The sequence below is a fragment of the Zunongwangia sp. L-65 genome (assembly GCF_056859415.1).
This window is the reverse complement of the sequence record NZ_JBSXOK010000069.1, coordinates 173015-230685: the sequence shown is the minus strand read 5'-3', so window position 1 is coordinate 230685 and position 57671 is coordinate 173015. Positions and strand designations below refer to the sequence as shown.

Annotated in this window: 49 protein-coding genes and 1 tRNA gene (2 of these 50 running past the window's edge); 30 read left to right on the top strand and 20 right to left on the bottom strand. The window is 35.4% G+C overall.

Going from position 1 to position 57671, the window contains the following annotated elements; all coding sequences use genetic code 11:
* The 7 genes from trmB to AC13DP_RS14825 form a co-directional block, all read left to right on the top strand.
* On the top strand, positions 1–116 hold the final stretch of the coding sequence (trmB, locus tag AC13DP_RS14855) for a tRNA (guanosine(46)-N7)-methyltransferase TrmB (RefSeq protein WP_272957899.1). 559 nt of this gene lie to the left of the window's left edge; the window shows 116 of its 675 coding nt (coding positions 560–675); the start codon falls outside the window, past its left edge; the stop codon is at positions 114–116.
* A gap of 7 nt (positions 117–123) precedes the next feature.
* Entirely contained in the window at positions 124–747 is a 624-nt protein-coding gene (locus tag AC13DP_RS14850) for a LysE family translocator (RefSeq protein WP_483068024.1), read from the top strand.
* Positions 744–1091, top strand: a complete 348-nt coding sequence (locus tag AC13DP_RS14845; protein ID WP_347407303.1) for an MGMT family protein — start codon at positions 744–746, stop codon at positions 1089–1091. The genes AC13DP_RS14850 and AC13DP_RS14845 overlap by 4 nt, the downstream gene beginning before the upstream one ends.
* Positions 1092–1283: 192 nt before the next feature.
* Entirely contained in the window at positions 1284–2426 is a 1143-nt protein-coding gene (locus AC13DP_RS14840) for an Mrp/NBP35 family ATP-binding protein (protein ID WP_013070016.1), read from the top strand.
* Positions 2427–2669, top strand: a complete 243-nt coding sequence (locus tag AC13DP_RS14835; protein ID WP_013070017.1) for a NifU family protein — start codon at positions 2427–2429, stop codon at positions 2667–2669.
* Between the two features lie 113 nt (positions 2670–2782).
* Positions 2783–3844 carry an NAD(P)/FAD-dependent oxidoreductase gene (locus AC13DP_RS14830; RefSeq protein WP_483068023.1) on the top strand — a complete coding sequence of 354 codons (1062 nt, stop codon included), beginning with the start codon at positions 2783–2785 and terminating at the stop codon, positions 3842–3844.
* Positions 3845–3877: 33 nt separating this feature from the next.
* Positions 3878–4213, top strand: coding sequence for a 2Fe-2S iron-sulfur cluster-binding protein (locus AC13DP_RS14825; RefSeq protein WP_013070019.1), 336 nt, complete (start codon positions 3878–3880; stop codon positions 4211–4213).
* A 27-nt stretch (positions 4214–4240) separates the two neighbouring features.
* Here the strand turns inward: AC13DP_RS14825 and AC13DP_RS14820 are convergent, their stop codons facing one another.
* From AC13DP_RS14820 to rplM, 7 genes are all read right to left on the bottom strand, one after another.
* Positions 4241–5029 carry a DUF3050 domain-containing protein gene (locus AC13DP_RS14820; RefSeq protein WP_483068022.1) on the bottom strand — a complete coding sequence of 263 codons (789 nt, stop codon included), beginning with the start codon at positions 5027–5029 and terminating at the stop codon, positions 4241–4243.
* Between the two features lie 352 nt (positions 5030–5381).
* Complete coding sequence (locus tag AC13DP_RS14815; RefSeq protein ID WP_347407307.1) at positions 5382–6557, bottom strand: acyl-CoA dehydrogenase family protein; 1176 nt, start codon at positions 6555–6557, stop codon at positions 5382–5384.
* Between the two features lie 56 nt (positions 6558–6613).
* Complete coding sequence (locus AC13DP_RS14810) at positions 6614–7336, bottom strand: tRNA1(Val) (adenine(37)-N6)-methyltransferase (protein WP_483068021.1); 723 nt, start codon at positions 7334–7336, stop codon at positions 6614–6616.
* 246 nt (positions 7337–7582) lie between these two features.
* Positions 7583–8410, bottom strand: coding sequence for a translation elongation factor Ts (gene tsf / locus AC13DP_RS14805; RefSeq protein WP_228249659.1), 828 nt, complete (start codon positions 8408–8410; stop codon positions 7583–7585).
* A gap of 186 nt (positions 8411–8596) precedes the next feature.
* Complete coding sequence (gene rpsB / locus AC13DP_RS14800; RefSeq protein ID WP_013070025.1) at positions 8597–9481, bottom strand: 30S ribosomal protein S2; 885 nt, start codon at positions 9479–9481, stop codon at positions 8597–8599.
* Positions 9482–9646: 165 nt separating this feature from the next.
* On the bottom strand, positions 9647–10033 hold the full coding sequence (gene rpsI / locus AC13DP_RS14795) for a 30S ribosomal protein S9 (RefSeq protein WP_013070026.1): 387 nt from the start codon (positions 10031–10033) through the stop codon (positions 9647–9649).
* Positions 10033–10488 (bottom strand): 50S ribosomal protein L13, encoded by a 456-nt coding sequence (gene rplM, locus AC13DP_RS14790; protein ID WP_013070027.1) that lies wholly within the window; start codon positions 10486–10488, stop codon positions 10033–10035. The genes rpsI and rplM overlap by 1 nt, the downstream gene beginning before the upstream one ends.
* Positions 10489–10971: 483 nt before the next feature.
* Between rplM and AC13DP_RS14785 the strand changes: the two genes are divergently transcribed.
* Complete coding sequence (locus AC13DP_RS14785; protein WP_483068020.1) at positions 10972–14046, top strand: SusC/RagA family TonB-linked outer membrane protein; 3075 nt, start codon at positions 10972–10974, stop codon at positions 14044–14046.
* Between the two features lie 21 nt (positions 14047–14067).
* On the top strand, positions 14068–15636 hold the full coding sequence (locus AC13DP_RS14780; RefSeq protein ID WP_483068019.1) for a RagB/SusD family nutrient uptake outer membrane protein: 1569 nt from the start codon (positions 14068–14070) through the stop codon (positions 15634–15636).
* A 73-nt stretch (positions 15637–15709) separates the two neighbouring features.
* On the opposite strand, the gene polA is transcribed toward AC13DP_RS14780, so the two are convergent.
* The 3 genes from polA to AC13DP_RS14765 all read right to left on the bottom strand — a co-directional run bounded on the left by polA (position 15710) and on the right by AC13DP_RS14765 (position 20966).
* Positions 15710–18535 carry a DNA polymerase I gene (polA, locus tag AC13DP_RS14775; protein WP_013070028.1) on the bottom strand — a complete coding sequence of 942 codons (2826 nt, stop codon included), beginning with the start codon at positions 18533–18535 and terminating at the stop codon, positions 15710–15712.
* A gap of 114 nt (positions 18536–18649) precedes the next feature.
* Positions 18650–19972: a sugar MFS transporter gene (locus AC13DP_RS14770; RefSeq protein ID WP_013070029.1), complete on the bottom strand. Its 1323-nt coding sequence runs from the start codon at positions 19970–19972 to the stop codon at positions 18650–18652.
* A 19-nt stretch (positions 19973–19991) separates the two neighbouring features.
* A complete protein-coding gene (locus AC13DP_RS14765; protein WP_013070030.1) occupies positions 19992–20966 on the bottom strand; it encodes an isoaspartyl peptidase/L-asparaginase family protein in 975 nt (324 codons plus the stop codon).
* A gap of 202 nt (positions 20967–21168) precedes the next feature.
* On the opposite strand from AC13DP_RS14765, the gene AC13DP_RS14760 reads away from it, so the two are divergent.
* Both AC13DP_RS14760 and AC13DP_RS14755 read left to right on the top strand, forming a co-directional pair.
* A complete protein-coding gene (locus AC13DP_RS14760; protein ID WP_013070031.1) occupies positions 21169–22383 on the top strand; it encodes a metallophosphoesterase in 1215 nt (404 codons plus the stop codon).
* A gap of 139 nt (positions 22384–22522) precedes the next feature.
* Positions 22523–22819 carry a thioredoxin family protein gene (locus AC13DP_RS14755; RefSeq protein ID WP_013070032.1) on the top strand — a complete coding sequence of 99 codons (297 nt, stop codon included), beginning with the start codon at positions 22523–22525 and terminating at the stop codon, positions 22817–22819.
* On the opposite strand, the gene AC13DP_RS14750 is transcribed toward AC13DP_RS14755, so the two are convergent.
* Together AC13DP_RS14750 and AC13DP_RS14745 are read right to left on the bottom strand one after the other, a co-directional pair.
* Complete coding sequence (locus AC13DP_RS14750) at positions 22816–23463, bottom strand: polysaccharide deacetylase family protein (protein ID WP_013070033.1); 648 nt, start codon at positions 23461–23463, stop codon at positions 22816–22818. The genes AC13DP_RS14755 and AC13DP_RS14750 overlap by 4 nt on opposite strands.
* Positions 23464–23511: 48 nt before the next feature.
* A complete protein-coding gene (locus AC13DP_RS14745; RefSeq protein ID WP_483068018.1) occupies positions 23512–26817 on the bottom strand; it encodes a glycosyltransferase family 117 protein in 3306 nt (1101 codons plus the stop codon).
* A gap of 305 nt (positions 26818–27122) precedes the next feature.
* On the opposite strand from AC13DP_RS14745, the gene AC13DP_RS14740 reads away from it, so the two are divergent.
* A tRNA-Gln gene (locus tag AC13DP_RS14740) sits at positions 27123–27195 on the top strand.
* Between the two features lie 107 nt (positions 27196–27302).
* Positions 27303–29096: a sodium:proton antiporter gene (locus tag AC13DP_RS14735; protein WP_347407313.1), complete on the top strand. Its 1794-nt coding sequence runs from the start codon at positions 27303–27305 to the stop codon at positions 29094–29096.
* A 187-nt stretch (positions 29097–29283) separates the two neighbouring features.
* On the opposite strand, the gene AC13DP_RS14730 is transcribed toward AC13DP_RS14735, so the two are convergent.
* A complete protein-coding gene (locus AC13DP_RS14730) occupies positions 29284–29616 on the bottom strand; it encodes a hypothetical protein (RefSeq protein WP_483068017.1) in 333 nt (110 codons plus the stop codon).
* A 713-nt stretch (positions 29617–30329) separates the two neighbouring features.
* Here AC13DP_RS14730 and AC13DP_RS14725 point away from each other — a divergent pair.
* The 3 genes from AC13DP_RS14725 to AC13DP_RS14715 are packed head-to-tail and all read left to right on the top strand — an operon-like array spanning position 30330 to position 37574.
* A complete protein-coding gene (locus AC13DP_RS14725) occupies positions 30330–33335 on the top strand; it encodes a SusC/RagA family TonB-linked outer membrane protein (protein ID WP_483068016.1) in 3006 nt (1001 codons plus the stop codon).
* 12 nt (positions 33336–33347) lie between these two features.
* Positions 33348–34754 (top strand): RagB/SusD family nutrient uptake outer membrane protein, encoded by a 1407-nt coding sequence (locus tag AC13DP_RS14720; protein ID WP_483068015.1) that lies wholly within the window; start codon positions 33348–33350, stop codon positions 34752–34754.
* Between the two features lie 12 nt (positions 34755–34766).
* On the top strand, positions 34767–37574 hold the full coding sequence (locus AC13DP_RS14715; protein WP_483068014.1) for a M16 family metallopeptidase: 2808 nt from the start codon (positions 34767–34769) through the stop codon (positions 37572–37574).
* Between the two features lie 49 nt (positions 37575–37623).
* Here the strand turns inward: AC13DP_RS14715 and AC13DP_RS14710 are convergent, their stop codons facing one another.
* The 7 genes from AC13DP_RS14710 to AC13DP_RS14680 all read right to left on the bottom strand — a co-directional run bounded on the left by AC13DP_RS14710 (position 37624) and on the right by AC13DP_RS14680 (position 42841).
* Positions 37624–37902, bottom strand: a complete 279-nt coding sequence (locus AC13DP_RS14710) for a DUF6520 family protein (protein WP_483068013.1) — start codon at positions 37900–37902, stop codon at positions 37624–37626.
* Positions 37903–37925: 23 nt separating this feature from the next.
* Positions 37926–38408: a MauE/DoxX family redox-associated membrane protein gene (locus tag AC13DP_RS14705; RefSeq protein WP_483068012.1), complete on the bottom strand. Its 483-nt coding sequence runs from the start codon at positions 38406–38408 to the stop codon at positions 37926–37928.
* Positions 38409–38509: 101 nt separating this feature from the next.
* A complete protein-coding gene (locus tag AC13DP_RS14700; protein WP_483068011.1) occupies positions 38510–39406 on the bottom strand; it encodes a helix-turn-helix transcriptional regulator in 897 nt (298 codons plus the stop codon).
* A gap of 18 nt (positions 39407–39424) precedes the next feature.
* A complete protein-coding gene (locus AC13DP_RS14695) occupies positions 39425–39799 on the bottom strand; it encodes a DUF7793 family protein (RefSeq protein ID WP_483068010.1) in 375 nt (124 codons plus the stop codon).
* A 543-nt stretch (positions 39800–40342) separates the two neighbouring features.
* Positions 40343–40912 (bottom strand): YceI family protein, encoded by a 570-nt coding sequence (locus AC13DP_RS14690; RefSeq protein WP_483068009.1) that lies wholly within the window; start codon positions 40910–40912, stop codon positions 40343–40345.
* An 89-nt stretch (positions 40913–41001) separates the two neighbouring features.
* Complete coding sequence (locus tag AC13DP_RS14685; RefSeq protein ID WP_483068008.1) at positions 41002–42279, bottom strand: hypothetical protein; 1278 nt, start codon at positions 42277–42279, stop codon at positions 41002–41004.
* A gap of 22 nt (positions 42280–42301) precedes the next feature.
* Entirely contained in the window at positions 42302–42841 is a 540-nt protein-coding gene (locus AC13DP_RS14680) for a YceI family protein (protein ID WP_483068007.1), read from the bottom strand.
* Between the two features lie 309 nt (positions 42842–43150).
* Here AC13DP_RS14680 and AC13DP_RS14675 point away from each other — a divergent pair, with 309 nt between their 5' ends.
* From AC13DP_RS14675 to AC13DP_RS14610, 14 genes are all read left to right on the top strand, one after another.
* The gene (locus tag AC13DP_RS14675) at positions 43151–43639 is read left to right on the top strand and encodes a UpxY family transcription antiterminator (RefSeq protein WP_347407317.1); all 489 of its coding nucleotides are present in this window, start codon (positions 43151–43153) and stop codon (positions 43637–43639) included.
* Between the two features lie 333 nt (positions 43640–43972).
* Positions 43973–44974 (top strand): mannose-1-phosphate guanylyltransferase, encoded by a 1002-nt coding sequence (locus tag AC13DP_RS14670; RefSeq protein WP_347407318.1) that lies wholly within the window; start codon positions 43973–43975, stop codon positions 44972–44974.
* Positions 44975–44997: 23 nt separating this feature from the next.
* Complete coding sequence (cysC, locus tag AC13DP_RS14665) at positions 44998–45594, top strand: adenylyl-sulfate kinase (protein ID WP_347407319.1); 597 nt, start codon at positions 44998–45000, stop codon at positions 45592–45594.
* A 10-nt stretch (positions 45595–45604) separates the two neighbouring features.
* A complete protein-coding gene (cysD, locus tag AC13DP_RS14660; protein WP_347407320.1) occupies positions 45605–46510 on the top strand; it encodes a sulfate adenylyltransferase subunit CysD in 906 nt (301 codons plus the stop codon).
* Positions 46511–46541: 31 nt separating this feature from the next.
* Complete coding sequence (locus AC13DP_RS14655) at positions 46542–47801, top strand: sulfate adenylyltransferase subunit 1 (RefSeq protein ID WP_347407321.1); 1260 nt, start codon at positions 46542–46544, stop codon at positions 47799–47801.
* A 33-nt stretch (positions 47802–47834) separates the two neighbouring features.
* Positions 47835–48623: a 3'(2'),5'-bisphosphate nucleotidase CysQ gene (gene cysQ / locus AC13DP_RS14650; RefSeq protein WP_347407322.1), complete on the top strand. Its 789-nt coding sequence runs from the start codon at positions 47835–47837 to the stop codon at positions 48621–48623.
* 34 nt (positions 48624–48657) lie between these two features.
* On the top strand, positions 48658–50052 hold the full coding sequence (locus AC13DP_RS14645; protein ID WP_347407323.1) for a nucleotide sugar dehydrogenase: 1395 nt from the start codon (positions 48658–48660) through the stop codon (positions 50050–50052).
* A 72-nt stretch (positions 50053–50124) separates the two neighbouring features.
* On the top strand, positions 50125–51075 hold the full coding sequence (locus AC13DP_RS14640; RefSeq protein ID WP_347407324.1) for a GDP-L-fucose synthase family protein: 951 nt from the start codon (positions 50125–50127) through the stop codon (positions 51073–51075).
* A 40-nt stretch (positions 51076–51115) separates the two neighbouring features.
* On the top strand, positions 51116–52240 hold the full coding sequence (gene gmd, locus AC13DP_RS14635; RefSeq protein WP_347407325.1) for a GDP-mannose 4,6-dehydratase: 1125 nt from the start codon (positions 51116–51118) through the stop codon (positions 52238–52240).
* 103 nt (positions 52241–52343) lie between these two features.
* On the top strand, positions 52344–53360 hold the full coding sequence (locus AC13DP_RS14630; protein WP_347407326.1) for an NAD-dependent epimerase/dehydratase family protein: 1017 nt from the start codon (positions 52344–52346) through the stop codon (positions 53358–53360).
* A gap of 65 nt (positions 53361–53425) precedes the next feature.
* The gene (locus AC13DP_RS14625) at positions 53426–54757 is read left to right on the top strand and encodes an oligosaccharide flippase family protein (RefSeq protein ID WP_347407327.1); all 1332 of its coding nucleotides are present in this window, start codon (positions 53426–53428) and stop codon (positions 54755–54757) included.
* A 33-nt stretch (positions 54758–54790) separates the two neighbouring features.
* Positions 54791–55444: a hypothetical protein gene (locus AC13DP_RS14620; RefSeq protein WP_347407328.1), complete on the top strand. Its 654-nt coding sequence runs from the start codon at positions 54791–54793 to the stop codon at positions 55442–55444.
* A 42-nt stretch (positions 55445–55486) separates the two neighbouring features.
* Positions 55487–56773, top strand: a complete 1287-nt coding sequence (locus tag AC13DP_RS14615; protein ID WP_483068006.1) for a hypothetical protein — start codon at positions 55487–55489, stop codon at positions 56771–56773.
* Positions 56763–57671 carry the 5' portion of a sulfotransferase gene (locus tag AC13DP_RS14610; protein ID WP_347407330.1) on the top strand. The gene runs 30 nt beyond the window's last position, so 909 of the gene's 939 nt are visible here — the first part of the coding sequence; its start codon is at positions 56763–56765; its stop codon lies beyond the right edge, outside the window. The genes AC13DP_RS14615 and AC13DP_RS14610 overlap by 11 nt, the downstream gene beginning before the upstream one ends.

Below are 57671 nucleotides of genomic sequence, written 5' to 3'. Positions count from 1 at the left end.
ATGTCTATAAAAATGAAGGGGCTCCAAAAGAGGTGACCAGGATACAAACTTTCTACGAAAAACAGTATCTTGAGAAGGGAAAACCAATTACTTATATTAAATTTAGAATAAAATAACAGGTTGTTGGAAGAAGCAAAAATTTTTCTCATTGTTTATTTCGCGGCGCTTTTTGGAGTTTTGCCGCCTGGTTTGGTGAATATGACTGTCGCTAAAACCTGTATTGAACGTGGTAAGAAAAATGGGATGCTTGTAGCTATAGGAGCTTCTGTAGTAATTCTTCTTCAGGCCTTTATTGCCGTTTTACTAGCCAAGTATATTTTTGAGCACGAATTCGTGAGAAGGATTATGCTGAGGGCTGCTTTGGTTATATTCAGTATTTTAGGAGTGTTTTTCTTTGTTCAGGCTAAAAAGAAAAAAGGCATGCCTGCACATTCCAAGAAAAAGGAAAATAGTAGTTTATATAAGGGGATGATTATAGCAGCATTAAATATTTTTCCCATCCCTTATTTTTGTGCTATTGCCGGTGCTTTTAACGTAGGGGTTGGCGTTAGTTATAACTGGTTTAAAATTATTGCCTTTGCAGTCGCAGCGTCGCTTGGTAGTTTTACCAGTTTGTATCTGTATGTACTTTCCTTTATTAAGATTGAAAAAAAGGCAGAGCGATTCGCTAAATATTCTAATTACTTTATGGCAGGTTTAATGGCGGTGCTTGTGGTTATTACCATTATTAGAATATACAATTCATGAGTACGATAGATAAATCTGGTTTTTTTGAAAAAGTATATAAAGTAGCCGCGCAAATTCCTGAAGGCCGGGTAACTTCTTACGGTGCTATTGCCAAATATCTTGGTGCTGCAAAAAGTGCCAGAATGGTAGGTTGGGCCATGAATGCTTCTAAAAACAGGGAAGATGTTCCTGCGCATCGGGTAGTCAACCGAAATGGTATGCTTACCGGTAAAAGTCATTTTGGGGGTTCTAATGCCATGCAACAATTGCTGGAGGCTGAGGGTGTGAAAATAAGGGATATGAAAGTCCTTGATTTTGATTCTGTTTTTTGGGACCCAATGACCCAATTGGAGGAGCCGTATTAAGAAATATATTTCTGTAAGGTTTTAGATGTTCGCTATACTAAATGAAATGTGTTTCCTATCGGAAAGGCGGAATTAATTATGTTTATCATAGAATAGATCAATTCTTTATAAATGCTTCGTGTTTTTAGCATTTCAAAGTATATTTGCGTTTAGAATCGATCTAATTAAAAGATATTCTGACTAAAAATTTTTATGAAATTAGATAGAAAAGAAATAATCAGAGCATTAGAATCTATTAGTGTTGCCGGAGAAGGTAAAAACATGGTAGAAGGTGGTGCTTTGCAAAACGTTATGACTTTTGGTGATGAGGTTATTGTCGATCTAGTATTAAGTTCGCCTGCACTTCATATAAAAAAGAGGGCAGAGGTAGATGTGATGAAAGCTATTCACGAAAAAGTCTATGAAAAAGCAAAAATAAAAGTAAATATTAAGGTTGAAGCACCTGCTACTGAGAAAAAGGCGCCTGAGATTAAAGGAAAACCAATTCCCGGTATTAAAAATATAATTGCCGTAGCCTCAGGAAAAGGGGGTGTAGGAAAATCTACGGTTACAGCAAATTTAGCGGTTACTTTATCCAAAATGGGCTTTAAAGTGGGTGTTTTAGATGCAGATATTTATGGTCCATCAGTACCTATCATGTTTGATGTGGCGGCAGAGCGCCCATTATCTGTGAATGTTGACGGAAAATCTAAAATGAAGCCAGTAGAAAATTATGGAGTTAAAATACTTTCTATAGGTTTTTTTACCAAACCAAACCAGGCTGTGATCTGGAGAGGGCCAATGGCTGCTAAAGCACTAAATCAAATGATTTTTGATGCCGCCTGGGGAGCCCTTGATTTTCTTTTAGTCGATTTGCCTCCGGGAACGGGGGATATTCACCTTTCTATCATGCAATCGCTTCCTATTACCGGTGCTGTTGTGGTGAGTACACCACAAAATGTAGCATTAGCAGATGCTAAAAAAGGAGTGGCGATGTTTCAGCAGGAAAGTATAAACGTACCAGTGCTGGGTATTGTTGAAAATATGGCGTATTTTACCCCACAGGAGTTGCCAAATAACAAGTATTATATTTTTGGCGAGCAGGGAGCTAAAAACCTTTCTGAAGATTTACAGGTGCCGTTTTTAGGAGAAATTCCATTGGTGCAAAGTCTTAGAGAGTCAGGTGATATTGGTCGTCCTGCGGCGCTTCAGGAAGAAACCCCTTTAGAGGAATCTTTTAAGGAGATTACCAGAAATATGGTTCAGGAAACGGTAAATAGAAACAAAAGCTTACCTCCAACCGAGGCGATTAAGATCACCACGATGGCTGGATGTAGTGCGGTTAAAACTAAGTAAATGACAAGCGAAGAAATAAAACTTAATGTAGAGAAGGCATTAGCCGAAATTCGCCCTTTTTTAGAAAGTGATGGGGGGGATATCTCTTTGGTTGCGATTGAAGACGACCGTTTAGTAAAGGTACAGTTAGAGGGGGCTTGTGTGGGTTGCTCTGTAAATCAAATGACTTTAAAGTCTGGGGTAGAAATGACTATTAAAAAGTATGTGCCCCAGATAGAGGAAGTAATAAATATCCAGAAGTAATTTATCAGGACAAACTTGTGAGGTAGTGATTAGAAATAGGTTTTTATTTCGGGAGAAGTCACGAAGTATTTAATCTCGGTTATTGAGTAAGCCTCCAAATTAACCTAAACATTATGATTAAAACAGATATGATAATTGTTGGTGCAGGACCAACAGGCCTTTTTACTGTTTTTGAAGCAGGATTGTTAAAATTAAAATGTCATCTTATCGACGCCTTACCACAACCTGGGGGGCAATGTTCAGAAATATATCCTAAGAAACCCATATATGATATTCCCGGTTTTCCAGAAGTGCTCGCAGGAGATCTTGTAAGTAATTTAATGGAGCAAATTAAAGCTTTTGAACCAGGTTTTACTTTGGGTGAGCGTGCTGAAACCATCGATAAACAAGAAGACGGTAGTTTTATAGTAACTACCAATAAAGGAACAAAGCACCATGCGCCGGTAGTTGTTATTGCCGGTGGTTTAGGAAGTTTCGAGCCCAGAAAACCACCTATTCCCAATATTATAGATTTTGAGGATAAAGGTGTAGCATATATGATTAAAGAACCAGAAGTGTATCGCGATAAAAAAGTAGTTATTGCGGGCGGAGGTGACTCTGCTTTAGACTGGGCTATTTTTCTTGCCGATGTAGCTTCAGAGGTTTCTTTAGTTCACAGGAGACAGGAGTTTAGAGGAGCTTTAGATTCCGTAGAAAAAGTAGAAGAATTATCCAAAATTGGTAAGATAAAGCTGGTGACCAATGCTGAGGTTGTTGATCTTAAAGGAGAAGACGACCTGGAAGCAGTTGTAATAAGACATAAGGATACGGCTCTTGGAGAAGAGATTAAAGAAACCGATTATTTTATTCCTTTATTTGGTTTATCACCAAAGCTGGGCCCAATTGGTGATTGGGGACTGGAAATTGAAAAGAACGCTATAAAAGTTGATAACACGTATGATTATCAAACTAATATCCCTGGTGTGTATGCGGTTGGGGATGTAAATACTTATCCTGGTAAATTAAAGTTGATTCTTTGCGGTTTTCATGAAGCTGCAATTATGTGCCAGAGTGCTTATCAACGTATATTTCCTGATAAGAAATACGTGATGAAATATACGACCGTAAGTGGGGTTAATGGTTTCGACGGAAGTAGGAAAGAAGCTAAGAAAGAAGTAGTTAAAAGTATAAATTAGTAGTAGAAGTGTAAAGCTTCAAAATATTGAGACATGTCTGATATAAAAATAACCATCATTGACAGGGAAGGAGAAGCACATACTGTAGATGCACCTACAGATATGAATATGAACTTAATGGAAGTAATTCGTTCTTACGAACTAGCACCTGAGGGTACGATTGGTATCTGTGGAGGGATGGCCATGTGTGCGTCCTGCCAGTGTTACGTGCTTAATTTGGAGCATATGTTACCGGAGCAGAGTTTTGAAGAGGAGGATATGCTGGATCAGGCATTCTTTGTAGAGGATAATAGCCGATTAAGTTGCCAAATTCCCATTACGGAAGATCTGGATGGTCTGGAAGTTAAATTAGCACCGGAGTCTACTTAGAAAAAAACAAACACAACAGCCAGTTCTTTAAGAATTGGCTGTTGTGTTTGTAAGCAATTCAATTTCACGTTCTATACCGTCCCATAGTTCGCTTCGGGCGTCTAGAGCTTGTTTGGCAATGGCTTCAACTTCCTGCCATTTGTCGGTATCTTTTCCACAAAGGTGTTCAATCATTTCAAAGGCCATCGGCCCATGTTCATCATCATCCAGTTCTATGTGGCGGTCAAAGTAATATTTGAATAATTGTAAGTCTTTTTCAGGAAAATTCTTCTGGATATTTCCGATGATAGAAGTAAACATCCCAGGGATTAATCCTTCCCTTCCAAAGGTAAATGCAGAGGCTATTTTGTGTGGTTTGCCTTCAGAAATGGTTTCAAAAGTAAATTTTAAAAACTGTTTGATACTCCAGGGTAAATCACTTGCTGCAATAATTAAGTATATATCGGTACCATGAATGACCTGATCTAAAAAACTATGGATTTTGGTTGTATTTGCTCCTGCTTTTTCCATAGCATCAATGTACATCTCGTAATGGCTTTGGTGTTTTCCGTAGAAATTAACATCGGTTTCCTCGGCCAGGACAATTTCATTGATTAAATATCTGGTTTCAGGATTCCCAACCGGGAACCAGGGGTTAGTAGTTTTAGTGAGATTTTGCTGTAAGGCCTTTAATAAAGACATAAAATCCCAAACAGCAAAAACGTGATGCTCCATAAATACCTGCAACTCTTTTGGAGACCTTACTTTTGAATATAGGGAGTGATTTAATAAAGTTTCTATCTGTGGTTTTAGGGCTTTATTGATGTCTTTAATCATAACTTGACTTAAATTCGCCGCAAAAATACTTGCTGGCAAGGGATTTTAAAATTGTAACAGTCTTTTTACAGATTGTTAATAGCAAATTTCGGTAATTCTGGTTAAATTGAAAGGTATTATGATTGGATTAATTCATTTTAATATCATTATTTTTTATTCTGAGAAATCTAAGGATTTTCTTAGGGTAGAAGGGGTAGTGCCTAAAAAGCAAATGAAATTAAAAACCAAATGCTGCGAGAAATATAAAAAGGGCAAGCGTTGTAAGCGTTGCCCTTGTTTTGATCTTTTATGATGCTATTTTATCGAAATTTGATCGTCATAGGGGAAAGTGTAATGGATAAGCATTAGAATTTTAAAAAGCGGAGTGCCCCGTAATATCCATTCCCGTAATCAAAAGGTGAATGTCGTGAGTGCCTTCGTAGGTGATAACACTTTCCAGGTTCATCATATGGCGCATAATGCTGTATTCTCCTGTTATGCCCATCGCTCCTAAAACCTGCCGAGCTTCCCTGGCAATTTTTAAGGCCATATCAACATTGTTTCTTTTGGCCATGGATATTTGTGCTGAAGATGCTTTTCCTTCGTTTTTAAGAGTTCCTAATCGCCATGCTAATAACTGGGCCTTGGTAATTTCAGTAATCATTTCAGCTAATTTTTTCTGCTGAAGTTGCTTTTCCGCGATAGGTTTTCCAAACTGGATTCTTTCTTTAGCATAACGTAATGCGGTATCATAACAATCCATGGCAGCTCCAATAGCGCCCCAAGCGATTCCATATCTGGCAGAATCAAGGCAGCCAAGTGGTGCGCCCAATCCGCTTTTTTGGGGTAAAAGATTTTCTTTTGGAATTTTTACATTATTAAAAATAAGTTCACCAGTGGCGCTGGCACGAAGCGACCATTTATTGTGAGTTTCTGGAGTAGAGAAGCCTTCCATGCCACGTTCCACAATAAGTCCGTGTATCCTACCTTCTTCGTTTTTGGCCCATACTACTGCTATATCTGCAAAAGGTGCGTTAGAAATCCATAATTTTGCTCCGTTAAGTAGGTAATGATTTCCTTTGTCCTTAAAATTAGTGAGCATTCCACCGGGATTCGAGCCAAAATCTGGTTCGGTTAGACCAAAGCATCCTATCAATTCTCCGGAAGCTAATTTAGGAAGATATTTTTTCTTTTGTTCTTCAGAACCATATGCGTAGATGGGATACATAACCAGAGATGATTGTACTGAAGCGGTAGAGCGTATGCCGCTATCACCCCTTTCGATTTCTTGCATTATGATTCCGTATGAAATCTGATCTAAGCCGGCGCCACCATAATCTTCAGGAATATAGGAGCCAAAAGCACCAATATCAGCTAAACCTTTTAGTAAAGTTTTTGGGAATTCTGCTTTTTGAGCGGCATCCTCGATAATAGGGCTTAACTCTTTTTTTACCCAGGCGCGAGTGGCCTCTCGTACCATTTTATGTTCGTCGCTTAGTAAGTCGTCAAGATTATAATAATCTGGTGCTGTAAAAAGATCTGGTTTCATTTGCAATGTGTAGTTTCATTAAATGTAACCAAGTTTTTAATAGGAATCAATAGAAATTACATTTTCAGGTAGAAAGGGGCGACCAGTTTTTGATAGGGTGTGGTATATTGATGTCTTTGATGTTCAATAGTTAATTCCTCTTTTAAAACTTCAATAGGTTCTAACCCCAATAAAATTAGGCATCTTTTTATTTCTGAGGTAGGCGTTCCTTTTACATAAGTAATTTTTTCAGGGAAAAGATTAAAATCACCGGCGAGTTCTAGAAAATCCTGTTCCTGGCTTTTAGGAATAATAACGGCCAGTCTTCCTTTTTCTGAAAGAAGATAAGTTGCGCCTTCTAGCAAAAGTCGAAAAGGTAAAGCGTCCTGAAAACGTGCCATATCGCGTGCTTCTGAAGCAGTTTTATAATCTGAATTGTAGAATGGTGGATTGGAAATAATCAAATCGTATTTTTCTTCGTCCTGCATTTCTTCTACAAATTCACCAAACTCGGCGTGATAACAAAAAAGACGATCTCCCCAGTCACTATGTTCAAAATTTTCTACAGCCTGTTCGTAGGCATTTTCATCTATTTCAATAGCATCTATAAGTTGCGCTGAGGAACGCTGTGCCATCATAAGGGCAATGACACCGGTACCGGTGCCCACATCCAAAATGCTATCTGTATCTTCTAAAAGATCTACCCATGCGCCTAAAAGTACACCGTCTGTTCCTATTTTCATAGCACAGCGATCCTGATGGATTTCGAATTGTTTGAATTTAAATGGTTTTGATGACATAGAATTAAAGAGAGACTATCTAAAAAGTCAATTTTTGCCAGGTTGTTCCGATAGTCATCGGAATTGTTTAAGGATGTTTTGGATACTTTTTAGACAGCTATTTTGTTAGAAAATGATTTTTATTGTAGTTGCCTATACCAATCTCGTTATAGGGAAGCATGGCAGCATGTAATGCTCGCTTATCGAGTAAAATAAAAAAACCGCTTCAACTGAAGCGGTTTTTATCAATATATTTTTCTGAAGAAATTATTCTCCTAAAGCAACTCTTTCAAAAGCAACAACAGTAAGATCTGCATCTACAGATTTTACATATTCTGCAACAGTTTGCTTGTTATCTTTAATAAACGCCTGGTTTACCAATGTGTTATCTTTAAAGTAACGCTTAATTTTACCTTTAGCGATGTTATCTAACATGTCTTCAGGTTTACCTTCAGCTCTTAGTTGATCTTTTGCGATCTCGATTTCTTTCTCGATAGTTGTTTGATCAACACCTTCTTCGTTAAGGGCTACCGGGTTCATGGCAGCAGCTTGCATAGAAACATCTTTTGCAGCTTCTTCTGCTCCGGCTACGTTTTTAGAAAGACCTGTTAAAACAGCAATTTTATTACCAGCATGAATATAAGAACCTACGAAAGGAGCTTCTAAAGTTTTGAAAGATCCGATCTCGATTTTTTCACCGATAACACCTGTTTGTTCAGTTAATTTATCCTGAACGGAGATACCGTTATAATCTGCAGCTAATAATTCTTCTTTAGTAGAAACCTGAAGCGCTAGGTCTGCAAAATCATTAGCTAGTTTTACGAAGTCATCGTTTTTAGCTACGAAATCTGTTTCACAGTTTAAAGAAATAACAGCGCCTTTAGTAGCATCTGCATTTACTTTAGCGATAGCAGCACCTTCAGAAGATTCTCTATCTGCTCTTTTGGCGGCTACTTTCTGTCCTTTTTTACGAAGAACTTCAATTGCTTTATCAAAATCACCATCAACTTCTACAAGAGCTTTTTTACAGTCCATCATTCCTGCTCCCGTAGCTTTTCTCAATTTATTTACTTCAGCGGCGGTTATCTTTGCCATAGTTGTTTTAGTTTTTAATCCCTCATGGAGGGTTTAATTCCCCGAGGCTAGCCTCGAAATTGTATAAAAAGTTTTCAGACTCATACCTCGCTGGTTTCCCTTGAGGTTCTTGATATTATAAGTCGTTTAGTTATTTTGTAAAGAAATAAACTAAACGACTTATAGAGTTTACCAAAATGTTATATTTTATTCTTCTTCGTTAGAAGAGGTCGCTTTCTCTAAAGTTTCCTGTTTAGACTCTAGTTTAACATCTTTCTTAGCCTCTTTCATGGCTTTTTTGTCTGATGCATCTTTAGATGGAACTTCTCCTTCTGCTTTTGGCATTTTTGGAGCTTTTTCGCTTTTGCTTTCTTTATCCTCTTTTTTAGAATCTTTGTTAGATTTTCTATCAGATAAACCTTCTACGATAGATTCTGATACATAAGATACTACTTTATTGATGGATTTTGAAGCATCATCATTGGCAGGAATTACATAATCCACTTCACGAGGATCTGAATTCGTGTCTACCATAGCAAAAATTGGAATGTTTAATTTTTGAGCTTCTTTTATAGCAATGTGTTCACGAGTGATATCTACTACAAATAATGCCCCTGGAAGTCTGGTCATATCTGCAATAGATCCTAAGTTTTTATCTAACTTAGCTCTTAAACGATCTACCTGAAGACGTTCTTTCTTAGAAAGAGTATTAAAAGTACCGTCTTTTTTCATTCTATCGATAGAAGCCATTTTCTTAACAGCTTTACGGATAGTAACAAAGTTGGTAAGCATACCACCTGGCCATCTTTCAGTGATGTAAGGCATATTTGCTTTTTCAGCTTGCTCAGCTACGATTTCTTTTGCTTGTTTTTTGGTAGCAACGAAAAGTATTTTTCTGCCGCTGGCTGCTATTTTTTTAAGGGCTTCACCAGCCTCTTGCATTTTAGCAGCACTTTTATATAGGTTGATGATGTGAATACCATTACGCTCCATATAAATATAAGGAGCCATGTTTGGATTCCATCTTCTGGTAAGGTGTCCAAAGTGTACACCTGCATCAAGTAATTCTTTAACTTCTACTTTATTTGCCATTTTTGTAATAGTTTACTTTCTGTTGAGATAGCAACAATCAGGTGGCTACTTGTTAAGTATGGCCCTAATTGTTTAGATGCTAAACTAACTCTCGATAACCAAGATCGAGATAACAACAAAATTTTTAATTTAAATGAACTTAATCGGGTAAATACCCAATATATATTAACGTTTAGAGAACTGGAATTTCTTACGAGCTTTCTTCTGACCAAATTTCTTACGTTCCACCATTCTTGGATCTCTTGTAAGTAATCCTTCTGGTTTAAGCGTAGATTTGTTCTCCTCGTTAAGCTCTACCATAGCTCTTGATAACGCAAGACGAATAGCTTCTGCCTGTCCTGTGATTCCTCCACCGTACACGTTGATTTTTACATCAAAAGTTCCTGCAGTTTCGGTAAGATTGAAAGGCTGATTTACTTTATACTGTAATGTACTTGTTGTAAAGTAATCGTTAAGATCTTTTTTGTTTACAGTGATGTTTCCTTTTCCTTCTGAAACATATACACGTGCAACAGCCGTTTTTCTACGGCCAATTTTGTGAATAACTTCCATTACTTAAGATCGTTTAAGTTAATAGTTTTAGGTTTTTGAGCTTCTTGACCATGTTCTGATCCTGCATAAACCTTTAAATTACGGAAAAGAGCTGATCCTAATTTGTTTTTAGGAAGCATTCCCTTTACTGCTTTTTCAACAAGACGCTCTGGCGCTTTTGTAAATAATTCTGAAGCAGTTAAACTTCTTTGTCCACCTGGATAACCTGTATGACGGATGTATTCTTTAGCATCCCATTTCTTTCCAGTTAAGTTGATTTTTTCTGCGTTGATAACAATTACGTTGTCTCCACAATCAACGTGTGGGGTGAAGTCTGGCTTGTACTTACCTCTAAGGATTTTTGCAACCTTAGAAGATAGGCGGCCTAAAGTCTGTCCTTCAGCATCTACAAGTACCCACTCTTTGGTTACTGTCGCCTTGTTGGCTGATACTGTTTTGTAGCTTAATGTGTCCACACTAAATAAATTTACTTAATAATTAAACATTCCATTCCTGATCCCAAAGTCGTAGCAAGGGAAATTCAGGGGTGCAAATGTACAATTATAAATTTATATAGCAAACAGCATTTTTATTAAAAATTTGATGGAAAGATTTTGATAGTCAAAGTTATAAGATATTACCGAAATCACGATAAAAGTTACGCTAGCAATTTTAATCGTTTGCTAGTTTTAAAAATATAGTTTTTTTGGGTACTAAGTTTGTCTGGGTTCTGAGAGATGTTATCAATGCGTTATTTTTCTTAAAAAGTTAAAGTTTAACAATATTTAATTTTCAATAGAGGTTTAGTGAATGCAATAAAAAAATGTTAAAAAATCTTACTTTTTTTTAATTAAATGGAGTAAATTTAATTAAATGTAAAAATATATTCATATAATAATTTAATATTTTGTTTTAATATTTTGTTTTAATATATTTGTTTTAACAAAAAAACTATTAATATGATAAAAAAATTACTGATTTACTTCATGTTCTTGATTTCTTATGTAGGCCTTGCTCAAGAGAAAGAAATTACGGGGATAGTTTACGATGAAAATGGGATGGCTGTTCCGGGTGTGAATGTTACAATTCCGTCCATTAATAGAGGTGTTCAAACCAACTTTGATGGAGAATATTCTATAAGAGCTTCGGTTGGACAAAAACTTGTATTTTCATTCGTTGGATATGTAACAAAAGAAGTTACAGTAGGGAATTCCAATCAAATTAATGTTACTCTTGAGACCAGCAATGAGGTATTAGATGAAGTGCTTGTTACTGGCTATGGAGGAATACAATCAAAACGTGAGGTTACTGGAGCTATTTCGCAGGTTAAAGGAGACGAGATTTCAGATTTAGTTACTCCAAGTTTCGAATCGCAGTTAGCAGGTAGGGCTGCAGGTGTTCAGGTAACAACCCAGAGTGGAATTATAGGGGAATCTCCTCGTTTTAGAATTCGCGGTATTGCTTCAATTACTTCAGGAACCTATCCATTGATCGTTGTAGATGGAATTCCAATTTATACAGGAGATGTAGGTGGTTATGCTTCTACAAACGCACTGGGGGATATTAATCCAAATGATATCGAATCCATAGAAATTTTGAAAGATGGTTCGGCTACGGCAATTTACGGTTCTAGAGCTGCGAATGGAGTTGTTCTTATTACCACTAAATCTGGTCGTGAAGGTAGAGTTTCCATCAATGTAAATTCCACGGTAGGTTTTGCATCACCAGAAAAATTTCATCTTCTTGGTAGTCAGGAATTTGTGATGATTTCAAATGAGAAGAGATCAAATAGGGGTCAGGCAGATTGGGCTGCAGGAACAGAATTCGATACAGATTGGCAAGATGCTGTGCTAAGAAGTAGTGCGCTACAGCAGGATTATGGTCTATCAGTTTCAGGAGGAACTTCAAAAACCAAATATTATTTTTCTTTAGGATATACAGATCAGGAAAGTGTTGCTAATCCTAACGAAATGACTCGCTATACACTTAGGGCTAATTTAGACCAGGAGGTCACTAGCTGGATAAATGTTGGTATGAATGCTGGTTTTACCAGAACAGAATACACTGGTTTAAACACAGGAAGTAACTCTCTTTCTGGAAATATTTTTAGTGCAACAAGACAGCATCCAAACGTGCCTATATACAATCCAGATCATCCTACAGGCTATAATATTGATTTTGAATTTGATAATCTTGTGGGGCGTTGGGATAATATAGGTTTAATTGGTGACAACCTTCCTAATATTATGTATCCAATAGAAAATAATGATTTCTATTCTAAAATAAACAGGTTGATTGCTAATGTTTATGCTGATGTTTCGCCTATTGACGAGATCAATTTTAGAACTCAGGTAAGTGTTGACCAAATAGGAACCAATGGCTTCTTATACTATAGTCCAGTGCATGGCGACGGGCAGGGATCAAATGGTCGAGTTCAAAATAGTAATAACGACAGAGTACGTTGGAACTGGCAAAACATCTTAAGCTATAATGAAACTTTTGGAGAAGATCACAATCTAGGTGTGGTTCTTATCACAGAATATCAAAAACAGGAAGATCGCAGCTTCTTCGGCTCTGGTACAGATCTTTCAAACGAGTTTTTCAATAGAAACCTGATAAGTGGTTCATACGGAATTCAAGGTTCTGGGGGAGGTTTTTCTGAAAATGGATTTATTTCCTACGCAGGAAGAATTAATTACAATTTTAGAGAGAAATATTTTATACAGGGGAGTTTAAGACGAGATGGTTTGTCTTCTTTACCTGAAGCTAATAGATATGGTACTTTTCCTGGTATTTCAGCTGGTTGGACCATTTCTGAAGAAGGCTTTATGGATAACTTAGGCTTTATTTCAGATCTTAAAGTACGAGGTTCTTATGGAAAAGTAGGAAACGTTTCTATTGGTAACTATCCATATCTGGGTCTTTATGGTTCTGCGCAATATGGAGATGCTAATGGTATCGCTTATGCTCAGTTCGGAAATGATAATTTACGTTGGGAAACCAGTATCAAATATGATTTTGGGTTTGATCTAAGAATGTTTAATAACAGAGTGAGTCTTAATTTTGATTATTTCTTAAATGATACAGATGATCTGATCCTTGATCTTGAAACTCCAATGTCATTAGGAATTCCTGGTAACAGCTATAGTTCTAATATTGGAGCCATAGAAAACAGTGGTGTAGAGATCGCTCTCGAAGCAAGAGTAATTTCAACCGATGATTTTACATGGAGTTTAAATGGGAATGTCTCTTTTGTAGATAATGAAGTAAAATCTTTAGTAAATGGTCAGGATAGAATTTCTGGAAATAATTACACCATCACAAGAGAGGGTGAGTCTATAAATTCTATCTACGGTTTTAGATACTGGGGTGTAAACCCAGAGAATGGAAACCCGGTATATTATAAAGCAGACGGTAGTTTGGTGCAGGGAAATATTCAAACTAGTAGTTATGCTCAATTCGACCCATCTAATCCTGGTGATGTTTCTCAATCTGCAAGTCTTAGTTCTGCAGATGATAGAACTATTTTAGGAAATAGTATCCCCAAGTTTTTTGGTGGTATTGGGTCTAATTTTACCTATAAAAACTTTGATATGGGATTCTTGTTTAGATTTAGCGGAGGTAATAAGATTTTTAATGCTACAAGAAGAGATCTTTTAAACCAGAACTTTACAAATAACAGTACAGAAATTCTTGGAAGATGGCAAAGTCCTGAAAATCCTGGAGACGGATGGACCCCAAGATTATGGGCAGCATCAAACACTTTTGTGAACTTAAGCTCTAGTGCTACAACACGATTCGTGGAAGATGGTGATTTTATCAAATTAGATAATTTAAGTATTGGTTATTCTCTACCATCAGAAGTATTAGAGGCGGTAGGTTTGACTAAAATGAGAATTTACGCTCAGGGTCAAAATTTTTGGATAATCACAGATTACTCGGGAGCAGATCCAGAGATGGAAGTCAATGGAGTAGATCTTAACTTAACGCCAAGATCTTCAGTGTTTTCCCTAGGTGTGAATATAGGATTGTAGAATTAGAAAATAACTATGAATATGAATAATAAAAAATATATGATTCTAAGTTTAATGAGTAAATCAGCGATTGTTGCCTTACTGCTGCTTTTCGCTTCTTGTAATGAAGAGAATGTCTTAGATCTAGAGCCCTATAACCAGATTTCTGAAGATGCAGCGTTTTCGACGCCGGGATTAATAGAACTATCTGTTACGGGGATGTATAATGCTGCTCAAAGAGGTGATTATAACGGAGCTGGTCGTGGTTATCCATTTGGTGCTGCATTTGTTCAGCAAGGAGATAACCGTGGTGAGGACGTAGTTAATGTTGCTACTTTCTACCAATTAACCTATACCGCTACTTACGATCCAACAACTGCAAATAATATTTATTATTGGAGCGATACTTATCGTTTAATAAATAGAGCTAATATTATTTTAGACGGAGTTAACACTGCAGTAGAGAATGGAGTGATAGGTTCTGATTTAGGGGAACAATATGCAGGGGAGGCTTATTTTATGAGAGCAATTTCTCATTTAGAATTAATGTTTCATTTTGCACGTCCTTACGATGACACTCCAGATGCTAGTCACTTAGGTGTGCCTTATAGAGATGTTCCTTTTACTACGGAAGCAAATATAGCGGAAGGCTTAATGCAGGGAAGAAATACGGTTGCTGAGAATTACACCCGAATTCTGGAAGATCTTAATACAGCAGAATCTTTATTGCCAAGTCGCGATGAACGTGGAGGAACGGCCGGTCTTATTAGAGCAACTCAAGAAGCAGCAATTGCATTTAAAGTAAGAGCATATTTACATATGAAGGATTGGGCGATGGTCTTACAGGAAGGTGAAAGATTGTTAGCAACTTATTCATTGACCGAAACTCCTGGTGGACCATTTGAAAATGGATATTCTAATTCTGAATCTATTTTTTCTATAGAAAACACAGCTAATAACAATCCCGGGGTAAATGCTGCGCTTGCTTCTCAGTATAACAGAAGAGGCTTGGTTGTTGTTAGTCCTATAATTTGGAGAAATTCATACTGGTTAGAAGATGATCTTAGAAGAGAAGAGGGGTCTTTGATTTCTACAAGATCTGGAGTTAAATATACTTTAAAGTATAAAGACGATGTAACTTATACAGATCCTTCGCCAGTAATTAGATTTGCTGAAACAGTGCTGAGTATGGCTGAGGCTTCTGCAAGATTAGGGCAAACAGATGATGCTATTGACTATCTAAATATGGTTCGGGATCGTGCATTAGCTAATCCTTCAACTCAAAGCTATACAACTTCAGATTTTGCGAATACAGATGCTTTGGTAGAGGCTATTATTGCAGAAAGAAGAATTGAGTTTTTAATGGAAGGTCGTCGTTGGCCAGATATTCATAGGCTACAAAACGATGAGTATATAGATTATAACGGAATTCCTCAGAAATATGCCAACTCTGTGCCTAGCGAAGCAGATTATCAGTTAGGTACTCCTTTTACAGGTCCTTACGGTGTGCAGACTATTCCTTACTCAGATTATAGATTTTTATGGCCAATTCCACAGCAGGAAGTTAACAATAATCCAACCCTAGCCAAACAACAAAACCCAGGATGGTAATTTGAATTAGACCTCTTATTAATATTCGAAGTTTGGAAGCTCCTATCGAAAGATGGGAGCTTTTTCATTTATCTTAATGCGCTTCCAACCAATCCTGTCCAACCCCTAAATCTACATCTAAGGGTACATTAAGCTGATATGCATTTTCCATTTCTGATTTGATGAGTTTTTTTACCTGATCTAATTCAGGTTTGTAGACATCAAAGACCAGTTCATCATGAACCTGAAGAAGCATTTTTGTTTGTAGTTTTTCTTCTCCCAGTTTTTTATGAATATTAATCATCGCGATTTTAATAATATCTGCCGCACTTCCCTGGATCGGTGCATTTACGGCATTACGTTCAGCAGCACCTCTAACTACAGCGTTTTGCGAATTAATATCTTTTAAATATCGCCTTCTGCCTAAAATAGTGGATACATATCCATGTTCTCTGGCGTAGGCGACCTGATCTGCAATGTAATTGCTAAGTTTAGGGTAGGTTTTGTAGTAAGTATCGATCAATTCTTTAGATTCAGATCTGCTTAAACTTGTTTGATTACTTAAGCCAAAAGCGGATACTCCATAGATGATCCCGAAATTTACTGTTTTTGCATTACTACGTTGTTCACGTGTTACTTCTTCTAATGGAACATTAAAAACCTGAGAGGCAGTCGAGGCATGAATGTCTTCGCCGTCTTTAAACGCTTTGATCATCGTTTCTTCCTCGCTTAATGCAGCGATAATACGCAATTCGATTTGAGAGTAATCGGCAGCTAGCAATACATAATCGTCACTTCTTGGGATAAAAGCTTTTCTTACCTGTCTTCCACGTTCGGTACGTATAGGAATGTTTTGCAGGTTTGGGTTGTTGGAGCTCAACCTTCCTGTTGCTGCAATGGTTTGTACATAATCGGTATGAACACGACCGCTGGATTTTTCTACCTGCCCCGGTAATGCGTCTACATACGTATTTTGAAGCTTTACAAGACCGCGGTAATCTAAAACATGCTGAACAATTTCATGTTCTGGTGCCAGATAAGAAAGTACATCTTCGCTGGTAGAATACTGTCCGGTTTTGGTCTTTTTTGGTTTTTTTACCAAAGCCAGCTTTTCAAAAAGAATAATTCCTAATTGCTTAGGGGAGCTAATTTTAAATTCCTCACCGGCTGCTTCATAAATTTTAGCTTCTAATTCTTTAATATCACGATCTAAAGCTTCAGATAATTTTTTCAGGAAATCCAGATCCAGATTAATGCCTTCGATTTCCATATCGGCTAAGACTTCAACCAATGGCATTTCAATTTCATTAAAAAGCTTGCGTGTTTTGGCCTCGTCCAACTCTTTTTCGAAAAATTCTTTAAGCTGAAAGGTAATATCGGCATCTTCTGCCGCATATTCGGTTTGTTCGGCTAAAGGCACATCGCGCATGCTTTTTTGATTTTTACCTTTTTTGCCAATTAATTCGGAAATTGGTTGCGGAGTATAATTAAGATAGGTTTCAGCCAAAATATCCATATTATGGCGCATATCGGGATTTATAAGATAGTGCGCAATCATGGTGTCGAAGGTTGGTCCTTCCACTTTAATTCCGTATTTATCTAAAACCTTGATGTCATATTTTAAATTCTGACCTATTTTTTCAATTTCGGGTGATTCAAAAAATGGTCTAAGCAATTCGATAAGTTGCTGTGTCTTTTCTATATTATCTTCAAACGGAAGATAATAGCCTTTACCGCCTTCCCAGGAGAATGCGATCCCAACCAATTGTGCCTCAAGCGGATTTAAACTGGTTGTTTCGGTATCAAAACAAACCGATTTTTGTTTCATTAATTTCTGAATGAACAGACGTAAGCCTAAACCAGTGTCTACTTTTTGATAAACGTGTGGCGTATCTTTTAAGGTTTTTCTGCTATTGGTACTTTCAATTTTTTCTGAAGAGTCACCCCCGAATAATGAAAATTGGCCCGCCCCAGCCGTCTGCTCGTTTTTCTTAGCAGAGGGAGAATTGCTTACCTGGGTTTGATTGTCTTCTTCCCCGTTAAATAGTTTTATAAATTGATCTTTTAAACGTCTAAACTCAAGTTCGTCAAAAAGTTCCTGTACTTTTTCAGAGTCTGGCATCGATAGTTCATAATCTTCCGCATGGAATTTCACATCACAATCGATAATTATCCTAGCTAGTTTTTTAGAAAGTATCCCCTGCTCGGCATTGGTTTCAACTTTCTCTCTCATTTTTCCTTTTAGCTGATCGGTATTAGCCAAAAGTTCTTCCATAGAGCCAAATTGTTTCAGGAATTTTTTAGCGGTTTTTTCTCCAACACCGGGTAAGCCTGGAATGTTGTCTACGGCATCCCCCATCATTCCTAAAAAGTCGATGACCTGTTCTGGTCGCTCTACTTCAAATTTTTTCTGCACTTCAGGAATTCCCCAAATTTCTATTCCGTTACCCATTCTGGCTGGGCGGTACATAAAGATATTTTCAGAAACCAATTGCGCAAAATCCTTATCGGGTGTGACCATATACACCTGGTAGTTTTCTTTTTCAGCCTGTTTTGCAAGAGTTCCAATAATATCATCAGCTTCACAGCCCGGCAATTCCACAACCGGAATATGCATAGCTTTTAGAATGCTTTGGATATATGGAATTCCCTGCATTATCGGCTCTGGTGTAGCATCTCTATTGGCTTTGTAGTCCGAGAAAAGTTCTGTTCTCACTTCGCTACCTTCTTTATCAAAACAAACCGCTAAATGATCTGGCTTTTCTCTTCGAATCACATCGAAAAGTGAATTCATAAAGCCCATGATTGCAGAAGTATCAAAACCTTTGGAGTTAATTCTTGGGTTTTTGATGAAGGCATAGTATCCTCGGAAGATTAATGCATAAGCATCTACTAAAAACAGTCTTTTTTGAGCGGCCATATTTTCTGGAAAATTTATGTGTATCTTCCCAAAACTACGAAGATAATGTTACACAAAAAGAAAACCGCCCATAAAAATGAACGGTTTTTATATACAATATTGATCTTATTCGGTTTAAATCTCCACCTGTCTTTTTCGGTTTATAAATCCGTAGAAGAAAATATAGGCATACGCCACCATTACTAAAACAAAGGCAATACTAAAGCCAAATCTATCGGTTAAGAAGCCAAAAGAAGGAGGTAAAACAGCCCCGCCAACAATCATGGTGCATAACACACCGGATCCTTGCGGTTTATCATCGCCCAAACCATCTAAAGCCAAACTAAAAATCGTTGGGAACATAATAGAGTTGAATAATCCAACGGCAATGATTGTCCACATCGCGATTACACCCACAGAAAGATTGGAAATATTTACCATTAAAATAGCAAAAGCAGCAAATGCGCATAAGACAACTGCCGGATTGAAAATTTTAGTTAGATAAGAGCCTATAAACCTTCCAATCATGGCACCGGTCCAGTAAAATGTTACAAACACTCCTACTACGGCCATATTGCTCGCATTTTCTAAACCTGTATCTAAGATCCACTGTGCGATATTGCGTAAATATGGAGTCGATTTTATAATTTCTGAAAGCTCCAGGGTTAAGAAATAGTTTACCATATAACTTCCCAGTGCCACTTCAGCTCCAACATAAAAGAACAATCCAACTGCACCCAGCATTAGATTTTTGTTTTTAAGCACTTTTCTGTAATCGTTAGATGCTGCAGTATTACCTACTTTGGGCAAGTTTACAAATGCAAAAACCAGTGCGATAACCGCTATAAATATAGCGATCCCCAAAAACGGTTTTTGAACCGCTCCGGCTTCGGCGATGTAATAGGCTTTTTGCTTGGCTTCAGATAAAGCATCAATTTCTGCGGTGCTCATTACTTTGTCTCTTAGGATAAATAGTGCGCCAATTGCCGGCGCAATAGCAGTCCCTAAAGAGTTGAAAGCCTGGGAAAGGTTAAGCCTGCTTGATGCCGATCTTTCCGGGCCTAAAATGGTAACATAAGGATTGGCGGCTACCTGTAGAATGGTAATCCCGCCGGCCAGTACAAAGTATCCTAGCATAAATACCCAGAAAACTCTGAAGGAAGCTGCGGGCCAGAACAGTAAACAACCGGCCGCCATGGTGCTTAAGCCTAAAATGATCCCTTTTTTATAGCCGATTTTGGATAATATATATCCTGCAGGAATCGACAATACAAAGAATGCCCCAAAAAAGGCAAACTGTACCATCCCCGCCTGAAAATAACTAAGGGTGAATACTTCTTTTAATCTTGGGATTAGTGAATCTACAAGTACCGTAATAAATCCCCATAAAAAAAACAGAATGGTTAAAAATAGAAATGCGGTGCGGTAAGATTTATTGGTGTTTTGTGCTGTGCTCATAAATTATTGAACCTGTAGGTTACAGGTAGCTTTTACATTGTACATTTTTGTTTTCGCCGTCTTGGTATTTAGCGTAAGAGAATCCTTTATGAATACTATATCCGCCAACTTTACCATCTTTATTAATAGCTATAAAACAGGCCTGGAAATCATTGTAATTATCATTCTTTTTTACAATTCTTTCTATAGCTTCCTTACAGGCTTCTTGCGGAGATTTTCCGTTTCTCATTAGTTCTACCACCAGAAAGCTGCCAACACTTTTCATAATGGCTTCTCCCATTCCGGTAGCAGCGGCGGCTCCAACTTCGTTGTCTACATATAATCCAGATCCTATAATTGGGGAATCCCCAACGCGACCGTTCATTTTATAGGCAAGACCAGATGTTGTACAGGCTCCTGCGATATCTCCGTCTTTATCAATACAAAGCATCCCAATGGTATCATGGTTTTCGATATTGATAATGGGTTTGTATTTTTTTTCTTTAAGCCATTCTTTCCAGGCCTTTTCAGAATCTTCAGTAAGAAGATTTTGTTTTTTAAATCCGTTTTGAATGGCGAATTGCAGAGCACCTTCGCCGGCCAGCATTACATGTGGAGTGTCTTCCATCACTTTTCGAGCGACAGAAACGGGATGTTCTATATGTTTAAGATAGACCACAGAACCCGCGTTTCCGTTAGGCGCCATGATACAGGCATCTAGCGTTACATTACCGTCACGATCTGGAGCACCACCATTTCCTACGGTGGTATTTTTTAAATTGGCTTCTTCAACCATTACGCCTTGTTCTACAGCGTCTAAAGCTGATGTACCATTATCCAAAAGCGCTCCGGCTCTTTTGGTAGCTTCGTGAAAATTCCAGGTAGCAATGGCAATGGGAAGTGAAGATTTTTGCGTGTTTGAAATTTCCGAAATGTTCTTTGCAAAAATTGAAGGTGTAGTTCCTAACACAGCCCCCGTTATTCCTGCTTTTTTAATAAAATTTCTACGTTTCATGATTCGTAGCTATAAGGTTTTAGCTGAGTATTTTGTCGGAAAGGTAGACTTTAAAGCGTAAACTCGCAATTTTAAGCCTGTTAATTTTATGATTTTATAATGATTGGCCTAGTGTTTACGGGCGTTACTACGTTAAATTAGTTCTAAAAATAACGATTAAAGATTTGATTAAAAGTACCTTCGCTAAATAAATTACTAATCTATGCGCTGGCTGTTGTTTATTGCCTTTTATCTGCTTATTGATATTTACGCTTACCAGGCGCTTAGAAGCCTTAATCGTTCCTGGTGGGTTGGAGGTATTTATTTTGTAATTAGCCTGGTGGTAATTGGTAATTTTATTTATCAATGGCAGAGCTCTGGAGGTGGATTTTTTAGTGCGATAGGATTTGCTTTTGGGATCGTTTTGGCTTTTTTGCTGGCCAAGCTTGTGATAGTTCTCTTCATGTTTGGAGAAGATATCGTTCGTTTTTTTATAGGTATTTTCCATGCGGTTTCGGATTCGGGATATAAGGCGCCGGGAAGACGAAAGTTTGTAAGCCAAATTGCACTTGGGTTGGCGACCATTCCTTTTGTTTCGGTTTTGTACGGAATGTTTAAAGGAAAGTACGATTTTAGGGTATTGAATTATACCTTATACTTTGAAGATTTGCCCAGTGCTTTTGACGGATATCGGATAGGGCAGATAAGTGATGTGCACAGCGGAAGTTTCGATAATCACGAAAAGGTAGCTTATGGAGTAGATTTGCTAAATAAGCAAGGGACCGATGTGGTCTTTTTTACCGGTGATTTGGTGAATAATAAAGCTACTGAAATGGAAGACTGGAAATCACTTTTTAGTACGGTGAAAGCTAAAGATGGAGTGTATTCGATTTTGGGAAATCATGATTATGGTGATTATGTAAATTGGAATAGTGCTGAAGAAAAGGAGAATAATCTTGATCGGTTAAAGGCAACCCACGCCGAGATGGGCTGGGACCTGTTACTAAATGAACATCGTTATGTAGAGAAAAATGGTGAAAAAATCGCCATTGTTGGTGTTGAAAACTGGGGAGGTGGTCATTTTAAGAAAGCAGGAGATCTGGATTTAGCCGGTAAAAATGTTGCTGCTGATGACTTTAAAATACTTTTAAGCCATGATCCTTCTCACTGGCAGGAAAAAGTGAAGCAAAACGACAAATTTTATCATTTAACTTTAAGCGGTCATACACACGGTATGCAATTTGGAATAGAAATCCCCGGTTTTTTGAAATGGAGTCCAGCGAAATATCGTTATAAAAACTGGGCAGGGATTTATAAAGAGAACAATAAATATATAAACGTAAACAGAGGTTTTGGGTATTTGGCTTTTCCTGGAAGGGTAGGGATATGGCCAGAAATTAGTGTAATAGAATTGCGAAAAGGTAGCGCTCCTGCTTAATTGTAATTAATTGTTATATTTGGTTATAGCGTTTGGATTGCAAAAAGGAGAATGTTTTCTCATTAAACAATTTTATTCTCTTCTTTAATTCGAAAGAATCGAAGTATAAAACCTCAAATATCGAGTAAAGCTCAATTTTATGTCAAAATTTGGAGAATTAGTAGGTTTAAATGTACCGGTACTTATCGATTTTTATACGGAGTGGAATGAGGCTTCAGTGAAAATGCATCCTGTTTTAAGAGATGTAGCTTCGGCTGTAGGAGATAAAGCCAAGGTGATTAAGATCGATGTAGATAAGAATACGCAATTGGCTGAAGCACTTCGGGTAAAAGGTTTACCAACGCTTATGATCTATAAAAACGGGGAGATGCTTTGGCGTAAAAGTGGAGAACAGAATGCGGAGTCGATAATCGCACTTATAGAGCAGTACGCTTAAGTTAAGGTTTTAAACTTCCAGGCCTTTTGAGAGTATTCTTCCAGAAGTTTTGGAAGGATATATTTTAAATTCTTTTCTGCTTTCAAGCTGTCATGAAAAACAATAATGCTGCCTGCCCTTATTAAATTCAGGGTGTTTTTAAGGCATTTTTCCGCATCATAGTTTTTATCATAATCACCCGTAATCACATCCCACATCACGATCCTATAGTTAAGCTTGGTGATTTTGGCTGCTTGTTTGTTTTTGATTTTTCCGTAGGGAGGTCTAAATAATTTTTCTTCAGAACTCAATGTTTTCTCGAGCTTAGATTCGATAATCCGTTCTGTTTTCCTGAAATTTTCCAGATAGTCTGAAGTGGAAGTTTTCCAGCCATTTAAATGATTGAAGGTATGGTTACCTACAGCATGGCCTTTATCTTTTATTTTTTTAAATATTTCGGGATGTTTTCGAATATTATCTCCAATACAGAAAAAAGTGGCTTTTGCGGAGTACTTGTCCAGTTGTTCCAGAACCCATGGGGTGACTTCAGGAATAGGCCCATCATCAAAACTTAAAAACAACGTTTTTTCCGCAGCCACCCTTGAAAGTCTTTTAGGGTAGAGCTTTTTTAAGATCCACGGATATTTAAGGATAAAGCGGTTCATAAAAAAAAGCCTTAAAACATCGAAAATCGATGTTTTAAGGCTAGATTATTATTGATCAGCATTGATAGCAATTGAATCCTGAGCGGCTTGTCCCTGATTAAGTTCCTGCTCTAATTGTTGTTGTCGTAATTGTTCTTCGGGAGAAACTTCAGGTTCAATACCTTCTTCTTCCGAATAAAAATGCTGAAATTTTTTCAGGTAATTATTAAATTCTTCTGCTTTTTCTTTTACGATCTCTTCATCTTGATTTCTAACAAGAATATCTATGAGTCCGCGGTAGCGTTCAACATCTGTAAAGATCTCTTCAGCATAACGGCGCTGTCTCTGGAAGTCCCAAGTGCTATACCAGTCTAGATTTTGCTTATATTTTTCAGCTACTTTATTCCAAAGTTCTCTTGCCTTTTCGTCTTCGCCAACTTTATAGTAACCATCAATAAAGGGTTCTAAAAGGGTGTAATATTCATAATAATCTACCGGCATATTCTTCATACCAAGATCAAGAATTTCTTTAGCACGCTCTTTATCGCTATCATTAAGAAGGTTTTCGACCAGGCGGGCGAGGTTGCTCCTGTAAGTGATCGAATTCTTGCGGGTTTCCGGATCATGGTAAATATTAGGATCTCCCATGTTGCCCCAATCCCAATGGGTTACGATATCGTACATTTTATCGGTGTTAAGCCTTCCCATATCAAATGGGTTTCTTGGATTAACCGGAGTTTTGATAGGAACAAGTTTATAAGCAACACCTTCTAATTGAAGATAATCTTTCATCCATAGATAGTCATCGTCGCCATAGCTGCCACCGGTAAAATAAATTGGACGCTCCCAGTTATTGTTGGCAATAATGTCTAACATTAACAGACGGTTTTTATAGATCAGATTAGAGCCAATTTCGATATCGATATGATCTACGATTTGATCGGCTTCGCTAGGATCTACAATTCCGTTTTTCAAAACAGCTTGCTTGTCTACAGGGATTCTTACATGTTTAGATGGGTAAGTGTTGAAAGTTTCGTCTTTAGAGTATTCCAGCTTGGTCCTTGGATCGTCACTTTCAATGTAATTCATCCATTGTTTGATATTTAGGGTGTCCTGAGTGATCTCTCGGCCTACCACAATATCGTTTTTACCACTATAAAAATCATGCTTTAATTGCGAAGGGATAGGATCACTATCAAAAGCTTTACGCTTCATCTGGTCGATATACCAATCTGTTGCAAATAAGCTGGTGTTTATAACTCTAACATCAAGCCTGTATCGTTCTATTTGCTGTGCATACCAAAGTGCGAAGGTGTCGTTGTCTCCAATAGTGAAAATAATTCCGTTTTCATCTACCGAGTCCAGATACATTTTAGCCATCGCTAAGGCCGAATATTTATCTGATCGATCGTGATCATCCCAGTTTTCTGCAGCCATAATTCCCGGGACAATAAGTGATGCTATAATAACAATTGGTGCAGCAAGTTTTGGGGATAGGTATTCTTTTAATTTGTCATAAATCGCGTACACCCCGAAACCAATCCATATCGCGAAGACGTAAAAAGAACCTACCAGTGCATAATCTCGCTCTCTTGGTTCAAAAGGACGCTCGTTTAGGTAAACTTTTAGTGCTATACCAGTAAATAGGAAGAATACTAATAGCACCCAAAAATTCTTTTTGTCCCTGTTTAAATGAAAAAAGAATCCAATAAAACCTAAAATAAACGGTAAAAAGTAATACGTGTTTCTTGCCGGGTTGTTTTTTACATCGTCTGGTAAATTATCCTGTGGCCCTAGATGCCATTCATCTATAGGTTTTATTCCACTCAACCAGTTGCCATGTAAGTCGGTGTATTTTCCCTGAATATCATCCTGTCGTCCTACGAAATTCCACATAAAATAACGCCAGTACATATAACCAATCTGATATTCCAATAAATAAGAGAAATTAGCGGATACAGAAGGTTTTTCAACATTGATGTAATCACTGAATTGTTGAAGAAATTTATGATAGTCGGAATTGTCAAGTTCGCCGTTCGAGTATCGTTGTTTAAATTGAGAAATAGCCTGCATTAAGCGTTCCTCGCCCTGGTATTCCTCTTTAACGGTAAATTGAAGCGGACCGGTAAGGTCCATATAGTTTGCGGCATGCTCTGTACTCCACATCCTTGGAAGGAAGGTTTTGTGAGCATCGTCCAGGTTTTGCTTGGTATTTTTCCAGTCATTTACAATGATGTATTTACCGAGCTCTTCATTTTTCTCATACTTCGGTTTTTTATCACTGTATGGATTTTCTGCATCTAGGCCAGCATACATCTCAGACCATTGCGGGCCGAAGAAAAGATGTGTCTCACCATATTGCTCCCTGTTATAATAGGCCAGTAATTCTCTGGCGTTATCTGGGCTGTTTTCGTTAATTACCGTAGGGGCATTGGATCTAATGGGCAGCATGATCCAACACGAGAAACCAATTAATATAAAAAGAATACAGTGTAGGAGGGTGTTTACTTCGGTTTTTTTGTTTTTAATACTCCAATTAATTCCGAAGTAAAAAATAGCAATCATTGCTAAGAACGCTACAATAGTACCAGTGTTGAAACGCATTCCCAGGGAGTTTGTAAAGAAAACCTCTGAAGCAGAGAAAAAGGTAAGTGTATAAGGTAATAACAGTTTGAAAATGAATAACAATACGGCTACCACTACAATATTGGCAATAATAAAATTCTTAATGGTAACTTTTGGATAGTTTTTAAAGAAATATAAAAATCCGATGGCCGGGATGGTAAGAAGTCCCATAAAGTGAATCCCGAAGGTAAGCCCTGTTACCAGAGAAATTAAAATTAACCATCGATTACCGCGGGACTCGAACATGTCACGTTCCCAAAGCAGGCCTAAATAAAACATGATGGACATTAAACAGGCTGCTGCTGCATAAACTTCGGCTTCAACGGCGCTAAACCAAAAACTATCTGTAAAAGTAAAAGCTAAAGATCCAACGGCTGCACTTCCCAATATGGCAAGTTTTCCTGAAAAACTCAAGGTCTCAGCTGGACCTGAAATTTTTCTTACTAAAAGCGAGATCGACCAAAACATAAAAAGAATCGCAAAGGCGCTGGCAAGACCAGACATAAAGTTTACCATTAATGCGATATTGGAATTGTCTGGGGCAAAAGTCGAGAAAAAGGCACCCAGCATCTGATAAAGCGGGGCTCCAGGAGGATGTCCTACTTCCAGATTGGCAGAAGTTGCAATGTATTCTCCCGCATCCCAAAAACTTGCGGTAGGCTCTAAGGTCGAACTATAAGTAAAAAGTGCGATTGCAAAAACCACCCAACCGGTGATAATGTTCCACTTTTTAAAGCTGAATTCTGTCATTTGTTATATTCTTGAATCTTGTGTGGCGAATTTAATAATAAAAATATTGAACGCCTTAATAACGCTGATGTAAAGTGTTTTATTTTTTGTGATTTCAGGTGAGTATGATAATTTTGATGCTTCTTTTTAGCTATTTTTAAAAAAAATGAAGAGAAAAACTTAACTATCTTTAGCTTATTGATATCCTGTGTTTTGGAGAATTCCTTCTTTTAGGAGTGAAAAAAAAGTGAGGGATAGTTGAATTTTTTTTAAAAATATTTGTGGGAATGAAACTTTGTTTTAAATTTGCATCCGCATTACAGCAATGGCCTATGGTGTAACTGGCAACACGTCTGGTTTTGGTCCAGAAGAGTCTAGGTTCGAGCCCTAGTAGGCCAACAAGAAAAGCCCTCAAATTTTGAGGGCTTTTTTATTTTTTAAGCTTTTTAGTTAAGATTTATATATATATTTGAAGTTAATCAAATTTTAAACTGATCAATTGTTAAATGCCAATAGAAGCTATCATCACGCTTGGTGTCATTATCTGCGCTATCATATTATTTGCTACTGAATTACTTTCTATTGACTTAGTGGCCTTAGCGGTAATGTTGGTTTTAGTTTTGACTGGAGTTATTTCTCCTGAAGAAGGAGTTAGTGGTTTTAGTAATAAAGCTACTATGACTGTGGCCTTTATGTTTGTTTTGAGTGCAGCATTGCTAAAAACAGGAGCATTGCAAGTTGCAGCTCATAGACTGTCTTCTGTTTTTAGATATAAGTTTAATACTGGAATTGTTTTGATGATGATATTAATAGCTGCTGTTTCAGCTTTTATCAATAATACTCCTGTTGTTGCGGTTTTTATTCCTGTGGTTATCCAAATCGCACATTCTTCTGGGCAGAGCCCTTCTAAGATGTTGATACCTCTTTCCTTTGCATCTATATTTGGAGGAGCTTGCACATTGATTGGTACCTCCACCAATATATTGGTTAGTAGTATAGCTGAAAAAGAAGCAGGTATATCTATATCAATGTTTGATATGACATTTCTTGGATGTATCTTTTTAATGGTAGGTTTGTTATATATGATCTTTTTTGGAGTGAAAATTTTACCTGATCGAATGAGTGAAAAAGATCTAAGGGAAAAATTTAGTATGAGTGATTATCTCACGGAAATTGAACTGATGAGCGACTCAAATTCCGTAGGAAAAAGAATCATGGATTCTGACTTGGTCAAAGAACTAGATATGGATATCATTGAAATCCGTAGAAATGGACAAAAATTTACACTGCCTGCGGGAGATTTTATATTGCAGGGTGGAGATATTTTAAAAGTACGTTGCGATGTTCAGAAAATAAAATCATTGAAGGATAGGGCGAAAATACTTATTGGAACTTCTATAAAAATTGGAGATGATGATCTTAAAGGAACTAATTCTACTATAGTAGAATTGGTTTTAACCGCAAATTCTGAAATTGATGGAAAGACGCTGAAATCCATGGATTTTAGAAGAAGGTATAGGGCGGTGCCTTTAGCAATAAGACATCGAGAAGAAGTTAAACATGATCAACTTTATGATGTTAAACTAAAGGCTGGGGATGTGGTTTTGGCTGAAGTTAAAAATCATTTTGTGAAGGAATTAAGAAAAAAGGAAAATTCTCAAAATGCTCCTTTTATTTTGCTTTCTGAAGATGTGCTTACAGATTTTGATAAGAAGAAGTTTTATATCGTCATTAGCGTTATATTAGGAGTTATCCTTTTGGCTACCTTTAATATTTTAGATATTATGGTTGGCGCTATAACGGGTGTTACGCTTTTAGTACTACTGAAAACAATATCGATGAAAGAAATGTATCAGGCGATTAACTGGAAAATCATTTTTCTTTTAGCGGGAGCATTAAGTATGGGTACAGCGATGAGTAATACCGGTTTAGATCTAACCATGGCTAATGCACTAGTAAATACTTTAGGGGGGTGGGGGCCGGTAGCTATTGTTTCTGGACTTTATTTAGTGACTTCATTGCTTACTGAAATAATGTCGAATAATGCTGCTGCAGCCTTACTAACTCCTATTGCAATTGCAACTGCTGTTAATTTAGGACTTAGTCCCATGCCATTCTTAATGGCGATCATGTTTGCAGCATCCGCAAGTTTTATGACTCCTGTAGGTTATCAGACCAATACCATGGTCTATAGTGCGGGGCAGTATAAATTCTTCGACTTCGTAAAAGTAGGGACGCTATTGAATATTTTATTTTGGATCATCGCCACACTTTTGATTCCCTTGCTTTATAAGTTTTAATAGAATCTGTATTTAAATAGCTCAGATTTCATGTAAATTTTTAGGTAATCATTGAGTAAGATTTCAGAAGCTTTCTATATCTGATATTTTGATATATGTAAAATATTATAATATAACAAATAACTAATGAGCAAAAGTTAAATTAGTATTTTACCTATTTTTGACTAAAATTATATATTTACTTTTCTTAAGTACCTTTTTCTAGATTTTTATAGGCCTTTTTTACCAATTGGCCTTTTTTGGATTTCTGAAATTTGAGCTCGGAATTTTCTTTTTCTACAAGTATAAAAAAATCTGAAAGTGAGATTTCTAAAAAATCACATATAGCAAATAGTTTACTACATGTTACGTTATGGTTTTTGGAGGTATATCTTTCAATTCCAAGGCTTTTTTCGACTTCTACAAAATAATCATTATTTAACTTTAATAATGACCCCTTATTGGATTTTTGAGAGTATAGCTTTTTAATTACCTCTGTTATTGCTTCTGTTAATTCCGGTATTTTAATCTGTTTACGCATGTGTAAACAAATTGACATATAAACAATTAACAATACAATTACACATGTGTAAATATTATTTATTATATTTGTTCTTATAATTAATATATTTGCAATTCTTCAAATAAGAAAAAATTAGAAGCTATTGCTTAGAATCTCGATCTGAAAACTGGTAATTTTTATGTACACGGGAGGATAAGTAAATAAGCTCACGAACCGCGGCGTGAGCTCATCTTATTCGTGTACAGGGTATACCAGTACCTCAGATCGATAAGTTGAGTACTCACGCCTATTTTATAGTAAGCTAGCACTCTTCAATAAGTCTTCGCACACTTCATAATTAATTGAAGAATAGCAAATGCGCCGACAGTTAAATCTTTTTTGGGAAGTTTAGAACTTCTAATCGTAGCTTGCTGTAAATAAGTTATGATTGTAGAATAGAATTATTATTTTTTACCGTATAAGAAATGGCTTTTACGGTAAGGGAAGCTACAGCTAATCCCTATTTCTATGCTGTGGTGATGGGTGGGCGAGGTATGTCCTAAAACAATTAAAATGTAAGTAAAAGAATGTTTAATCTAAAATGAAATCTATAAGAACAAAATAGCAAAACCACACATTTGAATTAGCCGAAACCGGCTAGAAGCTAAAGGAGCCTTCCCGAATGTTTGGAAGCAGAGGGAAGGCTTTTGGCTTGATTAACTAAAAAACTAATACAAAACCACAGCGAAATTATGAAAAATAATTACAAGTGCTGCAATATTGCAGTACTAATACCCCTATTATATATATTTCTTCAGCTAGAGACTGGTAAAGTCTATAGCCAAAACAACCAAAATCAACAAATTATTTCCGGAACTCTTAGCGATCACGAAGGGGTACCGCTTCCTGGCGTTAATGTTTATGTTAAAGGAAGTTCTACCGGAACCATGAGTAATATGGATGGTCATTACAGTATTAGTGCATCTATTGGTGATACCCTAGTCTACTCTTACGTAGGTTATCAAACTCTACAAAAAAAACTCACGCCCAGGTATAATGGAGATTTAATCATGCAACCGGCAACTGATGCCTTATCTGAAGTTGTTATTAACGCCGGCTACTATAACACCACAGAGCGAGAGCGAACGGGGAATATAGCAAGGGTTACCGGTGAAGATATAGAATTACAACCGGTAACCAGCCCTATTGCAGCCTTGCAAGGAAGAATGGCCGGGGTGGAAATTGTACAGCAAACCGGTCTCCCGGGAGCTGCTCCTACTATACGTATACGAGGTCAGAATAGTCTTAGAACCGGTTTTAATGATAATGGTAATTTACCCCTATATATCATTGATGGAGTTCCTGTGAATTCAGCTCCAATAAATTCTATCAATCGCTTTAGCAGTAGTATGGGTATCGACCCGCTAAATGGCATTGATTTATCCAGCATTAAAAGTATTGAAGTTCTAAAAGATGCCGATGCTACGGCAATTTATGGATCCAGAGGTGCTAATGGTGTCGTTTTAATTACCACAAACAATAAGAATTATAGCCAGCAACAGGAAAAATTCCTAATCCGTTTTTATAGTGGTGTTAGCACTGTTTCCAATTATTTAGAAATGCTAGACACTCCTCAATATTTGGCCATCCGGCGAGAGGCATTCGAAAATGACGGAGTTGAACCAACTGTAGCAAATGCTGAGGATTTAGTACTATGGGATCAGAAGCGGTATACCGATTGGCAAAAAGAACTCTTCGGTCATCACTCCCCCACCTTTAACGCTTATATAAATTATTCAGGCGGAAACCAATACACCAATTTTAACATTGGAGCTTCTTATTTTAAACAGGGAATGGTCTTCCCTGGAGATTATTCTTTTCAGAAAAAGAATATAAGCCTTAATCTTAATCATCGCTCCAAAAATCAACGATTTCAAACTAATCTTACAATAAATTATGGCTTAACAGATAATGATCTCTTTAGTGCATCAAACTTCGTGGGCAATGCTTTAAGTCTGCCTCCTAATGCTCCAGCCATATACAACCAGGATGGGAGCCTTAATTGGGAAAATTCGACTTGGAGTAATCCTTTAGCTCCGCTTAACGGCTCGGGTAAAAATGAAGGAAAAACACTGATAAGTAGTCTTAATCTTAGTTATAAATTATTTGAGGGATTTTATTTAAAGACTAACCTGGGGTATAACACATTAGATAGTCGGGATGATCTTAAGCTTCCTATAACGATCTATGATCCTGCCATGTGGGATAGAGTGTCCAATCAATCGCGTCTATTAATAAATAATCGCATCTCATGGATCGCCGAACCTCAAATAAACTATACCAAAACATTTAAAAAAAATCAATTTGACCTGTTGTTGGGAACAACTTTTCAGCATAGCGAAGATAGCAGACTGGGATTTAATGGAATCGGATATGCAAATGTTCAGCTCATTGGAAATCTAAATGCTGCAGATGCCGTAGTTTCTACTGCAGATCAAAGTTTAATTTATAAATACCATGCGATTTTCGCCAGAATAGGATATAATTTTGATAAAAGATTGTATTTGAACCTCACTGGAAGAAGAGATGGATCATCTCGATTTAGTCCAAAAAATCGATTTGCTAATTTTGGTGCAATAGGTGCCGCCTGGATTTTTAGTTCCAGTAAGTTTTTAGAGGACAATCTTGATTTTATAAGCTTTGGAAAACTTCGAGGAAGTTATGGGATTACAGGAAATGATCAAATTGGAGATTATAGATATCTGGATGCCTACCGGGCAACACCCGGTCCCGGCGGCTTATATCCCACTCAATTAGCCAACTCAAACTTTTCATGGGAGTCTACCAAAAAACTAGAGTTTGCCTTGGAGCTGGGCTTATTTAGGAACAAAACGAACTTAAATCTTAGCTGGTACCGCAACCGTTCTTCAAATCAATTAGTAGGGTACACATTACCATCAATCACTGGATTTACAAGTGTTGAAGCCAACTTACCTGCCACTGTTCAAAATCAGGGTTGGGAATTGGAACTCTCTGCGGATATTATAAAGAATAAAAACTTCAATTGGCGTAGTTCAATCAATCTTAGCATTCCAAAAAACGAATTGATAGCATTTGAAGACATTGAACAAAGTTCTTATGCAAGAGCTTTTGAAGTTGGTGAACCACTAAGCATTCAAAAGGTATATCACTTTAACGGTTTAGATACTGAAACAGGATTATACCAAATTGAAGATGCTAATGATGATGGTCGCTATGATTATCAGGATCAAGTTATCAATGAAGATTTGGGGAGAGTCTACTTTGGAGGTCTTTATAATCAACTAAGTTATAAAAACTTCTCTTTAAGCTTATTGATGGAATTTGTAAAGCATAAAGGGAATGAGTTTTATATAAATACTCCAGGCTTTTTTGGTTATCTCATTGACAATGGACAATATGTTAATGGGCTGCCGGTGAATGATGGTGTGCAAGCGCCCTCACAATCTATTGATGCATTATTAGCTTATGAAAATGTCGTTAGAAGTGATCTCTGGATTTCTGATGCTAGTTTTTTACGAATGAAAACGGTGGATCTAAGTTATAAAATTCCCGAAAAACTATTTTCATCTCAGTCATTACCAGATATCCAATTATTTGTACAGGGACAAAATCTCTTTACAATTACAAATTACAAAGGTCTTGATCCCCAGTCCCCCGGTAGCCGAAATCTTCCTCCATTAAGAACGATTTCAGCAGGATTATCCTTAACCTTTTAAATTTTATAACTCATGAAAATTATATCAAATATTTCAAAATGTATCATTGTCATCGGCTGCTTTCTGATCTGGTCCTGTGAAGATTTTGTGGAAGTAGAAACTCCTGATTACTTTCTAACCACTCAGAATGTTTATAACAATGATGAATCGGCAGATAGAGCTCTAAGAGGAATGCTGAACCAGTTATTCAATATAAGCTTTGCCAATGGATCTTATCAATCCGTGAGTTTTCTGGGAGGTTTATCAGCAGATAATTATGATCTATACTCGAACTCGCAAGAGCTAATAAGCTTCTATTATAATAACATCCCTGTAAATAACAATAACAACCTTAGCTTATGGAGTGGAGCCTATAATGCGATATATCAATCAAATGCATTACTGGAAGGCGTTAGGGATAATTCTGATTTATCAACGGCACTTGTAAATAAAATTGAAGGGGTTTCAAGATTCGTTCGTGCCTTCACTTATTTCCACCTTTTAAACCTTTACGATGAAGTCCCATTGATTTTGACCACCGACTATCAATCAAATGCACTTGCTAGTGAAACAGATCGTCAGGAAATTTATAATCAAATCATTCTGGATCTTGAAACTGCGAGCGAATTGTTATCTGATAGGTATACCGATAATGACCGTACCGTTCCCAATACTTATGCTTGTTATGCTTTACTCGCCAGAGTTCATTTATTTTTAGAAAATTACCAGGCAGCAGAAGACTATAGTTCATTTGTGATTCAGGCAAGTGACCAATACACTTTGTTATCAGATTTCGACATGGTATTCCTTGCAGATAGTGAGGAAGCTATTTGGCAGATTTCACCTATTGGATGGGGAACAAGTTTCACACATACCCGCGATGGTAACGCTTTAATTAAAACACCAACTACCAGTACTCCAGTAGCATTATCAAAAAACTTTTTGGAAAGCTACGATCCTACTGATCTACGATTAGAAAATTGGGTGGATTACATTATTCAAAACGAAGACACGCTATTTTATCCTTATAAATATAAAATTCAATATGAAAATTCTGGAGAGATCACTGAATATTCCATGGTTATGCGTTTTGCCGAGCAATATCTAATAAGGGCAGAAGCCAGAACCATGTTATCAAAATTCGCGCAGGCTATTGAAGATATTAATACGATAAGAGAGCGATCAGGGATTAGTCCAATTTCAAATACAGAGGATTCACACAATCAAGACCTCATCCTGCAATTGGTAATTAATGAACGTAGAAAAGAACTCTTTAGTGAATGGGGACATCGTTGGTTCGATTTAGTACGATTTGAAATGCTTGAGGAGCTTAGTGAAAAAAACAATTCCGAATTCAGCACCCCCAGATCCTGGTTATTTCCTATTCCAGATAGTGAACGGGAAAGAAATCCTAATCTTAATCAAAATCCAGGATATTAAATGAATAATTATATGCAAATACATAAAATAATACTTCTATTAATTGTATTCAATGTCAGCAAATTATACTGTCAGGATGTTCCATTGAAAAACTCAAATGATCAAGAAGGAGTGATTATTGATAGCCTTGCAAACGGTTTAAAGTATATTATTAAACCTATAAATGACGAAAAAAGAAATTTTTTAAGTCTTGTTATCAAAGCCGGATCAGCAATGGAGGAAGAAGATCAATTCAACAATGCTCATTTATTGGAGCATATAGCTTTCAATTATCTTTTTCATTTTCCGAACATATCCAATAATGATCAATTATATATAGATTTAGGTGTAAAAAAAACAAATTACGTAGCAAATACCGGAGGATATAGAACACGCTATATTTTTGACTATCCTGCCAATAACACACGTGGTCTCGATACCATTTTAAGCATATATTCTGATATTATTTCAGGTAATGTTATATTTAATGAGCATCAGATTGCTTTAGAGCGAAAAGCCATTTATCAGGAATATTTTTTTGGTAATAGCTCGAGAAGATATCCATACCTTAAAATTGAGGAAACCTTATTTGGGTGTACATCCACATATCCTGATCCTGATCACTACGAGGATTTTATATTAAAAGGTTCCAATCAGGCTTTAAAACGTTTTTACAGGCAATGGTACCAACCGGATCTTGCAACTTTAATTATTACCGGAAATTTTGAAAATATCGAAGAAGTACGTGAAAAAATTAAACAGAAATTTGCGGCTATCCCAAAACCAAAAAGAGAAATAAATTCCCTTAAAGATTGTTCAAAAGATATATTACAAAGCGAGTCATATTTTATTACCAAAAATCAGTATGATACAGCAAAGCTTCAAACTGTTTTTCAATTTTACTACAGGGATAATAGTAATCGGTTTAAAGGATTTGACAGTTCAGAATATCCATTCCTGAAAGAAATTTTAAAAATCATCATTAATTCAAGATTACAGAAATTAAAACATAATTATGAATCTAAGTTCAGTGCATATTTTCAAGATAATATGCCATATCCAGCCTCATTTTTAGAAATCAATCTACTGGAAAATCCTAAGAAAAGTATAGGCAAAGTTTTTGGTGTTCTTCAGTCTTTCAAAGAACAAGAGATAACGGCGGATGAATATAGATTAATTGAAAATTACATAAATGAGGGGACTGAAAATAAACTATATAGTTCGTCAAGAGACTGGTTAAATTTTTACGATCAAAAAATTGATCATCCAAATGCTGGAATGGAGAATAAAAAACTCCGCGAAAAACTGCTTGCAAAACTGACCATCTCAACATTAAATACCGTATTGAAAAATTATAGCTGGTATCCCGATGACATAGCTATTATCGTTCCATTCAATACTAGTGAGAGTGAATATTCGAGGGCGCAAGTAAATAATTGGATAAAAGAAGGTTTATCAAAAGCCTTTATCCCGGAACCAATTGATAAACCCAATCAGCTTTTAAAAAAAATTCCTGAAGAAGCGAAAATTATCGATCATCAATTTGGTTCCATAAATGAGGATATCATCACTTTTGAGAATGGACTTAAAGTAGTTTTGAAAAGTAACTCCTGTATATCTGGAAATCATAAAGATAAAATTATGATCAGGGGCTTTAGCCAATTTGGTAGCAGTCAATTTAAAGAAGAAGAAATTCAGGCTGATTTTTCTCCACAAATCATTAAATATAGTGGTTTGGCGGAGCATTCCTATTTCGAAATAAGGAACTTTCTGCAAAACACCAGTATTCTATCGGGTTATAACGATTACATAAACAAATATGAAACTGGATTCGAAAATGAGGTGGTAGCTGAAGATTTAGAACGCTTCTTAGCGTTGATTTATTTATCCTTTACAAAACCAAGGTATGATGCAAAAGCATTTGAATATTGGAAATATAAAGAACTGGAAAGTTTTACTAGAGCTCCTAATCCTCAAATAGATTTTAATGATTTTGTAAAACAAAAATTAGATATGTCTGGACTTCCTCGTGGTGAAAAACGTTACGAGCAAAGTAAAAAAATTAAGTATCATAAATCTTTCTCTTTGTATAGAGAGTTACATAATAATCCCAGTAATTTCACGGTCATAATCACAGGGAATTTTGTAAAAAAAGAAATTATCCCGTTGTTAAGTCGATACCTGGGAAGTATAGAATTGAATAAAGAAGATAGCAGCTTACAAGCTCTGGATAAGAATGACACTTTATTAAATTCAGTTGCTTTTACTGAAAAGGATACTGTAACGCCTAATTCTCCTTATCGGGTAAAGAATAGATTTTTGACGATTGATTATAGAACAAGCCTGGATTCCAGAACATTTGAAGAAGAGATTCATACGGAATTAATAAAAACAGCTATTTTTCATCGTTTAAATGAACTTCGTTTTAAAGCACAGCTGGGTGTATATTTTTATGCCGCTACACAATCTATTAATTATGACACCGGGACCAGGGACATTCAAATCAACCTTCAATGTGATAGTAAGGACTACCAGCAAGTATTGAAATATTGCCAAAAAATCATAAAAGAACTCAAAAATGAGTTACAAAATGAAAGCTTTTTGAAACTGGTAAAAAGCAGCATGTATTTGCCTGGATGGTCTAATAGATTTGAACCCTCAAATAAATCCGATATGAATCGACTTTATAATAGCTATAGACATAAAATTCCTTTAGTATCCATAGCACAATCTCAAGAATATATAAATAAATTAAATGTTAGCGACCTGCGTAAGATTGCCAATGACTATTTAAATAGTTATAATTCCTGGATATTCACAAATAAAATTCAAAACAAATAAAAATAGAGGCTGCCTTAAAAGCAGCCTCTTAAAGGATAACACCTATAGATTATCTTTCAATAGTATAGGGTATTTGTGATCCTCCGTCCTTTTCCTGGGTCAATCCTTCATCCATAAACACTTGATAGACCGTACCAAGATCATCAGAAAATCTTACCTGGCAAGGCTCAGATGTTTGAGAATTACAAGGATCCTCTGATAGTTGAACCGCTGTACCATTTTGCTCTATCCATCCATTAGACTGTTGCTCATTAGCTTTTGTTGAAAAAGCAAGACCAACGGCCATTGCGATTGCCATTACTGGCATTAAAATTTTTGAAGATTTCATAATTTTTGAGTTTAAATTCATGCCTACTCTATCCTCTCAGGTTTTCGGCTTCCCCTGCATCGTCGCGCAACAATATTTTTATATTCATCATTTGTGTTAAGATATATTCCAAGACCACTTAAGAGGGTAAGACTTACATTGAAAATTAAATGCTCTTTCCAACTTAATTCACTTATAATACCTCCGCAGGAACATGGTAGGTTTTCACTAAAAACAAGTATGCCACCTATGTAAATGCTAAAAAGAAACATCAGTAAAAACACCAGGTACCATCCTTTTCTTAAGTATTTACCACTGATAAGCAATCCTGAAATGCCTATTTCTACCACTGGTATTACAATGGAAACAAATCGAGCAATAATGGAATACCCAAAAATGGGACTATTTAAAAGATCATTGTAAAACTTTCCATAATCAATAAGCTTGCTTACAGCAGCATATAAAAACAATACAATGAAAAGAAACCGGATTATGAATTCAAGTTTTGTTTTTAGCGCTCTTTCCATGATTATTACTATTATTTGATTTTCAGTAGAATAAAATTGCATAATAATACTTAATCAAAGCAGGAGTTAACTTGTCAATTTCCTATAAATAGACCTATTCTTTATGAATTGCGAACAATATCTCGATACTGTTTAGGAGATAATTTTGTTATATTTTTAAAACGTTTTGAAAAATCGGGATATGATCCATAACCCATTTTTATTGAAATTTCCGTCAGACTAAAGTCACTATATTTGATTAATAGTTTACATTTTTCAATGCGTTGCCTGGCATGATACTGAAACGGAGTGTATCCGAATATATCTTTAAAACCCTTAGTTATCTTATGAACATTCGTATTAAATTTTTGGGCCAGGTCTTCTATGCTCAATAAAGGCTCTTCCAGATGATGATGTATGTAAATCTGAATATTATGAAATAATTGCTGATCCCATCTGGTATAGGTTTTTAACCTGGTTTTCTTTTGAAGATCGTATTGGTTTTCTGTGATTTGCAGTAAAAATGAGGTAACAATATATTCCTTATCAAATTTTGAGACGATGGTATCTAAGTGGATATTCAGTAGTTTGTCAAATTGATACTCCAAGAGGGTATAAAAAGAGATGTGCTCAGATTTTTCTAAAGATTTTATTTTTTCAAGCCAATTTTTTCTGGAAGGTTTAGCTAGTAATTCCTTAAATGGTATACCTATAAAATCATTGGTCTCTACCAATTCATTTTTTGGAGTATCATAACTTATTCTTTGAATATGAAGTCGATTATCTAAAAGGAAATTCGCTGTTCGAATTCTTATGGCTTCATTATAGCGGTTGATCCACAAAAACTGCTTCCTGGAGCGATTAAGTTCTTGACCAGTCTGATTAATATAGGTAGTCAACCCTTCAAGTTCATCTTTATAACGGCTTCGCCTAATTTCATAAGGAAAGTTTCCTTTTGCTATCTCTGTCAATAAGCGATAAATGCCACGTAAATTCTCCCTATTAAATTCACGTTCCATATTTTCATAATTTATGTTTTACTTTTTTAAGATATATGGTTGTAAAAATTTAAGTGTTTGATACTCATTAGTAAAGAAAGCTATTGGCTTTCTATGAATAAGGTTCTCGATATAGAATTGTGTTAAGCTTATGGAAATCGGAGAGGTCCCATAGAAAGCTACAGCTTTTATAAGAGTATCTCCTTGGGTGGCCAGATAATACCTGGCAAGTGAAGTGGATCCAATGACACCTGAGACGTCACAGAAAACGGGGTATTCTTTGTTCTGTTGAAATAAAATACGATCACTAACTATTTTTTTGGCAATTTTTAGATCAATGATAGTATGGTCCTTATAACGTACATGCAGAATATTATCATAAATCCAATAGGTGCCATACTTACCTTCATACATAATTGTGAATATTTTTAGTTAAGAATGGTGAACCTTATAGTAAGAATCCGCTAGGATTATTTAGGTCAAGTGTTTAGCAAATATAAGATATATTTAAATAGGAAAACTTGTCAATTTTTCTAATAGACTTGTTTAATTTATAGTTTTATAGTTAAAATTTAATAGAAGTTTGCTTAATGTGGTGTTTCCTGTTGAGAAGTGGAATATTTTTCTATTTGAAGATGGGCTATTTATATAAGAAAAAATATGCAATAGAAACAGTCTAGAGAAAGGGGGACTGCTAAATAAATATAAAAAAAGTTGGGTTGAACCACCTCAATAAATATTGTGAGCAAATAAGTATTGAGCAATGAAACAAAGTTTTATAAAAACTTTTAGAATAAACTTAGAGCTTATCTATCGGATTTTAGCTAAAACTAAATTGATCTCTTGATATCACACCATAAAGATCAGTTGTAGACTAAATAGTGAATTTTATATAGCGACTATAGGGTTGAAAAGGGTAGTTGAGTGTTTTCTGTTAAATTTAAAAATATCTCAGATTTATTCATTAAAATAAAGATCGAAGGCAATTTGTATTTCCTTTTTTACTTTTATCAAGCCAAAGACTTTTTTAGGAGGTTCCAGTTTAAAGTCGTCAATATTTAGATGAATTATCCCTGTATAATTTGATTTTAAGTCATCAATTTTTACGGGAACTTGATAAGGTTTTTCAATTCCGGCAATTTCAATATTTAATGTGATTAAAGCGGAATGATGAGTTAAGAATTTAAGTTCTTTCAGGTCTAAAGAAATGAACGGGTATTCTTCAGATTTAATTAGTGCTTCAAAATCTCGGTTTATTGGTCGGCTGCCGCAATCAAATGCTTTCGCATTAAGTTTTAAAGAAGTGTTTTTGAAAATAAACTTTTGTTGGTTCCTTTCAAATTTTGTTATGAGTTTTTCCGGCAATTCTTGCGGATTAAAAACACAGGTGAAACTATTGATATTGGTGTCTCCACTAATTTTTAGCTGTGATTTTTTAGAAATCAGTAGTGTTTTTTGTTCCAGATTTTGGGAAAAGATTATGGTGCTTGTAAATAAAGCGAATATAAAAAATGCTATAGTTTTCATTGTAAGGGGATTTAAATGAAACTTTCATTCGAAATAAGAAAAATAAAGGAGAGCGACAAAATCGCTCTCCTAATTGAATCTGAATTTATTTAAAAGCTAATCACTGCTTCAACTGTTGCACCGTTGAATTTGCCTTCATTTAAAATGCTTGTTTGGCTAAAGTCATCATAATTTTGAACTACATATTCAGCTTTTAGTAAGATGTTTTTGGTCATAAACCATCCTGCTGCAGCTTGGAATCTGTTGATGTTTACATCTTGTCCAGAAATGTCTTCAGCGTCAACTACGTTGTAACGAGCACCGATATAAATATTTTCATCAAGTCCAAATCTGTAAATTAACTCACCTGCATATTGGTTAGTGGTTCTGTCATCAACTTCAGCACTACCTTTACCTGTAGCTGTTTCAATTGTTCCAAAGAATTCAAGACCTCTATATTTTACGAAAGGGTTAATCATAATGGCAGTGATTTCGTTAGATAATTTAGGGTCGTATCTTGAAGCTCTAAAATCGTCACTTTCACTACCTAAGGCTTGCATTACATTATAATATCTGGCACCTGCTCTATCTGCGCTGTATAAATAAGTGTTAGGAATATAGCCAGTGTTATACATAGAACCAGTAAGGCGTACTCTTAAATCATTATTAATTTGTTTGTCATATCCTAGTTTAGCTAAAAATGAAGCGCCTCCGGTTTTACCATAATCATTTTCTGATACAGATTGGTTTAATTTACCGTTTGTAAAACCTACCATTCCTATAAATCCATTACGACGGTAGTATAGTTCAGCTCCAATTTCTGTAGTGAATGCATCCATGATTAAGTTACCAACAAATGGGTTATAAATGGCTTGTGCGTTATCAGATCTACGGAAGTGAGCATCACCATAGTTGTTTTCCATATGACCTATTTTAATAGTCGTGTATTTCATAAAGTCTTCTAAAAAGCCTTCGTGCACGAAGTTTAATTTATCAACTAATAAATACCCACCTTTTACATAAGGGTTGTTGTGGTTTCTAGAAGATAGGTAGGTACGAAGGTGCATTCTGATCCCATCGTAAAGTGCTACGTCTATATCGAAGTTGGCAGTAGGTAAGTTAAAGTTTTCACCAATTCCTTGTATTTGATAGCCTTCTAAATTAGCATTTTCGTTATCTAAAGCTTGGAACTGTAAGGCCAAAGCACCACCAATTCTAACGTCTAAGCCATCAAAAGAAGATATAGTGTCTTTTGGTGCTTCAAAAACATTTATACCATTTCTATCAGGCTCGCGATAGTTGTCAAGACTTCTGTTGTTTTGAGCTTCCATGTTTAGTCCAATGAAAAGGAAAGCTGCAATAGCGGAAATTTTAAATATAGTTCTCATGTTAATAAAATTATGTTGTTGATTATTGGTTTACTTGAAAATTGAAGTTTATGGTAACTTCTTCACCTGTTTTGATAGTACCCATTAGCGCTGTTGGAGGTTCAATGCCAAAGTCTGTCATATTGATGGTGTGTTTTCCAGAAATTTCTACACCCTGACTCGCTTTTTTAGTACTTACAGGAATGGCAACTGTTTTTGTTTTACCATTTATAGTAAGTTTTCCTGTTATTTTACTTGCACTTACTTCAGTTGAAGAAAACTTTACAGTTGGATAATCATCTTCATTAAGGGCTTTGTAAGCATTTTTGTCCATCCCGCCTTTACCACTTTCTAGTGATTTTACAGGAATTTCAACTGAAATCTTTGAAACATTTCCGCTGTTGGTTTCTACGTTTGCAACAGCTTTTTCTGAGGTCATTTCCCAATCATGAATGTTGGAAGTGCCTTCGACAAGGATTTCAGTTTTAATTGGTTTTAGGTTCTGACTGTTTACTGATGCTCCTATAAAAAGAAAAGCTAGTAGGGCGAATACTGCATAATAATTGAGGGATTTTGTTTTCATGGCTTTATTGTTTTTGTTTGGTACAAATGTCCCCCAATAGGTCAGTTTAAATTATGATTATTATCATGTTTCGTAAAAAATGCGGTCGATTGCTGAAGACTTTTTAACTATAACGCTGTAGTTTTGATGTGGTTTATGCATATCTGTAAATGTTCGTAATTAATTCCCATGTGAGCACAAAATCGGATGAAAACATTTATATTTACACCTTCAAAATTCTGATAAACTAAAAATTTTTAGAAAACCCACAGATTCGTTTTTTTTGATTTCTTGCCCCAGTTTAGTTTTGAATAGTTAATAGTTATTGCTATGCCTTGGTATGTGATTTATACAAAACCAAAATCAGAGATTAAAACAGCCAAACGTCTGGAGAAAATTGGGGTAGAGGTTTTTTGTCCTGTTAAGAATGAAATACGGCAATGGAGTGACCGTAAAAAAAAGTTTACAGTTCCGTTATTTCCCTCTTATCTGTTTGTTAGGCTTGAAGAAAAAGATCGTGCAATAGTGTTTGATGTGCCTTGGGTGAATAATTATTTATTCTGGCTGGGCAAACCTGCGATAGTGCAGGATAGTGAAATCGATATTATTAAAGAGTGGATTAATGAGGACGCCGTAGAGGATATACAACTAGTTCATTTAAAACCAGGAGATCGTCTTGTTATTAAAAAAGGACCTTTTAAAGATAGGGAAGCGGTGGTGCAGAAAATAGGAAAAAGAAAATGCAAACTGGTACTACCTACTCTGGGAATACTACTAGAGGCTAAACTAAATGAAGTTTATGCTTCTGAAAATTACTAATTATAAAAAATAGAACCATTGTAATTACAGGATTACTATTAAAGTGAATTGTTTTTTGTAATTAAGATAATAGTAACAAAACCTTAAATTTATCTTGGCTAAATTAACATTTATTTATAGGTTAGTGTGCTGTAAATAAATAGATTTGGCGTTCAATTTTATGAGAAAATAATTAAAAATTTAAGAAGATCTAGGTCGTTGGTATAAACAATGCGGGATCTTTTTTCTTTTTTTTTAAAGAGCTGAAAATCAGATCGTGGGAATTTTTATATGTGACTCCTGTGGCGGAGCCGTGGAAAATTTTATCTTTAAAGCAAACTAATTAAACAATCTATGAGTGCGACTTATCATGTGATTCTTACCGGAGGTGTAGGTAGCCGTTTATGGCCACTTTCCAGAAAATCACAACCTAAACAATATTTAGAGATTTTTAAGAATGATTCTTTATTTGAACTTGCGATAAAAAGAAATCAGAAGTTTTCTGATGGATTAATTGTAGTAGGAAATAAAGATAACAGGAGTTTGTCTATAAGTAGTTTAAAGAAACTTGGAATAAATAGCTATTATGAAATTGTTGAGGCTACTCCAAGGAATACGGCACCGGCGATTGCTTTTGCGGCTTTTCAGGTAAAACCAGAGGATATATTAGTGGTGACTCCGGCAGATCATATTATTAAAGCCGATAGAAATTATGATCATGCAGTTTCAAAAGCAATAAAATTGGCCCAAGAAGGTAATATTGTGACTTTTGGGGTTACACCAACAAGACCAGAAACCGGATATGGTTATATAGAAAGTGAGGGACAAAATGTAGTGTCTTTTCGGGAGAAGCCTAATTTAGAAACTGCAAAGGATTTTTTACATAAAGGTAATTTTCTCTGGAATAGTGGGATGTTTTGTTTTAAGGCAGGCGTTTTTCTTTCAGAATTGGAAAAATATGAATCAAAAGTCTATAAAGCATCGAAGGAAGCTCTCGAAAAGTCGGAAGAAGGTAGATTAGATGAAGAATTATCCATGGAGATTCCTTCCATAAGTGTAGATTATGCCGTAATGGAGCGTAGCGAACTTATTAAAGTGGTAAACGCCGATTTTGAATGGAGTGATATGGGAAGCTTTGAGGCTGTTTACGATTATTTTGTAGAATCAGGGTATCCTATAGATGCAGATGGAAATATGGTTATAGGCTCCGATAAATTTACCGCTTTTGTAGGATTGAAAAATTGTATTTTTGTAAATACAAAAGATGCTGATCTAATTTTATCTAAAGAAGCTTCACAAGATGTAAAAGGTGTATATCAATCTTTAAAAGATTCTAAATCGTCATTAGTAAATTAACAACTATAAGTCTTGAACGAAATATGGGCAACATTATACCACAGGATTATCACATATCTCGAAAACAGCGAGTTAAAGTCAAACATCATAATTCCTTTGTTATATGGTTTACTGGTCTTTCGGGCTCGGGCAAATCAACACTGGCAAGTTTAGTAGAAAAAGAATTATTTGAGAAAGGTATCCATACTTACTCCCTTGATGGAGATAATATTAGAGGAGGTGTAAATAAAAATTTAGGTTTCACTGCATCTGATAGAGAGGAGAATTTAAGGCGTATAGCCGAGGTGGCTAAACTTTTTGTTGATGCTGGAATAGTTGTGATTGGGGCTTTTATCAGTCCGTTAGAATCGGATAGAAAGAAGGTAGAAAATATAATTGGAGCGAGGGATTTTGTAGAAGTTTTCGTAGATACTTCTGTAGAAGAATGTGAAAAAAGAGATGTAAAAGGTTTATATAAAAAAGCGCGTTCAGGAGAAATTAAAAATTTTACAGGAATTAGTGCTCCTTACGAAAAACCTATTAATCCGGATGTGATTATAGAAACAGAAAATACCTCAATAGAGGAATCAATAAAAAAGGTTTTAAATTATATTATGCCTAAATTAAAACTAACTAAATGAAAAAACTGTTATGAGTAAGTATTATTTAAATTATTTAGATGAATTAGAATCAGAAGCCATATATATTCTAAGAGAAGTTTGGGCTCAATTCGAAAATCCTGTAATTCTTTTTTCAGGAGGTAAAGACTCTATTTTAGTTACTCATTTAGCTAAAAAAGCATTTTATCCTAGTAAGATACCTTTTGCGTTAATGCATGTGGATACAGGACATAACTTCCCTGAAACTATCAAATTTAGAGATGATTTAATTGAAGAATTAGGCGTTAATTTAATTGTAGGTTCTGTACAGGAATCTATAGACCAGGGTCGAGTAGCGGAAGAAAAAGGGAAAAATGCAACTAGAAACGCTCTGCAAATCACGACGCTTTTAGATGCTATTGAGACTAATAAAGTGGATTGTGCCATTGGAGGGGGACGTAGAGATGAGGAGAAAGCTCGTGCGAAAGAACGATTTTTCTCGCATCGGGATGATTTTGGACAATGGGATCCTAAAAATCAACGTCCCGAATTATGGAACCTATTGAATGGTAAATATTTTGAAGGTGAGCATTTTAGGGCTTTTCCTATAAGTAACTGGACTGAAATGGATGTTTGGAATTATATCAAAAGAGAAAAAATCCAAATACCATCACTTTACTTTGCCCATGAGAGAGAAGTTGTTTGGAGGAATAATTCATGGATTCCCATGTCTGAATTTTTACTTTTAGAAGAAGGAGAGAAGGTTGAAACGAAGAAGATAAGATTTAGAACACTTGGGGATATTACGATTACCGGAGGAATAGAATCCGATGCTGACACTTTAGGGAAAATTGCAGAAGAAGTCTCGGCGATGCGTAAAACAGAAAGGGGTGATCGAAGTGATGATAAACGGTCTGAAACAGCTATGGAAGATCGGAAAAAGCAAGGCTACTTCTAATATACTATCTTCAATTTATTAATAAAATATTATGGAAATTAACGATAATAATCAATTACTTAGATTTACAACAGCAGGCAGCGTAGATGATGGAAAAAGTACTTTAATCGGTAGACTTTTATACGATTCTAAGTCCATTTTTGAAGATCAGCTGGAATCTGTTACGGCAACTAGTTCGAAAAAAGGACATGAAGGTGTAGATCTAGCTTTATTTACTGATGGCTTAAAAGATGAAAGAGAACAGGGAATTACCATAGATGTAGCCTACCGATATTTTACAACTCCTAAACGAAAATTTATCATTGCAGATACTCCTGGTCATATTCAGTATACGAGAAATATGGTAACCGGAGCTTCGACGGCAAATGCAGCTTTGGTTTTAGTTGATGCCCGGCATGGTGTTATTGAGCAGACTAAAAGGCACTCGTTTATAGCTTCATTGTTGAATATTCCCCATTTGATAGTCTGTGTAAATAAAATGGATTTGGTTGACTTTTCCGAAGATCGTTTTAATGAAATTACAAGAGAATTCGAACAATTTTCTTCGAAATTATTGGTGAAAGATATTCGTTTTATACCAATCAGCGCTTTGTTAGGAGATAATGTTGTTAACCGTTCAGAAAATACTTCTTGGTATGATGGTGGGACATTATTGAATATTTTAGAAACACTTCATATTAGTAGCGATATTAATAAAATTGATGCGCGTTTTCCTGTGCAAACAGTGCTTCGCCCTCAAAGTGAAAAATACAGAGATTATAGAGGTTATGCTGGGAGAATAGCAAGTGGAATTTATAGAATTGGCGACGAAGTGTCTGTTTTACCATCTGGTTTCAATTCTAAAATTAAATCTATCAATACGGGTGAAATTGAGATTGAAGAAGCATTTGCTCCTATGTCAATTTCAATGACTTTAGAGGATGATATAGATATAAGCCGCGGCAATATGATTGTAAAGAAAAATAATCAACCTGAACCCTCTCAGGAATTTGATGTCATGTTGTGTTGGTTAAACAATGAATCTGCTAAACCCAGAGCGAAATATATTATTCAACATACTTCCAATGAGGAACGTGCAATGATTAAGGAAGTTGTGTATAAAATAGATATCAATAGTTACGAAAGACAAAAGGGAAATAGTACTTTGGAAATGAATGATATTGCTAGGGTGAAAATACGCAGTACACACCGCCTTATGATTGATGCCTATAGGGACAACCGTAATACAGGAAGTATCATTCTGATTGATGAGAATACTAATGAAACGGTTGCAGCCGGGATGATTGTGTAATCAAAGTCCCTTCTTTTAACAACTCTAATTATTATGGAAGAATTATTAAAAATGGCGGTAGAGGCTTCACTAAAAGCTGGAGGAAAAATTATTGAGATTTATGAGAATGATGATTTTGAGGTAGATTTTAAGGGCGATGACTCTCCCTTAACTAAGGCGGATATCGCATCCCATAATGTAATTATGGATTTTCTTAAAGAAACAGGTATCCCTGTTTTATCAGAAGAGGGGCGTGATATTCCTTATGAAGAGAGAAAAAATTGGGAACAGCTTTGGATCGTGGACCCAATAGATGGCACTAAAGAATTTATAAAAAAGAATGGAGAGTTTACAGTTAACATTGCCTTGATTGAAAATCAAAAACCTGTTCTTGGAGTTATCTATGTGCCTGCTCTACAAAACCTTTATTATGCATCAGCGACACAAGGTTCTTTTAAAGCCGAAAATATCGGTTTTGATGCGAGCCTGGAATCCATTTCCGAAGCATCCCAAAAACTTCCGTTGAAACTTACTAAAGATAATTATACAGTAGTGGCTAGTAAATCCCATCTTTCCAAAGAGACTGAAGATTATATTGTAGAGCTTAAAAACAAATATGGAGAGGTTGAGACCATATCGAAAGGTAGTTCACTTAAGCTTTGTATGGTAGCCGAAGGTGTGGCAAATTGTTATCCACGGTTTGCTCCTACAATGGAATGGGATACTGCCGCTGGACAGGCAATTTGTACTTTTGCAGGTAAAGAAGTTATAGATTATAGAACAGGTAAGGAAATGCTTTACAATAGAGAGAATTTGCTTAATAGCTGGTTCATTGTACATTAAAATTATTTGGACTCATTATATATCAAATTAGATTATGAAGATTAAAAATATCTGCTGTATAGGAGCCGGTTATGTTGGTGGACCAACAATGTCGGTGATCGCACAGAAATGCCCGGAAATAAATGTAACTGTGGTAGATCTTAATGAAAAAAGAATTGAAGCCTGGAATGATGAAGATGTAGAAAATATACCCATTTATGAACCGGGACTTTCTGCTGTAGTTAAAGAAGCAAGAGGGCGTAATCTATTTTTCTCGACAGATGTGGATGAAGCCATCGATAAAGCAGATATGATTTTTATTTCGGTAAATACGCCAACCAAAACCTATGGAATAGGTAAAGGAATGGCAGCTGATTTAAAGTGGATTGAATTATGCGCAAGACAGATAGCTAGAGTGGCTACTTCGGATAAAATAGTAGTTGAGAAATCTACATTACCTGTAAGAACTGCTCAGGCGTTAAAAAATATTCTGGAGAATACTGGGAATGGAGTGAATTTTCAAATTCTTTCTAATCCTGAATTTTTAGCAGAAGGAACCGCAGTAGATGATTTGTTAAACCCAGATAGGGTTTTAATTGGCGGAGATATCGATACTGAAAAAGGCAGGGAAGCTATGAGAGCTTTAGTTGATGTGTATGGACATTGGGTTTCTAATGATCATATCTTGACAACTAATGTTTGGTCTTCCGAGTTATCAAAATTAACGGCGAATGCTTTTCTAGCTCAACGGGTTTCAAGCATTAATGCCATGTCGGAATTATGTGAGGTAACGGGGGCCGACGTTAATGAAGTGTCTAAAGCCGTAGGAATGGACTCCAGAATAGGAGCGAAATTTTTAAAAGCCTCCGTTGGTTTTGGAGGTTCCTGTTTTCAAAAAGATATTTTAAACCTGGTGTATATTGCTAAAAGTTTTGGATTGAATGAAGTAGCTGATTATTGGGAGCAGGTGATTATTATGAATGATCATCAAAAAAGACGCTTTGCTGCTAATATTGTAAAAACCCTTTATAATACGGTCTCCGGAAAGAAAATTGCGATGCTGGGTTGGGCCTTTAAGAAAGACACAAATGATACTCGCGAAGCCGCTTCCATATATGTTGCCGATTATTTACTAAATGAACAGGCAGAAATTGTAGTGTATGATCCCAAGGTTACTGCAGAACAAATTTATGCCGATTTGGATTATCTAGGTTCGAGAACGGGCGAAGAAAACAGGAAATTAGTGAAAATTGTCAATTCAGCACAAGAAGCTTGTGCTGATGCTCATGCCGTCGCCTTAATGACCGAATGGGATGAATTTTTAGACCTTGACTGGGAGGCTATATATAATAAAATGTTAAAACCGGCATTTTTATTTGATGGAAGGAAATTGCTGAAAAAGAAAAAAATGGTTGATTCCGGCTTTAAATTTTATGCTATAGGGAATTAATTCAACAATGATAAAAGATAATTTATTTTATCAATAATTTTAGTTATCAAAAGTTAGACTTATTGTTTAGACATGGATAAAAACTCTAAAATATATTTAGCTGGGCACCGGGGGATGGTTGGTAGTGCCATTTGGAGAGCCTTAGAAAAAAAAGGCTATTGTAATTTGCTTGGCCGAACAAGTGCTGAATTGGATCTTAGAAATCAAAATGAAGTTAATGATTTTATTGCTGAGGAAAATCCAGATGTGATTATTGATGCGGCTGCACGTGTGGGGGGTATTTCTGCCAATAATGATTATCCATACAAATTTTTAATGGAGAACATGCAGATTCAAAACAATTTGATAGAAGCAGCTAATAGATTAGAAGTTAAAAAATTTATATTTCTCGGTAGTTCTTGTATCTATCCAAAGTTTGCACCACAACCATTAAAAGAGTCCTATTTACTAACTGGACCTTTGGAGCCAACCAATGAATGGTATGCTATAGCAAAAATAACTGGTGTCAAGGTATGTCAGGCCATAAGAAAGCAATTCGGTAAAGATTTTGTAAGCTTGATGCCTACCAATTTATATGGAAGTCATGATAATTTTGATCTTGAAACTTCGCATGTTTTACCTGCGATGATTCGTAAGTTTCATGAAGCTAAGGAAAACGATAATAGTACTGTTCATTTATGGGGAAGTGGTACACCTATGCGAGAATTTCTTTTTGTTGATGATATGGCCGCTAGTGTGGTATTTGCATTGGAAAATGTACTTCCAGACCATTTGTATAATGTAGGTACCGGTATTGATATTACCATTAAGGAATTGGCTGAAACAATTCAACGAAGGGTTGGCCATAAAGGTAATATTGCTTGGGATACTTCTAAGCCAGATGGAACACCTCGTAAATTAATGGATGTTACTAAAATGAACGATTTAGGATGGAAACACAAAATTGATCTAGAAGAAGGAATAGAGAGAACATACCAATGGTTTCTTGAAAATATTGAAAACTTTAAAGAGGTTAAGTTATAAAACTTTAATACAAAATTAATATATACATAGTACTTTAATTATGAAAGTCGCACTAATCACGGGAATCACAGGTCAGGATGGATCTTATTTAGCTGAATTATTATTAGAAAAAGGTTATATGGTTCATGGTATCAAAAGACGAGCTTCCTTATTTAATACGGATCGTATCGATCATTTGTATCAAGACCCACATGATCCAAATCAACGCTTAAAGTTACATTATGGTGATTTGACAGATTCCATGAATTTAACTCGAATTATCCAAGAAACGCAACCCGATGAGATTTATAATTTGGGGGCGATGTCTCATGTAAAGGTTTCTTTTGATTCCCCGGAATATGTCGGTAATGTAGATGGTTTGGGTACCTTGCGAATTTTGGAGGCTGTACGCTTGTTAGGTTTGGAAAAAAAGACCAGGATTTACCAGGCTTCTACTTCGGAGCTGTATGGAGGCTTACCTGAAAATAAAAATGCAAATGGTTTCTACGATGAAACCTGTCCTTTTTATCCAAGATCTCCTTATGGAGTGGCAAAAATATATGGATTCTGGATTACTAAGAATTATCGTGAAGCTTATGGTATGTATGCTTGTAATGGAATCCTTTTTAATCATGAATCACCAAGAAGGGGCGAGACTTTTGTAACTCGAAAAATCACTCGTGCCGTTGCTAAGATAGCTTTAGGCTTACAGGATAAAATATATTTAGGAAATCTCGAAGCCCAACGTGATTGGGGGCATGCCAAAGATTACGTACGTATGATGTGGATGATATTACAAGCTGAAAAACCTGAAGATTGGGTAATTGCAACAGGTGTGACTACAACTGTTCGCGATTTTGTACGTATGGCTTTTGAGGAATTGGGTATTGAATTAGAGTTTAAAGGAGAAGGAGTTGATGAGAAAGCCTATGTGATAAATTGTAAAGGAGACTATAAGATAGGGGTCGGGAAAGAAGTACTTTCAGTAGATTCTTCGTATTTCCGTCCTACAGAAGTAGATTTACTATTAGGAGATCCTTCTAAAGCAAAAGAAAAGCTGGGTTGGGTGCCGGATTATGAGTTAAAGGGATTAGTGAAGGATATGATGAAAGGTGATATCAGATTAATGAAAAGAGATGTGGATTTACTAAAAGCTGGACATAAAATTTTAAAGCAGATAGAGTAGGAATAGGTTGGAAAGTTTCTTTTTATTTGTGGGATAGTCATCATGAGAAATATAATGCATTGAGCTAACTTGACTCTCTGTATTTTATTAAAAAAATAAAGCTATGAAAATATTAGTAACCGGTTCAGCTGGATTTATTGGTTTTTTTCTTTCTAAAAGGTTGATACAGAGAGGGTATGTTGTAGTTGGATTGGATAACATAAATGATTATTATGATATAAATTTAAAATATGCTCGATTAAATGAGTTAGGTGTGTCTAGAGAGAATGCTGAGAAATGGGGGATTAAGTCTTTGTCTTATAAATATAAAGATTTTTCATTTATCAGAATGAATTTAGAGGATAGAGAGCTATTGCCAGAATTGTTTTTAAAGGAAAAATTTGATGTGGTTTTTAATTTAGCCGCACAAGCTGGTGTGCGTTATAGTCTTGAAAATCCTGAAAGCTATATAGATAGTAATATAGTCGGATTTTTGAATGTTTTAGAATGCTGTCGTTACAATAAGATTAAACATCTGTTATATGCAAGTAGTTCTAGTGTATATGGAGAAAGTAAAGAAGAAGTTTTTTCAATTGAACAAAGAGTAGATCATCCAATAAGTTTGTATGCTGCTACAAAAAAAAGTAATGAGTTAATGGCTTTTACCTATAGTCATTTATATGGACTTCAAACTACGGGTTTAAGGTTTTTTACTGTCTATGGTCCGTGGGGCAGGCCTGATATGGCTATGTTTTTATTTACAGATGCTATTTCTAAAGGAAAAGCTATTAAAGTTTTTAATAATGGAAATATGAGTAGAGATTTCACTTATATAGACGATATTATACAAGGTATAGAGATTTTATTATTAAAAGAGCCAGCAAAAAATCAACAACCACCATTTAAGATTTTTAATATAGGAAATGGCTCGCCTCAATCTTTAATGTCTTTTGTAAAAGCTCTAGAAGAAAATATGGGTAAAATAGCACGTAAGGAATTTTTGCCTATGCAGCTCGGAGATGTGCCACGAACTTCAGCAGATATAAGAGAACTAGAAAAAATTGGTTATAATAGCAGTACTAGTATAAGGGATGGAGTGGGTAAATTTGTTAAATGGTATAAAAATTTCTATGAGAAATAGGGATAAATTAAAATTTATTCTTATTAATTTTTAATTTACATGATGGTTGTTATCTATTTTTATTTATGTTAAAGAAATTAATACGGTTTGGTTCTCAAAAATTAGCCTTGCTTGATGAACATACGTTAGAAGTCTTACGAAAATCTATGGCTTCAATAGGAGTGAAGATAATTGGAATGGTTGCTAGTTTACTCCTTAGTGTATTTTTAGGAAGAACTCTCGGAGCTGATGGGGTAGGAATAATTAATTTGAGTAATCGTATTATTACTTTATTAAGTGTAATTGGTCTCTTTGGAATGCAGCAAGTAGTAATTAAGAAAGTATCTGTTTATCGAAAAAAAAAATATTATCAGGCTATAAAAGACTTAATGAAAAGTGTGTTCTGGTTTAATGGAATGATAACTTTGATACTCTCAATTTTAATGATTTTAATTACTCCATGGTTGGCAAATGAAGTTTTTAATGAACCAGAATTGACTTATCCTCTTACAGTTGTATTGACAATGCTAACTCCTCAAGTTTTTTCAAGGATTTATTCATCTGCACTTGTGGGCTATAAAAAAATTTGGCAAAGTAATTTAGTGAATCAGAGTTTAAGTGTTATCATTACAACAATAATGCTTTTTTTTATTTGGTGGATAGAGGGTGAATTATCAGTATATATAGTAGCTATAGGTTATGCAGTGGGTTGGTTAATAGTAACATTCACTGTAGGGATTTATTGGAATAGTATTTTTAAACATAAAATTAAAGGAATATTTAACAGGAAATATCTATATAATTCCTATCCTTTCTTCATGGTATCAGTGTCATCAGTAGTTTTTATAAATGCAGATGCTATAATTTTAGGACTATTTGCAAATGCTAAGGAAGTGGGGTTATATACTGTAGCTGCTCGGATTGCTTTAATGGCAAGTTTTTTTTTACAGATAACAAATTCTTCAGTGTCTCCTAAGATTGCAGCATTATATGCTGGAGGGCAATTGGATGAACTTGAACGAATGATACAGAAAGTGACGAAAGCATTATTTTTCTTAGGACTTTTTGTGTTGCTTATATTCATATTTCTAGGAAAATATATATTAGGTATATGGGGTGAAGAATTTGAAGGCGGATATTGGATTTTAGTAATACTAGGAGTTGGTCAATTTATAAATTTAAGTACTGGAGCTGTTGGTTTGCTCTTAATGATGACCAAATATGAGAAAATTCACGGACAAATTACAATGCTTTTTTCTGTATTTAACATTATATTTTTAGTTGTTTTAGTTCTTTTTTTCAATGCTATTGGAGCCGCGATAGGTTCAGCTTTTACAATAATAGGATTAAATTTAACTACCTTGTTCTTTGTCCAAAAAAAAGTAGGAATTACTACTTTGTCCTTTAGAAAAAAATAATAGATGTATTAATGTTAATAATGACTAAAATAGATGATAAATAGAGCCACTTACTTATTAAAAGGTAAAGTTATACGCGGTAGTAGATCAAGTCTTAACCCTATTATAATAGCAGGTTTAGGAAGATGTGGTACAACATTGCTGCATAATAGTTTTAAAATGAATCATTATTATATTGCTCATGATGACTTCTTAATGTTTTCTAAAAATTCTCCTGAATTTAAATTAAATCATTTATATAAAACTCATGATTATCCACCACAATTTTTACCTGAAAATGTAAAACTTATATTTATGTATGGAAATCCAATGAATACAGTTATATCTTCTCATCGAAGAATTAATGAATGGGGAAAAGCTCATCACGAACATTTGGGTTCTGATAATTTTGTACCGAATGATACAATTTTTTATAATGATACATTAAAATTAAATGAGCTATTTGATGCTTGGAACCGACCTCAGGGGTTTGAGTTTTTAAGTATTCGATATGAGACTTTATATACCTCAGGAACTATTAAAACAATTTCTGATTTTGTAGGATTTGATTTTAAATTATTACCGGAAAAAAAACGTCAGACTAATTGGAAAGTGCATCCGTTAAAAGAAGAGTTGCTTAAAGTATATGGAGATCTTAATGAGAAAATTTTTAACGCGCCGGATTATTTAATAAGGAGTAAAAGATAGAAATCAAAATTTTAATGTCGATAGGTGAGATATAGTGATAGATTGTCAAAATTAGATAGATTTGACTATTTTTATTTTTTTGTGATTGTGATTTATGCTGCTATGGCTTTACCAGCTACTAAAAATATGGTGAAACCTCCTTCAGGTGGAATTATTGCATTCATAATACCTTGGGGACTTACTGCTATTTTTATTGTAAAACATAAAATAAGTTTTATTGATAGAAAATTGACAATGGTCACCTTGATATATTTTGTATGGGTTATATTACAAATAATTAAGTATCGTATTGTCTATGATGGAGCATTTATTTATTATGGGAATATATTAATAGCATATATTTTAATAAAGATATATGGTTATCGAATGTTTTTATTGTACGAAAAGTTTATTTTTTTTTTGAGTATTATAGCCTTATTAGGTTGGGGGTTACAAATTATTGCTCCAGCTCCTTTAACTCTCTTTATGAAGGCTACAAGTCTTTATGGATTTTCGCAAGAAAGTACTATTGTTGCTAATAATATTTTTTTTTCACTTTCTAATTATTCAAAATATTTAGCACAAGGATATATAATTCCACGAAATGCTGGTTTTGCTTCAGAGCCTGGTAGGTTTGCAGTAATGTTAGTTTTTGCAATTTTATCTAATTTAATAAGAACTAGATTTAGTTTGAAGCATAATAGAATTTTTTGGATATTAAGTTTTGCGTTAATATCGTCACAATCAACGACTGGTTTGTCTGGTTTTATGTTGATTTTATTTATTTATTTCTTAAATCAAAAGGTAAAAAAAAGAGTTACTTTAATTATTGTTTTTATTCCCCTTGCTTTAGGTATAATTCTATTACCCTTTATGGGAGAAAAAATTTCTGAATTATGGTTTAATAATGAAGATGTTCAAAATGCAGTTTATCTGGCGCAGTATAGGGAAGAAGGAGATAGGGTTCTTGTTCCTCAGAGATTTGTAGCGATTATTTTTGAGTTAATGAATATTAAAGATTCTCCTTTATTGGGATACGGAATAGATACTATTCATTCCTATGTAAGGAGGAATATATCCCCTTTTATTTCTTTACCAGGAGGTGTATTTGCAATTGTATCTCAATTTGGAGTAGTAATAGCATTTTTAGTATACCGCCAATTATATAAAAGTTCTTTTTATTTTCAGGAAATATATAGGTATAAAGGAAAATGGGTAATATTTATCTTGTTTATATTGATGTCATTGAGTTATTCTTTGTGGTTTGCGCCCTTTTTTTCTACAATTTGGCTATTTCATTTATTTACTCCGTCTAAATCTAAATTAGTTCTTAAACAACATGGCAAATAAAAAAGCGAAATTAATTTACATTATTTCACAGGGGCATTCAGGTTCTACACTTCTTGATTTAATTTGTGGAACTTTACCTTCTGTCTTCAGTATGGGAGAAATGCATTTTTTTTCATGGCAGTTGAAACAAGGGGAAGTTCCAGAAGATTTACAAACCTATTGCTCTTGTGGAATGTCCTTTGATAAGTGTGAATTTTGGTCAAATGTTTTAAAGCAAATCAATGATGAGTACCAAATAGATATTTATAAGAATCCTGAAAGATTTAATATATCTATTAATAGGGGGATTGTCCGTCATAAAAAATATATGGTACATAATCTATTGAATAAAGCATATAGCTATGCAATGAGAAATTCAAGATTTTCTTTTGTAAATGAAATTATTTATCTATTCTATAAAAAGTCTATAAAGAACACCTGGTCGTTATATGATAAAGTAGCAGAAAACTCAAATTGTAGTTTTGTAGTAGATTCATCTAAAAACTTTGTAAGATACATGCTTTTAAAACGTTTCAGGCCTAATGATGTTAAAATGATTGTTTTAAAAAGAGATATTAAAGGTGTTGCTTCATCAAGCCATCATGGCTTAAACGAATATGTAATTAGAAAAAGAGCAAAGGGATGGAATAAGTTCTACAATAAAAAAATTCCAGCATTACTTAGTGGATTAAGTGAAGAAGAATATATGGTAGTTAAATATGAAGATATGTGTAGGGATTATAATGAATTAAGAAGGAATGTAGCTAATTGGTTAAAAATAGAAGGGAATATAGACGATATAAATCATATTTCGCCATATAATTATCATACTGTTCAAGGAAATCCTATGAGACTTTTAAAAAAGGACATAAAAATTAGGTTTGATGAGCGTTGGAAAGAAAGATTGTCTGAAGAACAA

What these genes read in the sequence shown, in the direction of transcription:
- AC13DP_RS14845 (WP_347407303.1), top strand. Translation starts at nt 744, where the DNA reads ATGAGTACGATAGATAAATCTGGTTTTTTTGAAAAAGTATATAAAGTA.
- AC13DP_RS14840 (WP_013070016.1), top strand. Translation starts at nt 1,284, where the DNA reads ATGAAATTAGATAGAAAAGAAATAATCAGAGCATTAGAATCTATTAGT.
- AC13DP_RS14835 (WP_013070017.1), top strand. Translation starts at nt 2,427, where the DNA reads ATGACAAGCGAAGAAATAAAACTTAATGTAGAGAAGGCATTAGCCGAA.
- AC13DP_RS14830 (WP_483068023.1), top strand. Translation starts at nt 2,783, where the DNA reads ATGATTAAAACAGATATGATAATTGTTGGTGCAGGACCAACAGGCCTT.
- AC13DP_RS14825 (WP_013070019.1), top strand. Translation starts at nt 3,878, where the DNA reads ATGTCTGATATAAAAATAACCATCATTGACAGGGAAGGAGAAGCACAT.
- AC13DP_RS14820 (WP_483068022.1), bottom strand. Translation starts at nt 5,029, where the DNA reads ATGATTAAAGACATCAATAAAGCCCTAAAACCACAGATAGAAACTTTA.
- AC13DP_RS14815 (WP_347407307.1), bottom strand. Translation starts at nt 6,557, where the DNA reads ATGAAACCAGATCTTTTTACAGCACCAGATTATTATAATCTTGACGAC.
- AC13DP_RS14810 (WP_483068021.1), bottom strand. Translation starts at nt 7,336, where the DNA reads ATGTCATCAAAACCATTTAAATTCAAACAATTCGAAATCCATCAGGAT.
- tsf (WP_228249659.1), bottom strand. Translation starts at nt 8,410, where the DNA reads ATGGCAAAGATAACCGCCGCTGAAGTAAATAAATTGAGAAAAGCTACG.
- rpsB (WP_013070025.1), bottom strand. Translation starts at nt 9,481, where the DNA reads ATGGCAAATAAAGTAGAAGTTAAAGAATTACTTGATGCAGGTGTACAC.
- rpsI (WP_013070026.1), bottom strand. Translation starts at nt 10,033, where the DNA reads ATGGAAGTTATTCACAAAATTGGCCGTAGAAAAACGGCTGTTGCACGT.
- AC13DP_RS14785 (WP_483068020.1), top strand. Translation starts at nt 10,972, where the DNA reads ATGATAAAAAAATTACTGATTTACTTCATGTTCTTGATTTCTTATGTA.
- AC13DP_RS14780 (WP_483068019.1), top strand. Translation starts at nt 14,068, where the DNA reads ATGAATAATAAAAAATATATGATTCTAAGTTTAATGAGTAAATCAGCG.
- polA (WP_013070028.1), bottom strand. Translation starts at nt 18,535, where the DNA reads ATGGCCGCTCAAAAAAGACTGTTTTTAGTAGATGCTTATGCATTAATC.
- AC13DP_RS14770 (WP_013070029.1), bottom strand. Translation starts at nt 19,972, where the DNA reads ATGAGCACAGCACAAAACACCAATAAATCTTACCGCACCGCATTTCTA.
- AC13DP_RS14765 (WP_013070030.1), bottom strand. Translation starts at nt 20,966, where the DNA reads ATGAAACGTAGAAATTTTATTAAAAAAGCAGGAATAACGGGGGCTGTG.
- AC13DP_RS14760 (WP_013070031.1), top strand. Translation starts at nt 21,169, where the DNA reads ATGCGCTGGCTGTTGTTTATTGCCTTTTATCTGCTTATTGATATTTAC.
- AC13DP_RS14755 (WP_013070032.1), top strand. Translation starts at nt 22,523, where the DNA reads ATGTCAAAATTTGGAGAATTAGTAGGTTTAAATGTACCGGTACTTATC.
- AC13DP_RS14750 (WP_013070033.1), bottom strand. Translation starts at nt 23,463, where the DNA reads ATGAACCGCTTTATCCTTAAATATCCGTGGATCTTAAAAAAGCTCTAC.
- AC13DP_RS14745 (WP_483068018.1), bottom strand. Translation starts at nt 26,817, where the DNA reads ATGACAGAATTCAGCTTTAAAAAGTGGAACATTATCACCGGTTGGGTG.
- AC13DP_RS14735 (WP_347407313.1), top strand. Translation starts at nt 27,303, where the DNA reads ATGCCAATAGAAGCTATCATCACGCTTGGTGTCATTATCTGCGCTATC.
- AC13DP_RS14730 (WP_483068017.1), bottom strand. Translation starts at nt 29,616, where the DNA reads ATGCGTAAACAGATTAAAATACCGGAATTAACAGAAGCAATAACAGAG.
- AC13DP_RS14725 (WP_483068016.1), top strand. Translation starts at nt 30,330, where the DNA reads ATGAAAAATAATTACAAGTGCTGCAATATTGCAGTACTAATACCCCTA.
- AC13DP_RS14720 (WP_483068015.1), top strand. Translation starts at nt 33,348, where the DNA reads ATGAAAATTATATCAAATATTTCAAAATGTATCATTGTCATCGGCTGC.
- AC13DP_RS14715 (WP_483068014.1), top strand. Translation starts at nt 34,767, where the DNA reads ATGCAAATACATAAAATAATACTTCTATTAATTGTATTCAATGTCAGC.
- AC13DP_RS14710 (WP_483068013.1), bottom strand. Translation starts at nt 37,902, where the DNA reads ATGAAATCTTCAAAAATTTTAATGCCAGTAATGGCAATCGCAATGGCC.
- AC13DP_RS14705 (WP_483068012.1), bottom strand. Translation starts at nt 38,408, where the DNA reads ATGGAAAGAGCGCTAAAAACAAAACTTGAATTCATAATCCGGTTTCTT.
- AC13DP_RS14700 (WP_483068011.1), bottom strand. Translation starts at nt 39,406, where the DNA reads ATGGAACGTGAATTTAATAGGGAGAATTTACGTGGCATTTATCGCTTA.
- AC13DP_RS14695 (WP_483068010.1), bottom strand. Translation starts at nt 39,799, where the DNA reads ATGTATGAAGGTAAGTATGGCACCTATTGGATTTATGATAATATTCTG.
- AC13DP_RS14690 (WP_483068009.1), bottom strand. Translation starts at nt 40,912, where the DNA reads ATGAAAACTATAGCATTTTTTATATTCGCTTTATTTACAAGCACCATA.
- AC13DP_RS14685 (WP_483068008.1), bottom strand. Translation starts at nt 42,279, where the DNA reads ATGAGAACTATATTTAAAATTTCCGCTATTGCAGCTTTCCTTTTCATT.
- AC13DP_RS14680 (WP_483068007.1), bottom strand. Translation starts at nt 42,841, where the DNA reads ATGAAAACAAAATCCCTCAATTATTATGCAGTATTCGCCCTACTAGCT.
- AC13DP_RS14675 (WP_347407317.1), top strand. Translation starts at nt 43,151, where the DNA reads ATGCCTTGGTATGTGATTTATACAAAACCAAAATCAGAGATTAAAACA.
- AC13DP_RS14670 (WP_347407318.1), top strand. Translation starts at nt 43,973, where the DNA reads ATGAGTGCGACTTATCATGTGATTCTTACCGGAGGTGTAGGTAGCCGT.
- cysC (WP_347407319.1), top strand. Translation starts at nt 44,998, where the DNA reads ATGGGCAACATTATACCACAGGATTATCACATATCTCGAAAACAGCGA.
- cysD (WP_347407320.1), top strand. Translation starts at nt 45,605, where the DNA reads ATGAGTAAGTATTATTTAAATTATTTAGATGAATTAGAATCAGAAGCC.
- AC13DP_RS14655 (WP_347407321.1), top strand. Translation starts at nt 46,542, where the DNA reads ATGGAAATTAACGATAATAATCAATTACTTAGATTTACAACAGCAGGC.
- cysQ (WP_347407322.1), top strand. Translation starts at nt 47,835, where the DNA reads ATGGAAGAATTATTAAAAATGGCGGTAGAGGCTTCACTAAAAGCTGGA.
- AC13DP_RS14645 (WP_347407323.1), top strand. Translation starts at nt 48,658, where the DNA reads ATGAAGATTAAAAATATCTGCTGTATAGGAGCCGGTTATGTTGGTGGA.
- AC13DP_RS14640 (WP_347407324.1), top strand. Translation starts at nt 50,125, where the DNA reads ATGGATAAAAACTCTAAAATATATTTAGCTGGGCACCGGGGGATGGTT.
- gmd (WP_347407325.1), top strand. Translation starts at nt 51,116, where the DNA reads ATGAAAGTCGCACTAATCACGGGAATCACAGGTCAGGATGGATCTTAT.
- AC13DP_RS14630 (WP_347407326.1), top strand. Translation starts at nt 52,344, where the DNA reads ATGAAAATATTAGTAACCGGTTCAGCTGGATTTATTGGTTTTTTTCTT.
- AC13DP_RS14625 (WP_347407327.1), top strand. Translation starts at nt 53,426, where the DNA reads ATGTTAAAGAAATTAATACGGTTTGGTTCTCAAAAATTAGCCTTGCTT.
- AC13DP_RS14620 (WP_347407328.1), top strand. Translation starts at nt 54,791, where the DNA reads ATGATAAATAGAGCCACTTACTTATTAAAAGGTAAAGTTATACGCGGT.